Origin of the sequence: Faecalicatena orotica (assembly GCF_905197545.1) — a bacterium.
Taxonomy (GTDB): Bacteria; Bacillota; Clostridia; order Lachnospirales; family Lachnospiraceae; genus Faecalicatena_A; species Faecalicatena_A orotica.
In genome coordinates, this window is the sequence record NZ_CAJJZH010000007.1 from 285967 (window position 1) to 339824 (window position 53858).

The window sequence follows — 53858 nt, forward strand, 5'->3', positions numbered from 1 at the left end:
GCCTGATGCAGAATCTGCTGACACTTTCAAAGATGGACGAGGCAGGGCCTAAGCTTATGAAAGAGGATTTTTCCGTCAGCAGGCTTCTGGAGGACACGCTGCACCCGTTCTATGAATCCGCGGCATTAAAGGGGATTTCCATTCATGAGGACATCCAGCCTGATGTGATGATCCATGCGAATCGCGAGAACATCATGCAGCTGATATCAATCTTGCTGGATAATGCAGTAAAATATACGAACAAAGATGGCGAGATCGGCGTAATCCTGAGAAAGGATGACCGTAAAGTCAGGCTGCACGTAAATAATACCTGTGACAGCCTGCCGGAAGGGACACCGGAAAAGCTGTTTGACAGATTCTACAGGGGCGACAGCGCAAGGACCCAGAAAAGCGGGGGCTACGGTATTGGGCTTTCAGTTGCCGAGGCGATCGTCGAGGTGCATAAAGGAAAGATTTCCGCAAAATATGAGGGCGGCGGGATTAGTTTTCAAATTGACTTATAGGAGAAATGCTATGCAAAAAGAGATACTAGATGCATAGCATTTTTTTGCGTCTAAAATACAAATACAGTCTAAGGTTCATCTAAGGTTCCCCATGTAAAGTGTGTGTTAAATAATTATGAAAGGAGTGTTTACATGAATTACAGGCATGAGTGGAAGCACGAGATTAATTTCTCTGACCTGATTACCCTCAGGCAGCGCCTGCGGGCTGTCGCAAAGATAGATGAGAATGCGGCCAATGGAAAGTATGAGATCCGGAGTCTGTATTTTGACAATCCTGCGGATAAGGTCCTCAGGGAAAAAATAGACGGGGTAAACATGCGTGAGAAGTTCCGGATACGTTTATATAATCATGATGTTTCTCTGATTCATCTGGAGAAGAAGAGTAAATACAATGGTCTTTGCCGGAAAGAAATTGCAGAATTGTCTGTATGGGAAGCGCAGGCGATTGCCGGCGGGCAGTATGAATGGATGGCGGACAGTAAACGGGAGCTTGTAATAGAGCTATATAGTAAAATGATGCAGCAGGGGCTCAGGCCCAGAACAATTGTAGATTATATGAGGGAGCCCTTTGTATACGGTCCCGGAAATGTGCGGGTTACTCTGGACTACAATATCCGCACTGGTTTAAGGTGTACGGATATTCTGGATCAGGACTGCATCACGGTCCCGGCGCCGGGAGATCCGATTATCCTGGAGGTGAAATGGGATGCTTACCTGCCCTCGGTAATACGCGATGCCGTGCAGCTTCAGGGCCGCCGTACCGCAGCCTTTTCTAAATATGCGGCCGGCAGGGTCTGGGGATAGTATGGTGCGGAGAGTGAAAAAAATACAGTAAATTAAAGGAGAATTATAAAATGACTTTTAATGATATTTTTAAATCTAGTTTTCTTGAGAATGTTTCCAGTATCAGTATTTTAGATATGCTGATTGCCCTTGTGCTCGCATTCGGGCTCGGGATGTTTATTTTTCTTGTTTATAAAAAAACGTTTCAGGGAGTAATGTATTCTTCCAGTTTCGGGGTAACCCTCATTGCACTCACAATGATAACGACTGTCGTTATTCTGGCGGTAACATCAAATGTCGTGCTGTCACTTGGTATGGTTGGTGCTCTGTCTATCGTACGTTTCAGGACCGCGATAAAGGAACCACTTGACATTGCATTTTTGTTCTGGTCAATTGCCGTGGGGATTGTTCTGGCAGCAGGGATGATTCCGCTTGCTGTAATCGGGAGCGTCGTAATCGGAGTAATCCTGCTTGTGTTTGTGAATAAGAAATCCTATGTGAATCCATACATCGTTGTAATCAGCTGTGAGAGTCATGACAGTGAGATAAAGGCAAAGGATTTTCTGGATAAACAGGTACAGCGGTGTGTGGTTAAGAGCAAGACTGCGCAGAAAGGGGCGATTGAGCTGAACATGGAGATCCGCATGAAGGAGGAAAATACGGATTTCATTAATATACTTTCTGAAATGGACGGTGTGAACAGTGCCGTGCTTGTCAGCTATAACGGAGAATATATGGGATAGGAGGCGGTGCCATGTCTACACACAGACATATTGATAAGATCTGCTGTGCCGTCCTTTTGGTTGTCTTCATTCTGACTGCCGTATTCTGTAATGCAGAAGCTCTCGGAGTCGAGACTGTCTCGTCTGCTTTTGGGTATGAAGGGAAACTGTTCGATACTTCGTCGGTCCATACAATTGATATAGTAATGGATGACTGGGACGGATTCCTGGAGACATGTACGAATGAGGAATATACGATATGCGCTGTAGTGATTGACAACGAGGCGTATAAAAATGTAGGAATCCGTGCAAAGGGGAATACGTCTCTCAGCTCGGTGGCTGCATATGGAAACGACAGGTACAGTTTTAAGATAGAGTTTGACCACTACGATGACGCAAAGAACTACTATGGTCTTGATAAAATCAGCCTTAACAATATTATTCAGGACAATACCTATATGAAGGATTACCTCTCATATCAGATGATGGGCTATTTCGGTGTGGATGCGCCTCTTTGCAGTTATGCGAATATTACAGTAAACGGCGAAGACTGGGGCCTGTATCTGGCGGTCGAGGGCGTGGAAGAAAGCTTTCTTACGTGGAATTATGGCAGTGACTACGGAGAACTCTACAAACCTGACAGCATAAGCATGGGCGGCGGACGCGGTAACGGCGGCGGATTCGACATGGAGGACTTCGAAGAACGGTCCGGACAGGACGGGGAGGCAGATACGGAGGAAGACAGCGGCAAAGACACGTCCGGAAAAGCCATGCCCGGCGGCGGGATGAAGCCGGGAGGCCGCGGGCAGCCGGAAGATGGAACAATGCCTGAAATGGGTGATATGCCTGATGCGGGAACAATGCCCGAAAAGGGCGCTGCACCAGAAGACGGAACACTGCCTGAAATGCCGGAAGATGGCGCGATGCCCGATATGGGGGACATGCCGGAAGATGGGATGATGCCTGATATGGGAGACATGCCGGAAGATGGAATGATGCCTGATAGAGGAAATATGCCGGAAGATGGCGCCATGCCTGCCAACGGGGGCGGCATGGGGATGGGCAGCGATGACGTCTCCCTGATTTATTCTGATGATGATCAGGACAGCTACAACAATATATTTGATAACGCGAAAACAAATGTGTCAGATGCTGACAAGGAACGTCTGATAGAGTCCCTTAAGACACTTAATGAAGGCGGGGATATAGAAAGCGTTGTGGATGTGGACGAAGTGATCCGGTACTTCGTGGTGCATAATTTTGTCTGTAATTTTGACAGCTATACCGGTTCTATGATTCACAATTATTACCTCTACGAGGAGGACGGTGTTATGTCTATGATACCGTGGGACTATAATCTGGCCTTCGGCGGTTTCATGTCTGGATCAGATGCCGGAAGTCTTGTCAACTATCCGATTGACACCCCTGTATCGGGCGGCACGGTAGAATCAAGACCCATGCTTGCATGGATTTTCAATGAGGAAGCATACACGGAAATGTATCATGAGTACTTTGCAGAATTTATCTCAGAATATTTTGACAGTGGTTACTTTGAGGAAATGATTGATTCCGTCTCTGAGATGATTGCTCCGTACGTGGAAAATGATCCAACGAAGTTCTGCACGTATGAAGAGTTTGAGGAAGGCGTATCGACGTTGAAGGAATTCTGCCTGCTGCGGGCCGAAAGCATAAACGGACAGCTGGACGGCACGATCCCGTCGACGTCTGACGGGCAGGGGGAAGATGACAGCGCGTTGATAGATGCAGGAGACATCGAGGTCTCTGCGATGGGGTCTATGGGAAATATGATGGGGATGGGAGGCTCTAAAAATAAAGACAGATAAGATATTGTACAGGGAGGTCCGTTAGTGGGCCTCCCTGTACTGCTCCGGTGTTATGCCTTCGTATTTTTTAAAGACACGGAAGAAATATTTTACATTGTCATAGCCGACTGCTTTGGCAACCTGATACATTTTCCGGTCAGAACCTGAGAGTAGTTCTTTGGCTTTGTCAATCCGGACCTGGTTCAGGTAATCTACAAATTTCTGATTTGTTTTGTTCTTGAAAAGCTGGCTTAAGTAGCTGCGGTTCAGGTAAAACAGACAGGAGATAAAATCCTGGGTCAGGTTTTTCTGGTAGTTACGGCTGATGTAGATCTTGATTTTTTCTATGACGTCGTCGATTGCGTACACGCTCTGCGGTTTCAGCAGTGCAGTAATATTGGTGAAAAACTGCATATAATAATTTTTTAATTCTTCCAGAGAGAAGATATAGCTCATTACATTCTGCATGCTGCTGGAGTCGGCAGAAGAACCGTTCTGATTCAGGTAGGAATTCATGATCAGGCGGCACTGGCTTCCCAACTGGTAAAGATGATACTTCACATCCGCAAGTGTACATCGGGGGACTGTTTGATAAAAGAAAAACAGTTCATCAATCAATATGTGAACTTCCTCTGTCATTCCTGCTTCTACACGGAAGAGGAATTCTTCCTGTTTATCCCAGGAAATAAAAATCTGTTCTTTCCTGTTTATGTTAAAATAATACTTCAGCTCTTTCTGACTGAGACTCTGGCTGTTCAGTGCATCAGAGGTTTCAAGGAAAGCGTCGTGGAGTTCAGTCAGTGAATTATGTGTACGGCTGATCCCTGCTGTTGCACGGGAATCATGTCCGTTAAGCCATGCAAGAAGAGCCTCTGTGATCTGGAGTGCAAGCTGTTTGTCTGTGAGTGTTCCTTCCTCTGGTACAAAGATGATGATAAAACCGAGCTGGCTGTTATTCGGGTTTTTGAGATATATTGCCAGATTCTCAAAATTATGTTCAACAATAAATTCTTCTATGCTGACATCCTCAAGTGGTTTTTCGAAATGTAGTGTCAGGAGGAGAAGGTTATGTGTCTCATTGATGAAACCCAGCTTTCTGGAGCTAATTGCAGCAGAAGCAGTATGATATCCAAGAATCAGATTTTCCAGCATTTGTATATCATATTCGTAGTAATTGGCTTCAGCCTGTTCCTCGTTTGAGAGCAGCGTCTGATAGGAAGCATCATTATCAATACGGGCTATTGCGTCTAACATGGCTTTTTGAACAGTATCCCGGCTGAACGGCTTTAGGATATAGTCAATCGCATTTGCTGAAATGGCATGTTTTACATAGTCAAAATCGCGGTATCCGCTGATAACGATCAAGGGTTTATTCGGATATTTCTCTGAGAGATAAGGCAGTAGTTCGGTACCGCCCATGACAGGCATCTGCATATCCAGTATGATGATATCCGGATTATACTCTTCAACAAGTTTCATCCCTTCGGCCCCGTTATCGGCTTGTCCGATGCATGTAATCCTGTCGTTCAGATCTGAGAGTTTCTTCAGCGTTCCCTCACGGATGATTTTTTCATCGTCAATAATGATGAAGGTATACATGTGTGTCCCCCCTTATCCTGATGTTGTTTCTAACACAGGTAACTTGATCTGTATCTGTGTCCCTGCATTTTCTGTGCTTGTCACAGTCAGCCCATAACCCCGGCCATAGTAAAGCTCGATACGTGTCTGGATGTTTTTCAGCCCGATACTGTGTTTTGTGCGGTGTCCGAGTTCTGTGAAAGTAGCCTCTTTAAGCAGGCGTTCATTGAGTTCCGTTAAGGTCTCTGGCGGCATGCCTTTTCCATTATCGTCCACATTGAGATAGATATAATGATTCTCTATATGTCCATGTATTGTAATTGTATCACCTGCGGTACAGTAATTTAGTCCATGATACAGGCCATTCTCCACAAGTGGCTGGAGAATCAGCTTCAGCACCTTCTGTGAGTACATTTCAGGAGGAATATCCACGTTTACGGAAAATTTATGATCGAACCGGATCTGCTGGATACAGACATAATCCTGTACGTTTCTCAACTCATCTTCGACGGATACAAGTTCACTGGGAGTCTTAATGCTGTAGCGGAACATATTACCGAGAGCAAGTGACATCATTGCGATCCGTTCATTTTCTTCGATTTCTGCTATGCTGTTGATAGATTCAAGAGTATTAAATAAAAAATGTGAGTTGATTCTGGCCTCAAGAGACTTCATCTGGGCATCCAGTGCGATCAGTTTATCCTGATAATCCCGTTTAATAGAAGAATTCAGTTCTTCAATCATGCTGTTATACTCGTTGTATAAGGTGCCAATTTCGTCTGTACGGTTCAGGTACTGTGAGGATGCAGAAAGGTGACGGCCGTCCTGTTTTGCCATTTTCCTGCTTAAATGCTCGATTGGCTGGGTCAAATTGCGTGACAGCACTCTCGCAGTTAATATAATTCCTATGCCGCATACGAGTGCGGATACAATCAGGAGAATCCCGGTAAAATTAAATTCTTTGAACATTGCATCATAATCGACTTTTGCAGTCAGCAAAAGATTATCCAGATCCAGTGTCTCAGAGTATGTCTTATAGTTCCGGCCTGATTCATCTGCTGTAAGATCATTATGGCCGGAATAAAGAATGCTCCTGTTTGTTGTATCCTGCAAAGTAAATTGTATGATTTCTGGCATAGTATTGATATTGCTGATATCAAAAATCTCGGGGTTACAGTCAATGACCAGTACTCCGAGAAATTCATGGGAGTATACATCATAGAGGCTCTCTGCGAAAAACACACTTTCCTTTTTGCCGGTGAACATCTCATGATCTTTAACGGGGCTGACATATAAAGCCCCGTTTTGGTCAAGTACCTGCTGATACCATTCGGTACCGTCAGGATGATATCCGACTACGAGATCCCCATTCTGTGTGCCCCTGTAGCTTAAGACAACGTCTGACGGTGTGAATACATATAAGCCATAAATATAATCATAGGAATACAGGACATTCTGGCAGACGAATTTTGTATTATTATTGGCTTTTAATACTTCAAATGAGCTGTGTTGTTTCTCAGGGTCTGAGAATTTCTTTAAGTTTTCTATAATGGAAAAATCACCATCGGAATAAAAGGTAAAAAGCCCCGCTGTCTGTTTGATTGCCTCTATGGTATCATTAAGTTCAGCCGTCGCGTTATGAAAAATATTTGCCGATATTTCGTCCATCCGCTGATTGGTTGTCTGTGTGTAACGGCTGTATGCAACTGATGTGATCAGAAGCAGCGGAATGATGGCTACGGTTATAAATATGCAGAAAACCTTGGTTCTTAACTTCATAGGCACCTCCGTTTTAATACAAAAAAAGTATACCATAACACCTAACAAAAGTACACCATCCTTGTGATAGAATGAATTTAACAAGTAAAGGAGGAGAAACATTATGAAATTAAAAAAGATTGCAGCGCTGATATGTGCTGCGGCAATGGTTACCTTATGTGCAGCAGGCTGCGGGGGCGGTTCTTCCGATGATAAGACAGAGGATGCGCAGAAGAAGTCTGAACCTGTGGAAGTCACAGAATATGATTCTCAGGCAATCGAAAATGCAGGGGACATTACACTGACACTGATGATGTCCGGAACTGAAGTGGAAAATGATTTTGATACGGAGGTTTTGCCAAAGCTTGTGAAAGAAAAGTGGCCCAATGTAACACTGGAGGTTACTAAGCTGCCCGATGACAATTACTATACCGCACTGAAGACAAAGCTTGCTTCCGGCGAATGCCCGGACATGATTCTGGTACAGCCCATGTATGCGGGATCAAATGCATGTTATTCTCTGGCAGATTCCGGATATCTAGCTCCTCTTGATGATTTGAAGAGTCTGGACAATATGGAAGACGTATCAGGAATGACTTATAACGGAAATGTATACGGACTTCCGAAAGGTGTTTCTATACTTGGTACATATTATAACAAAGACATGTTTGAAGAATGCGGTATCAAAGAGGAACCAAAATCATGGGATGATTTTCTGGATGCATGTGAAAAGCTGAAAAAGGCGGGACACCAGCCGATCGTTATGGGGGACAAAGACCAGTATGTTCTGCAGTTTGGCTTATATCAGCTGGCTGCAAATGAGATTTACCCGGATAACGCGGCATATGACGAAGAATTGAGGACAGACGATACCTCATTTACAGATGAGGGAACATGGGACCATGTATTGGAAATGTACAATACATTATATGAAAAGGGATATATTGATTCTTCACAGTCACTGGGACTGAGTGCCTCACAGGCGATACAGGAATTCATTGACGGGAATGCGGCAATGACATTTGATGGTTCTTTCAATGCCACGGCACTGCTTGCAGATGGTGCGGCAGGAAGTTTCGCCAGAGGTTATTTCCCTCTCCCGGGCGATAAGGGTGATGTGTATACAGCAACCTGCCTGTCAGCGGGGATGGGGATTTATTCTAAATCCGAATATATTGACGAATGCAAGGAGCTTTTAGATTACTGGTTTGACGGCGAATCTGAAATCTGGGATGCGTATATTTCTACCGGAAAATATATTATGACTTATGGAAATGGTGCTGAAACAGCTCCGAATTACGAGATGTTTAGGCCATTCGTTGACCTTTTAAATGAAGGAAAGGCATTTCACTGGTGCAATCAGTCCTGGCCGGCAGGTACAGAGACAACAATGGAGGAACTGTTCAGTGAAATGATAGGCGGACAGGGAACTACGATTGAGGATATAACTGAAGGCATGCAGGATAAGTTTGAAGATCTGCTGGATGAATAATCCTTCAGGTGAAATGATGAGAGGATATTCCGTATATTTGCCCGAATCAATGTACGGGGTATCCTTCTCTTTTGAAAGAGAGGAAAGGTAAATGAGCGGTCAGACGAAAAAAAAGAAGAGGGGCGGGAATCTGTCTTTGGTTTTCCCAAACCGGATGTACACCTTTATTATACCGGCAGTAGCAATGTTTTTTGTATTTTGGATTCTGCCAATCTTCCAGCTGTTTTATTACAGTGTAACGAATTTTAACGGGATTAATTATAACTATGATTTTGTGGGCCTGAAGAATTTTATCCGGATTTTTGAAAATGGGACCCTCACCAACTCAATCCGTATTACGTTAATCTATGCGGTCATGATTGTTCTTCTGGGGAATCTGATCGGGCTGGCAGTTGCGATGCTTCTGAATATGAAGATCAGGGCAAAGGGATTATTCAGAACCTGTGCCTACTTCCCGGCACTGTTCAGTGCAATTGTGGTAGGATTTATCTGGTCTTATGTTTATATGCCAAAGTCAGGCATGATCGCAAGCCTGCTTAATCTGATCGGTATGAACGGCGATGCATTCAATCCGCTGGGGAATTTTAAGACGGCGTTATATGCCATTGCGATTGTTGAAGTATGGAAAGCATTCGGAACTACAATGATTATTTATCTGGCAGGCCTGCAGACTGTGGATGAAAGCCTTCTCGAAGCCGGACGGATTGATGGATGTACGGAATGGCAGCTGATACGGAAGGTAAAGCTTCCTTTGATCTCTTCGACGATTACAATCAACGTGATTCTGAACGTCATTGCAGGTCTGAAGGCATTTGATTATGCATTTATTATGACAAATGGCGGCCCGGGGAAATCTACAAAAACGTTGATGTTCCAGATCTATGAAATTGCATTCACAGATCAGAAGATGGGACGTGCGAGTGCGTTCTCGGTTGTGTCGTTCCTTGTTATCATTTTGATTACGGTATTCATGCTTTACTTTTTAAATAAGAGGGAGGTGGAATTATAATGGCATTCGGCAGAAAAAAAGATGTATATAAAGAAAAAGAATCGTACGAAAAATTAACACCGCAGATTATTCTTGTTTATATTGCAATCGTCCTCTTTTGTGTGATTGTAATTGCGCCGCTGGTCATTGTATTTTCCAGTTCACTGAGGTCTCCGGGAAATATGGATACCCCCCTAAAGCTGTTTCGGGAATTATCAACGGCAAGTTATGTCAAGGCGTGGACGAACATGAATTATCCCGGCACATTGTTAAACAGTGTGTTGACGACTGCGGGTTCCGTGCTGGTTATTGTTCTGATCGGTACGATGGCGGCATACCCAATCGGGAGAATTAAGGCAAAACCGGCCAAGTTCCTCTATTTCTTCTTTATCTCAGGTCTGGTTATTCCGTCTCAGATGGTAATCGTTCCGATAGCCCAGATGATCTCCAGACTTAATATACCGAACACAAGATTTACTCCGATGCTCATGTTTATCACCTGTTCGCTCCCGTTCTCGGTCTTTTTATTTACCGGATTCATGAAGAGTGTGCCGATGGAGATTGAGGAGTCTGCGTATCTGGACGGGGCGGGCCTTTGGCAGAGGTTTTCACAGGTCATGTTTCCGCTTCTTAAGCCGGCTACAGTATCAGTTGTGATTACGCAGGGACTCTGGATCTGGAATGATTATTTTTACCCGATGGTGTTTATTTCAAAAAAGAACCAGTATTCGCTGCCGGTAGCAATGATACAGTTCCTTGGGGATAAGGAAAATCCGGCACAGTGGAATGTCTTGTTTGCAGCGTGTGTGCTTTGTGCACTGCCGCTGATCCTGGTGTTTACTTTACTGCAGAAGCAGTTTATTAACGGAATTGCAGCCGGAGCCGTGAAAGGTTAACCGGGCGGAAGACGGAGGAAGCATGAAGAAAAAACTGGAGTACTTCTGGACTTATTATAAATCCCCATTCCTTATTATTCTGGCAGTGTCAGTCATAGCAGGGCATTTCATCTATGCTGCTGCGACAGAGAAAGAATCTGCATTCACGGCATACATGTTTGATGCCCATGCCGGCAGCGGGCAGGACACCGCTGCAGCGGAGTTTGCAGAATTTGCAGGGATTGATACATCCAGAGCTTCTGTTACGATTGATGCTTCCTTTTTGCTTGCAGACTCTTCTGCCGGTAATTATACGATGACGAGTCTGGCAAAATTCTATACAGAAATCGGGACAGAAGAGCTTGATGCATGTATGATGACGGAAGAAACCTTTAAGACCTATGCGGGAACAGATGCATTTCTGGATTTGCGCAGTTGTTTGAGCGAAAAACAAATAGAGAGATACAGGGAATCATTTGTCTATGAAAAGGATGTTCCGGTAGGGATCAGAGGAAATGAGTTTGACTGGATCAGACAGACGGGCGGATATGAGGAAAACCCATGTATATTTGGCATTGTATATAATTCGGGCCATGTAGAAAATGCTGTAAAGTTTTTGGAATACTTAGATGGAGGGAATAAGAAGTGAAGATATTTGCACCAGATGGTTTTTTAGCGAGAACATTAAACAGGACAGGAGATCTGATTATTTTAAATCTGCTTACAATTATCTGTTGCCTGCCGGTTGTAACCGCGGGGGCCGCGATTACTGCGCTGTATTCTGTGACACTTTGTATGGTGAAGAATGAGGAGGGACACGTGGCTGCCGGGTATATGAGGGCTTTTAAAGAGAATTTTTGTCAGGCCACCGTACTCTGGCTGGGAGCAGCGGCAGTCATTGCAATTCTGACAGGTGACATTTATCTTTTGAAGGGGACGGCATCGGCCGGACTGGAAGTATACAGGGGCGGCCTGATCTTTCTGCTGGTCCTTGTTCTTATGGTGGTATCTTATTTATTTCCGGTACTGGCACGTTATGAGAATACGTTAAAAAATACTGTGAAAAATGCATTTTTGTTTTGTATGGTCCATCCGGTACGTTCTCTGATGATGATACTTATTTTCAGTATTCCGGCGGCGTGCCTGTGTATTTCTTACAGATTCATATCTGTACTTGTATTGGCTGGTATATCCGGTCCGGTTTTTTTAGCAAGTATGTATTACCGCTCTGTTTTTCAGAAATATGCCAGAGAGGAACGAGAAGTCTCTAAGAAATTTATAAAAGAAGAGGAAATTTTATTATGAAGAAAGAAATCTGGAAGGACCCACAGAAGGAAAAGAGCCTGGATGGTGCACAGTCTCCGCTGTGGTTCTGGAATGACAGGCTGGATGAAAAAGAACTGATCAGACAGCTCGAGATGCAGACGGAGAACGGGGTGGCTTCTACAATCCCCCATGCGAGGACGAATGGCGGGGAAGGGTATATTGGCGGCTATCTGGACGAGGAGTGGTTCGACCATATTAAAACTGTTCTGGAATATAAAAGGGAGCATAAAGAACCAGTCTGGATGTATGATGAGATCGACTGGCCGGCCGGAACCTGTAATAAGACGATTACACAGGATGAGAGGAACCGGGAGCAGTATTTGTCTTTTACACGTGAGAAAATACCGGCGGGAACTCCATTTCGGGCACAGCTGAAAGATCTGAGGGGAAAGCCTCTGGGAAAGTTAAAAGAAGACACGGATAAATCAGGCTGTGCATTTAATATCTTTATTCTGGATGCGGAAACCCGGGAGCAATACGATATTACTAACTATTTCAAATATCTGATATTCGGGCCGGAACTTGAGTTTGTATCTGACAGGGATGCTCTTGCATATATAGCAAAGGTTCGTGTCGATGCATATGAGTATGGGGGATCGAATCAGGTGAATTATCTGGATGCTTCTGCAACAGGGGCATTCTTAAGTTCCACTTACGAGAAATATTATGAAAGGTTTTCGTCATACTTCGGCAGTACGATAAAGTGCTTCTTTAATGATGAGACAAGAATGTGTAATCCGCTGGCGTGGAGCCGTGACCTGCCGGATGTGTTTCGGCAGAGAAAAGGGTATGACCTGATGCCGCACCTCGTAGATCTGGTGCTGCCCGGGGAAAAAGCTGGACGTACGAAGTGTGATTATTTCGATGTCCTTGCGTACTTGTTTCAGGAGAATTATTTCGGAGAAATACACAGATGGTGTGAGAAACATGATACAAAGCTTTTCGCCCACCTTCTTGGTGAGGAGACTTTATACGGCCATATCCGTTACAGCGGGGATTATCTGCGGCAGAATAAATATCTGGATATTCCGGGAGCTGATCATCTGGGCAAGGGAATCGGCAGCCTGAATATTAAATATACTGCATCGGGGGCACATTCCTACGGACATGAAATGACAGCGGTGGAAGTATTTGCCGGGTGCGGCTGGGATTTCACTTTTGAGGAATACATTCGGATGATATCCTGGCTATATCAGCAGGGCATGCAAGTAATCATTAATCATGGTTTTTTCTATTCAGACAGAGGGGAACGGAAAAATGACTGGCCGCCGTCACAGTTTTTCCAGTGGCAGGGATGGCCCAGAATGAAGGAAGGAAATGCAATGGTGCGCCGTCTGCATTATGCCCTGACGGGAGGAATGAATGAGATGGACATACTCGTCTACCATCCGATAGAAAGTGTGTGGCTGAATTACGAACCGGATCTGAATTATACACATGGTTTTGCAGAAGGGGGATTTCTGGGGAACGGACAGGCTGCCAAAATAGATAAAGAGATGCAGGTTCTGATGAATGGACTAATGTCGGAAAATCTGGATTATGAGCTTATGCATAAAGATGCCTGCAATAATTTTAAAGCTTCTGGCGGGAAAATAAGAAACCGCAGGACAGGGCAGGAATTCTCAGTCTTAATCCTGCCGATGTGCCGTGTGCTTCCTGTAGAAGCTGCCAGGCTATGTCTTGAATTTACACAGCAGGGCGGAAAACTGATAGCGTTGGATGAAATCCCTGTATATGCGATGCCGAGGGAAAAGGATAAAGAACTTGCAGGAATCTTCCAAGCGATAAAAAAGACGGGAAATCTGGTGATTCTCCCTGTTGAAGAAAAAGAAAGATTGTACGCGTACATACGTGCAAATATACCGGCTCCTGTAACAATCGTGGAAGGAACGGGGAAAACAGTAAACAGTCATCCCCACTATCCGGATTATATGATAGACCCCTATCTCCACAATGGCGAGAATATCACAGGAGTACAGTTTACACGGTATGTGAAGGATGGAAAAAGAAACACCCTGTTCGTGAACTATGGAGAGGCAGAGGAAACGATATTGGTAAAACTTGAGGCAGAGGAAATTCCGGAGATATGGGATACATTTACCGGAGAGGTTAAAAAGGCAGAAGTGACAGAGCATGTTGGAGGATATTATACAGTCAGACTTACACTGCCCTGTAATTACGGCGTATTTCTGGTAGGTTAAGAAGACTGTAATAGTACGGAACAGGAGCGGTGCTATGAATGTGAAAGAACTTATAAAAAAGATGACTTTAAAAGAAAAGGCTGCAATGTGTGCCGGTTCAGATTTCTGGCATACAATGCCTGTAGAAAGGCTTGGGATTCCATCCATTATGGTTAGTGACGGACCTCACGGACTACGGAAACAGGAAGAAGACGGTGACCATCTGGGCCTGAAGAAGAGTATAGAGGCAGTCTGCTTTCCGGCAGCCTGTGCAACGGGATGTTCCTTTGACAGAAACCTGCTTCGGGAGATGGGGGAGGCGCTGGGTAAAGAATGTCAGGCAGAAGATGTTGCGATACTGCTGGGACCGGGCGTGAATATGAAACGATCCCCTTTGTGCGGACGTAATTTCGAATATTTTTCCGAGGACCCTTATCTGGCAGGTGAGCTGGCAGCGGCATATATTAAAGGGATACAGTCGCAGAATATCGGTACTTCGCTGAAACATTTCGCTGCAAATAATCAGGAATTTGAACGGCGTGTCAGTTCGTCGGAGATTGATGAAAGGACTCTGCGGGAAATTTATCTGCCGGCATTCGAAATAGCTGTCAGGAAAGCCTGTCCGTGGACTGTGATGTGTTCCTACAATCAGGTGAACGGGGTACAGGTCTCTGAAGATGAATACCTTCTCAGAGATATTTTAAAGCAGGAGTGGGGATTCGAAGGATTCGTTGTATCTGACTGGGGAGCTGTATGCGACAGGGTCAGAGGGGCAGCGGCCGGGATGGATCTGGAGATGCCGGGAAATGGCGGTATTAATGAAGAGGCTGTTATAAAAGCAGTTCAGGACAAGACATTGGATGAGGAGATACTGAACGATAACGTTGAACGGATTTTGAATATTATTTTCCAATATACCGAGAATAAAAGGGAAGAATTATTTGACAAAAAGAAGGATCATGAACTTGCCGTCCGGATTGCAGAGCAATGCATCGTGCTTTTAAAAAATGAACAGGTACTGCCCCTGAAGAAGAATCAGGAAAAGATACTGTTTGTAGGAGGCTTTGCAGCGCATCCGCGCTATCAGGGCGGGGGGAGTTCTAATATCAATGCATGGAAGGTGCCTTCTTTTCTGGAGGCGGCAGAAATTTATGCTGACGTGGAATATGTGGAAGGTTTTCCCTATGACTGTGATTATTGGAATAAAGATAGTGCAGGGGAAGCAATAAAAAAAGCAAAAGAATCTGAAATGGTTATTGTATTTGCAGGACTTCCGGACAGCTTTGAGTCAGAGGGCTATGACAGGACACATATGCGTCTTCCGCAGTGTCAGGACCGATTGATTGAACAGCTATGTGAAGTAAATCAAAACGTAGTCGTTGTACTCCAAAATGGTTCCCCTGTGGAAATGCCGTGGGCCGGTAATGTAAAGGCAATTGTAGAGGCATATCTGGGAGGTGAGGGTGTTGCGGAAGCGGTACTTTCAATTCTGTTTGGTGAAACCAATCCGTCAGGCAGGCTGGCAGAGACTTTTCCGGTCCGGCTTCAGGATAATCCTACATGGCCCTGCTACCCGGGGCGAAACCGCAGGGCGGATTACCGGGAGGGAATATTTATTGGCTATCGCTATTATGATACGAAAGAAATGGATGTACAATTTCCATTCGGTCATGGCCTGAGCTATACGGAATTTAAATATTCCAACCTAAGAGTCACACCTCTAAACATGCGGGATACAGAAGAGATGACGGTAAGTGTGGATATCAGCAATACAGGAGAATATGCAGGGAAAGAAATTGTTCAGCTCTATGTAAGAGACCTGACAAATGAAACCTGTCGTCCAGATAAGGAACTGAAAGGCTTTGCAGCGGTATATCTGGAACCGGGAGAGACTAAGACTGTGGTAATGAAGCTCAATAAGCGTTCCTTCGCGTGGTACCACACAGGGATGAAAGACTGGTATGCTGCGGACGGCAGCTATGTAGTTATGATAGGGAAGTCGTCCAGACAGATCGAGATGACACAGACGGTACATATAGCCAGTACGAAGCAGCCGGAGCTGACAGTGGATAAAACTACGACTATCGGACAATTACTTGACGACAGCAGAACAGAAGATTATGTGAGACGGGTGATTATTCCCAACTGTCCGTTTGCAGAGAATTTAAAGGCAGGACATTCCGGCAAAACGGCAGAAAATCTGATGAGGAATTGGACAATATATTCTCTGCGAAGTTTTGGCGGGGGCGATAACCGGAAAATAGAAGAATATGTAAAAGAATTGAATCAATTGCTGTAGAATTGTGCAGATTCGGATTGTACGGGGTTGGTCCTTTTTCAAAAGGGACTGACCCCTTTGAACAGGATCGGAGGTATTATGAATCTGGAACATTTACGTTATTTTCTTGTGCTTTCAAAGTATGAGCACTACGGCAGGGCGGCCGAAGAACTGTGTATTTCCCAGCCAGGACTCAGTCATGCAGTTACTGCATTAGAGACAGAACTGGGTGTCAGATTATTTTTGAAGACCGGACGTAACATTAAACTGACACAATACGGGGAAATACTGAGGCAGGAGGGGGATAAGATTATTAATCTGGCAGACCGCTGTGAAAATCTTTTTTTTCGTATACAAAGTGGCGGGGGGACATTAAGGCTGGCCGGTGTGATTAACCTGATGGGCGGGACGATTCCGGAACTGGTACGGGATTTCAGGAAAGAAGAAGACTTCCCGGGGGAATTTCAGTTTTATACAGAAGCGACACAGAAGATTATAGAGGGGGTCAGAGACGGAAAATATGACATTGGTTATTGCTCCCGAAGTGACTGGAAAAATGATATAGAGGCAGTACCTTTTCAGCGTCAGGACATGGTGGCTGTTATGGATCCGGGACACCCTTTGGCAAAGAGAAACGGTATTACATTGAAAGAGACGTTTTCTTATCCGCAGATTCAATTTTCAGATTCCAGCGCACTTTATCCGGTTCTGAAAGAGTTCTTTGCCCTGGCAGGAGGAATACCGGAAGCTGCGTACAGGGTTGACAGAGATGAGGTAATAACCGGGATGGCTTCCTGCGGGTTTGGACTTGCGGTTATGCCGAGGCTTCCGTCGGTATACCGCCCGGACCTTGTGACCGTTCCGATTACATCCCCCTCCTGGGAAAATATATTTTATATGATCCGCAGAAAGGAGAATTTTTGTACAGCTCTTGAACAAAGCTTCTTTCAGTATTGCAGGGATCAGGCGGCTTTGTAAGTGCCGCTGAACAGGATTCTTTTTGAAAGGGCGGTCTGGATGATGTCAACAGTCTTTCCCGTGAATAGGGCACAGACTACAGTTCCGATACCGATTCCCAGAAGCTGGTGAAGACATCCGAGGGAAAGGAACAGTGCAGCAGCCAGAAATGTGATATCATAAAAGGTCTTTACTCCGGCGTAAGAAAGTGTAAACATGACGGAGATGTCTCTGGGAAAAAGATCAGTTGGCATAATAGGCAGATGGCTGTTGTTCGAAACAAAGATACCGAGGGCCATGATAAAGAATCCTGCAATAAAACAGAGGATCCTTATGAAATATGTGTCCGGCAGCAGATTGAGCCAAAGTTCATGTACGTCAATCATCTTGCTGAAGGCAAAGGCCAGAATAAAGGAAAAAAAGTATTCTGATTTCCACTTTCGACCGAGAAGCGTTAGCGATAAAATCAATAAGGCCTGAATAAGAAAATTCCATGTCCCAAACCGGAAAATTGGAAAGGTTTTGCTCAATAGAAAAGGTACAGCGGCGATGGAAGACATTCCAAAGCCGCTTTTACTCATTAAAGCGATAGAAAAACTATATACAATAATAATAAATAAAAGTGCCGTGACCTTGCGGACATGCAGAGTCCGGGCAGCCGGGCTGACAGATGGTTTCATAAACATAACTCTCCTTTTTCGTTTGCTTTTTAACTGGTTTGTCATGACAGTTTAAGTATAAGGAAAGACTGAGGAGAAATCCAATGATTAATAGGAATGGTTCTATTCGAATTAAGAATGATAAACTTTTGCCGTAGTTCAACAGTTTTGCAGAATATTAATGGAAAAATAAGGCTACGTCTTGTTTTTTGGAAAAAACATGATAAAATATAGAGATAATGTGCATTATTATGCATATCAAGAGAAATTTGGAGGAATGAAAAGATGAAGAAGAAAGTTTTAAGTTTATTATTAGTGACAGCATGTGTATTATCTATGACCGCCTGCGGTTCAAAGAAGGAAGCAGATACATCCGATTCAGGAGATTCTGCAAAGAAAGAGACTCTGATTATGGCAACAAACGCAGAATTCCCGCCGTATGAATTTCACGAGGGAGATGAAGTAGTCGGAATCGATGCAGATATCGCTGCGGCAGTTGCAGAGGAGTTGGGAATGGAACTGAAGATTGAGGATATGGCATTTGATTCCATTATCACGGCCGTTAACAGCGGTAAAGCGGATATCGGGGCAGCAGGTATGACTGTAACAGAAGACCGTCTGGAAAATGTTGATTTTACGGATACATATGCAACCGCAACACAGGTTATTATTGTAAAAGAAGACAGCGCTATCACAGGGCCGGATGATCTGGCAGGCAAGAAGATCGGTGTTCAGCTTGGAACAACGGGCGACCTTTATGCAGATGATATCGAAGACGCAGAAGTAGAGCGTTACAACAAGGGATTCGAGGCTGTCCAGGCTGTACAGCAGGGCAAGATTGACGCAGTTGTGATCGACGGTGAGCCGGCGAAAGAATTTGTAAAAGATGCAGAAGGATTAAAGATTCTGGACGAAGCTTTTACAGAAGAAGAGTATGCAATTGCAGTGAAAAAAGGAAATGACGAACTGAAAGAGAACATCAACAATGCACTTGCTACATTAAAGGATTCCGGAAAGCTGGATGAAATCGTAGCAAAATATATCAGCGCTGACGGCGAGTAAAAGAGGCACCCATTATGTTGCAGACATTCCAGGATAAGTTTTATCAAAATTTTATAGAAGATAACCGCTGGAAATATATAGCGGAAGGACTGGGAGTTACACTCGAGGTAACCTTCTTCGCAGTTATTATAGGTATCGTCATTGGTTTTCTGGTAGCGATTGTACGTTCTACATATGATAAGACCGGAAAATTAAAAATACTGAATGTTATCTGCAAGATCTATCTGACCGTGATCCGGGGGACCCCGGTTGTTGTGCAGCTGCTGATTATTTACTTTGTTATTTTTGCAAGCACAGATGTGGATAAAGTAATAGTTGCAATCATGGCGTTTGGATTGAATTCAGGTGCTTATGTTTCTGAGATTTTCCGTTCCGGAATCATGTCGATTGACAACGGGCAGTTTGAGGCAGGACGGAGTCTCGGGTTCAATTATGTACAGACGATGATCTATATCATTATGCCGCAGGCTTTCAAGAATGTACTGCCGGCGCTCGGCAACGAATTTATCGTACTGTTAAAGGAGACATCTGTTTCCGGGTACATAGCGCTCCAGGATCTGACAAAGGGCGGCGACATCATACGAAGCCGTACATATGACGCATTGTTCCCGCTGCTGGCCGTAGCCTTCATTTACCTCATCATGGTAATGATATTTACAAAGCTTGTAAATATGCTGGAGAGGAGGTTAAGAAGCAGTGACCACTAATGGAGATGTATTAATAAAAGTAAAAGACCTTCATAAGGTTTATCACAACAGGCTTCACGCATTGGACGGGGTGTCAGAAGAAATCTTAAAGGGCGAGGTTGTTGTTATCGTAGGGCCGTCAGGCTCCGGTAAGTCTACGTTCCTGCGTTCCCTGAATCTGTTGGAAGTACCGACGACAGGGCAGGTTTATTTTGAAGGCGTGGATATTACGAGTAAAGAGACAGACATAGACCGACACCGCCAGAAGATGGGGATGGTATTCCAGCATTTTAATCTGTTTCCTCATAAGACGATCCTTCAGAACATTACGTTAGCGCCCGTCAAGCTCTTGAAAAAGAGTAAAGAAGAGGCCGAGGCACGCGCAATGGAGCTTTTGAAACTGGTCGGGCTGGAAGAGAAGGCAAACGCTTATCCGTCCCAGCTTTCCGGCGGACAGAAGCAGCGTATCGCAATCATACGCTCCCTTGCAATGGACCCGGATGTAATGCTGTTCGATGAACCGACGTCAGCACTGGATCCTGAGATGGTAGGGGAAGTACTGGAGTTGATGAAAAAACTTGCGAATGACGGCATGACGATGGTTGTTGTGACACATGAGATGGGATTCGCAAAAGAAGTGGCGACAAGGGTCATTTTCATGGACGAAGGAAAGATAAAGGAACAGGGGGCGCCCAAAGAATTCTTTGAGAATCCGAAGGAACCGCGGTTAAAAGATTTCCTCTCCAAGATATTGTAAAATTAAAATATAAGATTCAGTACGGCATTCACTGCCGGCCAGAGGGAGAACCCCGGAGCGATTGATATGCTCCGGGGTTTTTGCAGATGAAAGGGGATTTTTGAGGGAAGGGAATTTCTGAGAAAAGGGAAATTCTTTTTACAAAACATGTGTTCCGTGCTAAACTTATTTCATAACAGATAAATGATAGGAAAAGGACTAAGATAGGATATATGAGATATGAAAGAATAGATAAGGCTGTATTTCTGGAACGCCCGAACCGGTTTATTGCATATGCGGAGATTGGCGGAAAGAAGGAAACGATCCATGTTAAGAACACTGGGCGATGCGCAGAACTTCTGAAGCCTTTGGCACCTGTTTATGTACAGAAGAGTGATAACCCTGAGCGGAAGACGCAGTGGGACCTGATTGCCGTAGAAAAAGGAGATATTCTTGTGAATATGGATTCCCAGATTCCGAACCGGGTCGTTCAGGAATACATAGAAAAAGGGAATCTCTTCGGTGAGAAGCCATATGTAAGGCCGGAGACAACATACGGCAATTCCAGATTTGACCTGTATGTGGAATCCGGGGAAAGAAAAATCTTTATCGAGGTAAAGGGAGTAACGCTGGAAGAAGACGGTGTGGCACGTTTCCCGGATGCCCCGAGTGAGCGGGCGGTCAAACATGTTGAGGAATTGTGTCTTGCTGTAAAAGAAGGGTATGAGGCTTATATTATATTTGTGATCCAGATGAAGCCGATCCGCTATTTTACCCCGAATATGGATACGCATCCCGCTTTCGGGGAGGCTTTGAAGAAAGCAAGGGCTTCTGGTGTCAAAGTGCTTGCCTATGACAGTATAGTGACCCCGGAGAGCATCGAACTGGATCAACCAGTGCCTGTTGTGCTGGGGAATCCGCTCTTAAAAGAGGCTGCACTCCCGCTGGTGGAATGGTACAGAAGCAGTAAGCGCGACCTCCCGTGGCGGCATGATATAAGTGCATACCGTGTATGGGTTTCTGAAATTATGCTCCAGCAGACCCGTGTGGAGGCGGTGAAGCCGTATTTTGAGAGGTTTTTAAAAGAGCTGCCGACAGTGAAAGAGCTGGCTGAGGTTCATGAAGATAAGCTCCTTAAGCTGTGGGAAGGGCTTGGTTATTATAACCGTGTCAGGAACATGCAGAAAGCGGCCCAGCAGATTATGGCAGATTTTCACGGGGAATTCCCTGAAAGTTATGAGGAGATCCGGTCGCTTGCGGGCATTGGAAGCTACACGGCAGGTGCCATCAGCTCTTTTGCCTATGGAGTGCCGAAGCCGGCTGTTGACGGAAACGTGCTGCGGGTCGTATCGCGTCTTCTTGCAAGGGAAGATGACATTATGAAAGCGAGTGTGAAGACTGGTATAGAGGAAGAGCTGGAAGAAGTGATTCCACCAGACGCACCGGGAGACTTTAATCAGGGACTGATCGAACTGGGGGCCATCGTATGTGTGCCAAACGGAGAGCCTAAGTGTGAACAGTGTCCTCTTTCACATCTCTGTCAGGCCCATGAGCAAGGGATTGAGACAGAACTGCCTGTAAGGACAAAGGCAAAGGCCAGGAGGATTGAGAAGAGAACAGTCCTGATTCTGAAAGACGGGGATACACTCGCCATTAAGAAGCGTCCCGGAAAGGGGCTTCTTGCGGGATTATATGAACTTCCCAATGTGGAGGGACATCTTACGAGAAAACAGGTCATAGAATATAGTAATTCCATCGGACTTGCCCCGATCCAGATTAAAAAGGCAGAGAGTGCCAAGCATATATTCAGCCATGTAGAGTGGCATATGATCGGATATGAGATTAAGGTGGATGAATTGGAAAAAAACTGCAGTGAAGAAATGATATTTGCCCGGAAAGACGAAATTGAAGAAAAATACTCCATTCCGTCGGCCTTTGAGGCATACAGGAGATATGTACTTTAATTTAGAGTCCGCTCTGTTTTCTTGAAACCCGTATTGATTTATGGTATAATGCTCGTACTTGGCGAGGTATTTTCGAGCCTAGTAAGACATACACCTAAATACTTAACGAGGTATTTCACGAGTTTAGTATTTATGGTACAATTGCTGTAATATCCTGACAGGTATTATGAGGAACGGTTAAGACTGTATGGCACAACATAAAAGGAGTGTACAGCTATGGGCGATAAAACGGAGTTATCCAGACAGCAGCAGAAGTCTAAAGAGACGAAGGAACGTATCTTCAGGGCGGCCAAACGTATTCTGCAGAAGAACGGATATGAGGAGCTTTCTATAAAGAACATTTGTGAAGAGGCAGGTGTTTCTAACGGTAGTTTTTACCATCACTTTAAGACAAAAGATGACCTGCTTTCCTATTATATAGAGGATCAGCCGAATATCAACCCGGACCTGCTTGATCTGCCGAAGAATGCAGATGAGGCTAAGATTGCTATTATTCATGTATATCTGAACTATGTGGAGTATTGCAGGGAGCTGGGGGTGGAATTCATATCCGGCTATTATGACACGAAGAACCAGGCCCTCAACCCTGCAATCCGCACGGAGCGGCCATATCCGATAGTTACGGTGCAGACATATGTAGAGAAAGCAATACGGGAAGGGATCATTCAGATAAACGTGCGCATTGAGGAGTTTACTACGGATATCCGCATGATTGTAATTGGCAATGTATTTGAATGGTGCCTGAGGAACGGTGAGGCTGATTTTGAGGGAAATATGCGCCGTTCTCTAGGGAAGTATCTGGACAGCACGGTTTCTTAATGAAAGGATAACTGCAAAGGGGTACAGATGATGAAATATACATTTATATTGAATCCAAATTCACGTTCCGGCATGGGCGGCATGATATGGGAAACCATAGAGCCTGAACTGATAAAAAGACAGGTAGAATATGAATGCCTGCGCACGGATTATCCGGGGCATGCCATGAAACTGGTCAGAGAGCTTACGGCTGACCGTGAGGAACATATACTGGCAGTGCTCGGCGGGGATGGCACGGTTAATGAGGTAATTAACGGAATCTGCGATATCAGCAAGGTGACCCTTGGTTATATCCCAACTGGATCAAGCAATGATTTTGCGAGGGGGATGAAGCTTCCGAAGGACCCGCTGAAGGCGTTGGAAGTGATACTGAATCCCGGGGAAATAAAGAAGATGGACGTAGGTCTTCTGACACGCGCCGGAAAAGAGCGCAGATTTGCTGTGAGCACGGGTATTGGCTTCGATGCGGCAATCTGCCACCAGGCAGCCGTTTCTAAGCTGAAGGTGCTGCTGAACCGACTGAAGCTTGGAAAGCTGACCTATGTGGGAATTGCGTTAAACCGTCTGTTCCATGACAAGCCGGTGAAAGCGGAAGTGACGCTGGATGATGGTGTGACGAAGCAGTATAAGAAGGTATATTTTATTGCTGCTATGAATAATCCTTATGAAGGCGGGGGATTTTATTTTTGCCCGGATGCCAGAAGCAGCGACAGGCAGCTGGACGTGATCATCATATCCAACCTGCCGAAACTGGCCGTACTCCTGCTGCTTCCCACCGCATATAAAGGGTGGCATGTGCATTTCCCGGGAATATCTGTCATGCAGTGCAAAAAGGTGTGCGTGAAGATGGAACGTGCGCTGCCAGTCCACACGGATGGTGAGCCTGTATTTTTAAGGAAAGAAATCAAGGCTGAACTTTTAAAAGAACAGATCAGAGTTATATCAGCCTGAAAGAAGGAACGCATTATGGCTGGAATTATTACAGCAGTTGTGATCGTATATTTATACTTATTTATGATAGCACCGCGGATGACACAGCGCGGACGGATGAAGCCTTTTCTGGGAACACACTGGGCCCACAGAGGGCTTCACTGCATTGAAAAAGGAATACCTGAAAATTCTATGAAGGCATTCCGGATGGCGGTAAAGGAAGGGTTTGGGATTGAACTGGACGTGCACCTGACCAGAGACGAAAAATTAGTTGTCTTCCACGATGACACACTGAAGCGGGTATGTAAAAGACCAGGAAAAGTGGAAGACATGACCTACGAAGAACTGAAAAGCTGTTACCTGAGCGGGACTTCGGAACGGATTCCGCTTTTTTCGAGCGTTTTGAAATATGTAGACGGCAGAGTTCCGCTTTTGATCGAAGTAAAGCTTCCAACACAGGACACAAAGATCTGTGCCAGACTGTCGGAGGAACTGGCGGATTACAAAGGAGCCTTCCTGATCCAGTCCTTTAATTCCCTTGTAATCCACTGGTATAAGAAACACCGTCCGAAGGTCCTTAGAGGGCAGCTTTCTTCAAATTTGGTGAAAAGTGACAGGAGCCCGCATTATCTGCTTCGTTTTTGCGTAAAATATTTGTTAAGTAATTGTTACACAAGACCTGACTTTATTTCATACAAGTTACAAGACAGCCATAACCTGAGCCTGTGGCTCATACAGCACCTGTTTCTTTCGCCGGTGGCGGTGTGGACGCTGAAAACGGCGCAGGAGGCGGAAGAAGCAGAGCGGCGGTTTGATATGTATATTTTCGAAGGAAACGGCCGGCAGAGTGTGTAAATTCAAAAGATTTTGTTAAGGTTTTATGAACAGTGTTGTTGTCCACAGAAATTCGTGCTATAATCGGGGCAAGTTAGAGGGATTCAGTATAAGCATTCGGCAAAAAGGGAGCGTTCGGTATGAACATGAAAAGCAAGGCGGCAGCCTTCATTAAAAAATATAAACATGCCTGGGTATTTATGTACATTTTGATTTATATGCCCTGGTTCATGTATCTGGAGAAGCACGTAACAAGTAACTATCACGTAATTCATTCTGTGATTGACGATAAGATACCATTTATAGAATATTTCATTGTTCCGTATTTATTATGGTTTGTATTTATTGCCGCCGTATTCCTTTACTTTTTCTTTACCGACGTAGAAGGGTTTTATAAGATGGCAAAGCTGATGTTTACGGGAATGACGATTTTCTTGATTATATCAACGCTTATGCCGAATGGACTGCACTTGAGACCCATGTTTTTTGCGCGTGACAATGTATTTGTAGACATGGTAAGAATGCTTTACCGGGCTGACACACCTACAAATGTTATGCCCAGCCTTCATGTATTTAACTCTATAGGCGCATGTATCGCAATCTACAACAGCAAGGCGCTGCGCAGACATAAGATTATTTCATGGAGTGCCTATATTCTGGCGGGTTTGATTATCCTTGCGACTATGTTTTTAAAACAGCATTCTGTAATAGATGTCATGGCAGCATTTTTAATGGCATATACGCTATACCAGTTTGTCTATGTGACACATGGGAAAAAAGTACCGAAACTATCCCGCCAGACGGCTTTTTGGCTGAAGTAGGCTGTATCCGTCAGGCGGTTTGAAAGAACAGTGAAGTTTGAAGAGAGCGAGAGACACCCGCCCGGGAGCCTCCCGCTCTTTTAGCATTTTGGCTGCTGTGCACGGCACGGCATGCACAGTAACGCATTTTGTACTGCCTGGCCCCATTTTTCTGTTTATGTAGTAGCCAAATAAGCGGGGTTAGTGGTATAATGTGAGCAGATTACGAGAAATGGATTAGGAGGAACATTATATATCATGGGAAAGATTATGTTAACAGGTGACAGACCTACTGGAAGACTGCATGTGGGGCATTATGTGGGCTCTTTGAAACGAAGAGTGGAGCTGCAGAATACAGGAGAGTTTGAAGATATATTTATTATGATAGCTGATGCACAGGCGCTGACTGATAATGCGGATAATCCGGAAAAGGTCCGCCAGAATATTATTGAGGTGGCTCTGGACTACCTTGCATGCGGACTGGATCCGGAGAAGTCAACATTGTTTATCCAGTCACAGATTCCGGAGCTCTGTGAGTTGTCTTTTTACTATATGAATCTGGTAACTGTATCCAGACTGCAGCGTAACCCTACGGTGAAGTCGGAGATTCAGATGAGGAATTTTGAAGCAAGCATCCCGGTCGGATTCTTCACATATCCGATCAGCCAGGCGGCAGATATCACTGCTTTCAAGGCAAATACCGTGCCGGTTGGTGAGGATCAGCTGCCGATGCTGGAGCAGACGAAGGAGATTGTAAGAAAGTTTAATTCGATTTATGGCGATACTCTTGTGGAGCCGGATATCCTGCTTCCGGAGAATACGGCATGCTTAAGGCTTCCGGGGACTGACGGGAAAGCAAAGATGAGCAAGTCACTGAACAACTGCATCTATCTCTCAGAGGAGCCGGATGAGATTAAGCAGAAAGTATTCAGTATGTTTACGGATCCAACCCATATTAAGATTGAGGATCCGGGAAAACTGGAGGGGAATACAGTGTTTACCTATCTGGATGCATTCTGCAGACCGGAATATTTTGAGGAATTCCTGCCTGATTATGCGAATCTGGATGAATTGAAGGCACACTATCAGCGTGGCGGCCTCGGTGATATGAAGGTGAAGCGTTTCCTGAACAACGTTCTTCAGGCGGAATTAGAGCCGATCAGAAAGAGAAGAAAAGAATATCAGAAGGATATCCCGTATGTATATGAGATACTGAAGAAGGGCAGCGAAAAAGCTGAGAGCGTAGCGGCCCAGACATTGAAAGATGTAAAGGAAGCCATGAAAATTAATTATTTTGAGGACCAGGAATTAATCAATGCGCAGGCAGAAAGGTTCCGGGGATAGACTTAAAAAGGGGTCATTAAGATGCAGGATGTGAAGAATTCAGAGGAATACAGACTTCTTCTGGAAAGAGCGAACTACGATGATCTGACCAAGGTACTCAACCGCAGGGCGGGGAAAGAATATCTGGAAGGACTTCTTGAAAAAGCTAAGTCCGAGAAGAAGATGCTTGTTGTAGCACTCTGTGATATCAATGAACTGAAACAGGTGAATGACAGATTCGGGCACAGAGAAGGCGACCACATGCTTCGCTATGCAGCATCGTCAATGACACGGCAGCTGGCAGCATATGATCTGGTTTTCCGGCTGAGTGGTGATGAGTTTGTGATGGCATTCTATGACGAGGACCAGAAAAATGCAGACAGCCGGATGAAGATGATTCTGTCGGATTTAGAGGAGAAGAGGACTGGGAATGGGATATTCTATGATGTTTCCTTTTCCTATGGCCTAATGGAGATATATCCGGAAGAAATGTATACGGTTTCTGATGTGATTGCGAAGGCTGATTCCAAGATGTATATCCAGAAACGCAGTTACCATATCATGCGGGCAAAACAGAAACTGGAAGAGCAGCAGGAACGCATTTCCGGGATCCGCAATTTCGAGTATGATAAGGAGCATCTCTATGATGCGCTTGTAAGCAGCACGGATGACTATATTTTTGTCGGGAGTATGAAGACGGGAATCTTCCGGTATCCGCCGGCGATGGTGGAGGAATTCGGACTGCCGGGACAGATTGTCGAGAATGCAGCGGCCTTTTGGGGGACGATTATCCATCCTCATGATGAACAGGGGTTTCTTGAAAGCAATCAGGAAATCGCGGACGGAAGGACAGAGTACCATGATATAGAATACAGGGCTCGCAACGTCAGAGGAGAGTGGATCTGGCTGCGCTGCCGCGGCAGGATGATACGCGATGAACAGGGGGCACCGAATCTGTTTGCAGGCATGATCACGAATCTGGGGCGCCGGGACCAGATTGACCATATGACAGGACTATATAACCGCTTTGAATTCGAAGGGGATGCAAAGAAGTATCTTGTAGATGGCAAAGGCACAAAAGAGCTTGGTATTATGATTCTTGATATGGACAGTTTCCGCAATATTAATGATCTGTACAACCGTTCTTTCGGTGATGAGATTCTCAGGGTGACAGCGCAGAAGATAGCAGCTGTTCTTCCTTATAATGCAAAAGTATACCGTCTCGACGGGGATGAATTTGGCATTCTGATTCTGAATGGAAATGAAGAAGAAGCCCTGGAGATTTTTAACCGTATCCAGCAGAAGTTCCAGAAGCAGCAGGATTATAATGGAAGAAAGTATTATTGCACCATTTCAGGCGGGTATGTTATCAGTCCGAGAGATTCAGAGAATTATCAGGAATTGCTGAAATATGCCAATTATTCTCTGGAGACATCGAAATCTATGGGGAAAAATAAAATAACGGTATTTACACCCCGGATATTGCAGCAGAAGGAAAGAAAACTGGAAATGACCGAACTGCTCAGAGAAAGCATGGAGCGGGAGTGCGCCGGGTTTTCTGTCAGGTACCAGCCGCAGGTGGATTCCGCGACTAAAGCCCTGTACGGTGCAGAAGCGCTGGTCAGATGGAACTGTACGTCCTTTGGACAGGTCTCCCCGTTGGAATTCATCCCGATTCTGGAGCAGAGTGGTATGATCATTCAGGTGGGCAAGTGGATTTTCCGAAGGGCAGTGGAACAATGCCGTGAATGGAGAAAGCTGAAACCGGATTTCCACATGAGCATCAATCTGTCTTACCTCCAGCTTCTGGAGGAAGATTTTATCATATTCGTTGAAGAAACACTGGAGGTGCTCGGTGTACCATACGAGAACATCACTCTGGAGCTCACAGAGACATATCTGATTGAACAGGATGGAACTGTGCATGATATGCTGCAAAGCCTTCAGGAAAAAGGCATACAGGTTGCAATGGATGATTTTGGTGTTGGGTATTCGTCTCTGTTTGAGTTGAAGAATACACCGGCAGATATTGTGAAGATAGACAGAGGATTTGTAAAGGGACTGACTTCCGATGTATTTACGGCGACATTTATCCGCTCTATTACAGAGTTGTGCCATAATGTCGGAAAACAGGTCTGCATGGAAGGGGTAGAGACGTCGGAAGAGTACGATATTGTAAAAGACATCGGGCTCGATCTGATACAGGGGTTCTATTTCGGGCAGCCTATCGTTCCGGAGATGTTTGAAAAACGGTTTTTCTAAAGAAGAGAAAAGAGCACGGTCTGCTTTCGGTACGAAAACGTGGAACAGCCAGAAGCAAGCTCCATCGCCAAAGGCGATTTTCATGGGCTTGCTTCTGGCTGTTCATGGTCCTGGACAGTTCCAACGATATTTATAATCGTAACGTAAAATAAGAAAATCCCATGAAAGATCAAGTGCTAAAAGCCCTGAATCCCATAGGATCTTCTTTTTCTTTAATAAAGAGCCCAAATGACTCAATACAAACGTGCGCGAGAAGATTCGAACTCCCGACCTTCTGGTCCGTAGCCAGACGCTCTATCCAGCTGAGCTACGCGCACATGCTGTTATAACTCGTTCACAGCGAAATTTAGTATATAATAGATTTCGACATTTGTCAAGCGATTCCGGGAAAAAAGTTAAAAAATCCGGAACCGCCTGATACAATTCTTATATATTGCGGAATAAGTGTCTCGGAATTCCGTCTACCATAACAGGTGAAACGTCGCCCTGAATCAGCGGGCGCACATAATTTACAAATTCATCTGTTACATAGCTGCCGTCCTCGTTGACCCACTCTCTCGGGACAAGCTTCTCGTCATTGGCAATCTTGTGTACATCCTTTACCTCGGTTCCGCTCTGGTATGGATCATCAGACAGTCTCTGGATGACAACCATTTTACCGGAATCTCCCTCGTCCGCTGCTTTTACGGCGGCACCGCCTACCTGATATGCCTCCAGAATATCTACACGGGAAGCACAGTGGGAAGCAGAACGCTGAAGGCTGCTCAGTTCAATTGCGCGGGTCTTGCTGCCGATCTCTCCTGCGATATAGCTTGCCAGATAATTCGCAGTACCGGAGAGCTGTTTATGTCCAAATGCATCCACAAAGTCTATGCTCTGTCCCAGTTCGCAGACGTAACGGCCGTCCGCCAGACGGATACCCTCAGATACTGCGACTACAACAGAAGGTTTCTTTGCCAGAAGCTCTCTGACCTTTGCACCAAACTTCTCGATATCAAAAGGCAGTTCCGGCAGATAGATCAGATCAGGCCCGGAGCAGTCCTCACCTTTTGCCAGAGCTGCGGCACCTGTGAGCCATCCGGCGTTACGTCCCATGATCTCAACAATAGACACAAGTCCTTTCTCATATTCCAGACAGAAGCTGTCACGGATGATTTCCTTCACGGATGTTCCGATGTACTTGGCAGCGCTTCCGAATCCCGGTGTATGGTCGGTGAGGGCGAGGTCATTGTCAATTGTCTTCGGGCAGCCGATAAAGCGTGTTGGATGACCTGTCACTATCGCGTAATCGGACAGTTTCTTTATCGTGTCCATCGAATCGTTGCCGCCGATATAAATAAAGGCTTCAATATTCAGCTTGTTCAGTATGGCAAAAATCTTTTCATATACAGTTCCGTCCTCATGAATCTCCGGCAGTTTATAGCGGCAGGAGCCGAGGAAAGCTGCCGGTGTCCTCTTAAGCAGCTCGGCATCCAGTTCTGTCTGGATATATTCTGACAGGTCAATATACCTCTCCTGCATCAGTCCCTGGATTCCATGCAGCATACCATATACTTTCTGGGCACCGCGGTCTTTTGCGGTGCGGTATACGCCTGCAAGGCTTGAATTAATCGCGGCGGTAGGGCCTCCTGATTGTCCTACTATTACATTTCCTTTCATGTCTGTTACCTCCGTGTCATTATTATTGTCAGTCATGCTTCCTTCGAAAGGAAACAACTCATATATCTAGTTTAGTGCATAATGCTCAATTTGTAAACGAAAAAAATAACTTTATGGTGAAAATGACTAAATATGATGGCGGGGATTTATATACAATGTATGTACATTATGTCGTTTTGATGTTATAATAATGCTCGGAATACCAAGGTTCTGAAGGGCGGGTCCAGAGGACCGGAAGCGGAATCAATATTAGGAGGGCAGCGAAATGCATCAGTATGATTATTTGATAGTTGGTTCAGGCCTTTACGGTGCGGTAATGGCACATGAACTGAATAAAAGCGGGAAGAAGTGTCTTGTGATCGACAAGCGTGATCATATAGCAGGTAATATATATTGCGAGGATATCGAGGAAATCCATGTGCACAAATATGGAGCACACATTTTCCACACATCCAGCAAAAGAATCTGGGATTACATGAACCAGTTTGCAGAGTTTAATAACTACATCAACTCACCAATTGCAATCTATAAAGATGAATTGTATAATCTTCCATTCAACATGAATACATTCAGTAAGATGTGGGGAATCAGGACTCCCCAGGAAGCAAAAGACATGATTGCAAAGCAGGTGGCGGAGACCGGGATCACGGAACCGCAGAACTTGGAGGAGCAGGCGCTTTCCCTTGGCGGACGCGATGTATATGAGAAGCTGATTAAAGGCTACACCGAGAAGCAGTGGGGGAGAGACTGTAAAGAGCTCCCGGCGTTTATCATCAAGCGTCTTCCGTTCAGGTACACGTATGATAATAATTACTTTAATGACAGATACCAGGGAATCCCGATCGGCGGCTACACGGCAGTTGTGGAGAAGATGCTGGAAGGAATCGAGGTAAGGACCGGGGTCGATTTCTTTGAATTCAGAAAAGAAAATCCGGATATTGCCGGTACTACCATCTTTACAGGAATGATCGATGAGTACTTTGGCTATCAGCTCGGGGCTCTTGAGTACCGTTCCGTAAGATTTGAGACAGAAGTACTTGACTGCGATAATTATCAGGGTAACGCTGTCGTAAACTATACGGAGAGGGAAGTGCCGTACACCAGAATTATTGAACACAAGCACTTTGAGTTTGGAAAGCAGGAAAAGACCGTCATTTCCAGAGAATATTCTTCGGAATGGAAAGTGGGCATGGAACCCTACTATCCGGTCAATGACGAGAAGAATATGAAGCTTTACGAGCAGTACAGGGAACTGGCAGAGAAAGAAGAAAATGTCATCTTCGGGGGACGGCTCGGCGGCTATAAGTATTACGATATGGACAAGGTTGTCGAAGCAGCACTGGATAAGCTGGAAGACATACAGAACGGAATGAATTAAGTGGAAATATAAGTTAAAAATGCAGGCGCGAAAGTGCTTGCATTTTTTATATAAATCGGGTAAGATACAGATATTCTGATAGATCTGGTTTATCTGTCATTTCATGTTTAAGTTCGGTATCATTTCTGATAACGTTTTCGACTGTATTGTTTAAGCTGCGGAAAGGAGTTTTGTTGATAACAGCAGAAAGTTATGATGTTTTAAAATTTGTGGAGCATGGGGGAAAATGCAGGGCCAGTATGGATTGTGAGCGGGGCCGGCTGCTCATTCAAAGGCTGGGAGACAGCGGGGGCATCACGAAGGAACAGCTATTTAAATGGTTTAAGCAGCTGGTGTGTGAACTGGAGAAATACCACAGGTATCAAAACGGGAAGTGTTACCGGTATCTGAATCCTTACAGCATTCTTGTCACGGAAGAGGAAAAAATCATGCTGCTGGACCTGAGCTCCAAGAGCAGTGGCTTTGTCTTCAAGAACATGCAGATGCCTGCGATGAGGAAACATTTTCTCAGTCCGGCCTCTGCTGTGGAAAATACCGCGCCGGATGAAGACTTTTATAATCTGGGGAAGACGATACAGTTCATGCTCGCCCGGACAGAGGATTACATAACCCTCACAAGAAGAGAAACATATCTATTATCTAGAATCATTGATAAGTGTCTCGGTGAAAATCCGAAAAAGAAGTACAAAAATCTAAAGCAAGTTCATAAAGAGTTACCCGATATAACATTGAAACGAGTAAAAAAGCAGAATAAAAAAACAATACTTATCATACTGGCGATCGTGCTGGCGCTGACCGGGATTTGCACGGTAAAAGCAGCGGCGGACGGTGGGAAAAACATCAGCGGTAAGGATATATATCTGACGTATAAGCAGGCAGATGAAGAATAACAGGGAAATGACAGCGGAATATCAGAAAAAGCCCTTAAAAGGGAGGATGCCGGGTAGTCGCTTTTGCGGCTCCCGGCATGTATTATGAAAAAGTTTATTCAAATAGTATTGCACTTGTTGTCGGATGTGCTGTCAAATGAAGTTTTTTCGTTCTTCATTTGATATATTTAGTATAGTCAAGAGAAATGAAGAAAACATGAGGAGAAAATGAAAGCTTTTTGAATAATAAATGAACAAACTATGAACAGCAGGATTAAGAGAATGTTACAGAAGAAAGGATAACAGAAAACGGCCCCGGAAAAACCCGGAGCCGTTTTCTATTTAAACTTTAGGAAAGATAATTGGTGGTTTATGCTTTATGAAGCCTGATCTTATGGCCAGATAGCTCTTGCTTTCTTTGCATCTACAACACGTTTTACAGCGATCAGGTAAGCGCCTGTTCGCAGTGTTGTGTGCTGCTGGTCGGCAATGTTCCATACTGCATCGAAAGCAGGATCCATAATGTTTTTCAGCTTTTCGTTGACAGTTTCTTCTGTCCAGCTTACTGACTGGATGTTCTGTACCCACTCGAAGTAGGAAACAACAACACCACCTGCGTTTGCGAGGATGTCAGGTACTACGATGATACCTTTTGCGTTGAGTACATCGTCAGCTTCAGCAGCGATTGGTCCGTTGGCAGCCTCTACAATAATGTCTGCTTTAATGTTGTCAGCATTGGAGCCGTTAATCTGGTTCTCTAATGCAGCCGGTACGAGTACTTTTACGTCAAGCTCAAGCAGTTCTGCGTTGCTGAGACGTGTCATGCCTTCTTCTTCATATCCGCTTAAGAGGTTTCTGCGGTCTTTGGAGAGGTATTCAAGGATAGCTGGGATATTCAGGCCGTTCGGATTGTAGATACCGCCGGATACATCGCTGACTGCCACAACTTTCATGCCTTCTTTGTGGAGCAGTTTTGCTGTGATGCTTCCTACATTTCCCATACCCTGGATAGCGACTGTTGTTCCGTTTGGATCTAAGCCGAGTTTTTTCAGGATATTCTTGGTTGTGAACATAACACCGCGTCCTGTTGCTTCGTTACGTCCGAGAGCGCCGCCCAGTTCGATTGGCTTACCTGTAACAACACCGTGTACACAGTGTCCTTTTAACATACTGTATGTGTCCATCATCCAGCCCATAACTGCTGCGTTCGTTCCTACATCAGGAGCCGGGATATCCTGCTCTGGCCCGATCAGGGGAGCGATAGCGGCAGTGAATCTTCTTGTGATTGCGCGGATTTCGTTCTCTGACAGCTGGTTAGGATCGCAGACAACACCACCCTTGCCGCCGCCGTAAGGAATATTAACAACCGCACACTTGAAGGTCATCCAGGCTGCAAGTGCTTTTACTTCGTCCAGGTTTACAGCCGGATGGAAACGGATTCCGCCCTTTGCAGGACCTCTTGATGTAGAGTGCTGGATACGGTATCCTTCGAATACATGTGTGGTTCCGTCGTCCATACGAACCGGGATTGCAACTTTCAATTCTCTCTCAGGATATTTAATTGCTTCGATGTCGCTGTCTGAATATCCGAGGATATCAGCCGCTTCTTTTACTACCTTTAAAACGTTGTCATAAGGATTATACTGTCCCATAATAAATTCTCCTTTATTATTGAATATTTTTATTGCTTCATTAAAAACTTCAGTTGATACTTTAAAACTTAGTTCATTTAATGTGGCAGGCATTAAATGAGAGGTGGCAATCATTTTGGTTTTTATTAAATCGGTTTACTTTTTGATCTTATTTCTCTAATAGTTTCTCGATTCCGGCGATTTTTACACATAAGGTAAAGATATCCATTGCTTTTTCCAGCTCATCGATAGTAGGATAAGTCGGTGCGATACGGATGTTGCTGTCTTTTGGATCTTTTCCGTATGGATATGTAGCTCCGGCTCCTGTCAGTGTCACTCCGGCATTCTTTGCGAGTTCAACTGTACGTTTTGCACATCCGGGAAGCGTATCAAGTGATACGAAATATCCTCCCTTCGGATTACTCCAGGATGCAAGGCCGCTGCCTGAAAGTGTTTCGTCCAGCTTATCTAAAACCATGTCGAATTTCGGTTTTAACTCTTCCGCGAGTTTCTTCATATGTGCCCTGATGTTTTCCGGGGTCTTGAAGAACTGTACGTGGCGTAGCTGGTTTAACTTGTCGTGTCCGATGGTCTGTGCGGACATGTGTCCCTTCAGCTCTTTTATGTTTGCCGGGCTGGATGCAACAAGTGCGATTCCTGCTCCGGGGAAGCTGATTTTGGAAGTGGAGAAGAAGTAGTATACTCTGTCCGGGTTGCCGCATTTCTCACACTCTTTAATGATATCCTTTAAAGCAACATCTTCGTATATATGATGAACACCGTATGCATTATCCCAGAAGATGCGGAAGTCTTTTGCTGCTGTCTCCATAGAGGCAAGCTGTTCTACAACTTCGTCACTGTAGCATACGCCCTGCGGATTGGAATGAAGCGGAACACACCAGATACCTTTGATGGATTCGTCTTCGCTTACAAGTTTTTTTACAATATCCATATCAGGTCCGTCTTCGTTTAAAGGAACCGTGATCATTTCAATTCCGAGTTCTTCACAGATTGTGAAGTGGCGGTCATATCCGGGTACCGGGCACAGGAACTTGACAGGATTTCCATTGTGCTTGGAATAAATCCAAGGTTCGCATCCGCCTGTACCGAAAAGGCACAAAAAGCTGAGCGTATCAAACATCACGTTTAAGCTGGCGTTTCCACCTATAATAATCTGGTCAGGATTGATCCCGAGAAGTTCACCAAACAGTTTTTTGCATTCCGGGATTCCATCGAGGATACCATAGTTTCTGGCGTCTGTTCCGTCAGCCAGTGTGTAACTCTCCATTTTATCCAGCAGTGCGTTGCTTAAGTTAAGCTGTGTGGTTGCCGGTTTACCTCTTGCCATGTTCAGTTTCAGGTTCTGTGCCTGGGCTTCTTTATATTGTACTTCTAGGTCGTTGAGAAGTGCGCTCAGGTCTTCGCTTGAGTAATCTGCGATTGGTTTCATAAATCTCCTCCTTGTAAGTGAACTATAACGACAGATCTCTTAGTTCTTGCTTTTATTATAGAAATATCATAAAATAAAAACAAATATTTATATTTATATAGTTATTATAACTAAATGGTTATGGGGATTGGAGGAACGGCATGTTCAGCGGTATGAATTATGTTTATGAGGTTTATAAAGAGCGCAGTTTTTCAAAGGCGGCAGAGAATCTGTATATCTCCCAGCCAGCTTTAAGTGCTATGATAAAGAAAGTAGAGAGTAAAGTGGGGATGCCCCTGTTTGACAGGAGTACGACGCCGATCCAGCTGACGGACTGTGGAAAGCGTTATATTAAGACGGCTGAGAAGATCATGGATCTGGAGGATGAGTTCGCGTATTATGTGGGGAATCTGCACGAATTGAAGACAGGGCATTTGTCTGTGGGAGGCACATATCTGTTTTCTTCCTTCATATTTCCACCGATTATTGCGAAATTCCGCGAGACTTATCCACATGTGAAACTCAGCCTGTTTGAGGGGCATACCCCTCTTCTGGAGCAGAAGCTTTTTGCGGGGGAGCTGGATATTATTATTGATAATTATCTGCTGGATGAGTCTATTTATGAGAAGAAGATTTTCATGGAAGAACATCTGCTGCTTGCGGTTCCGTCTTCCTTCGACAGCAATAAGAGGGCGACAAAGTACCAGCTCACTGTGGAGGATATCCGGGGAGACCTGCACCTGCAGCCTGAATTCCCGGGAGTGCCTCTCCGGAAATTCAAGGATGAACCGTTTATTGTACTGAGGGCACATAATGATACAAGGGAAAGGGTGGAGGCCATCTGCAGCAGGGCGGGGGTCCAGCTGAACATTTCATTGAAACTGAACCAGCTTCTGACTACATATCATCTGACGGAATACGGAATGGGGGCTTCTTTTGTGAGCGATACGGTTGTCAAGAGCCTGCCGCCGAACCGCGATGTCATCTATTATAAGGTGGATGACCCGGAAGCCGTCAGGGAGGTCTATCTGTACTACCGCAAGAATAAATATCTGACAAGGAGTATGACGGAGTTCATGAAAATGGCCATCCCCGACCTGGAGATCGAACCCCATGACAGGGCATAGTGAGTCAGGCTGTGCACGCCCGCGTGGGGTGAACGGTAACATATAAGCAAATGGTTATACAAGATATAACTTTGAAGTATTTGCTATTTTTAGCAGATTATTTTACACTGAAATCAGGACAAGGAGAATGTCGCATAAGATGTGGGATTGCTCCCCGAAGATCATGAAAAGGGGGATATGGAACATGAATGGCTGGGAAGAACTGATGAACAAAGAAGAGATGACGGAAGATGAAAAGAAGATAGTGTGTAACAGCCTCATGACGACAGAAGCGAGGATGGAACGGCTTATATTGAAGCTTTTTTCCCCGGAAGATTTCAGAAAAGTCTGGGAAAGGCGCATAGGCGACGGACTGATCGGCGGGAAAGCATGCGGGCTTCTGGTTGCCAGAAAGCTCATCAAGGTGCGTCTCCCGGAATTTGGGGAATTCATAGAACCGCATCATTCTTATTTTATCGGATCAGATGTATTCTGCAAATTTCTTGAGCAGAATGACTGTATGGAGCTCCGTGAGAAGCACCGGAGGGAGAAAGAGCATTTTAAAGAAGCAGAGGAACTGAAAAGCAGGCTTAGAAACGGGGTATTCCCGGAACATGTGCGTATGCAGCTAAAAGGCGTGCTTCAGCATTACGACAATACACCAATTATCGTACGTTCCAGCAGTTTTCTGGAGGATGGGTACGGCAATGCATTTTCCGGGAAATACGAATCGATTTTTTGTATGAATCAGGGAACTGAGGAGGAACGTCTTCAGGAGCTCGAGGATGCGGTGCGGCAGGTGTATGCCAGTACGATGAATCCTTCTGCAATTGAATACAGGAGAAAGCGGAAGCTTCTGGATGTTGATGAGCAGATGGCGCTTCTTGTACAGAAAGTGGAAGGGGAGCGCTATGGCGACCTTTATTTTCCGGTGGCAGCAGGTATGGGCTGTTCCTACAATCCTTATAAATGGATGGAGCATATGAACCCGGATGCGGGAATGCTCAGAATCGTTGTCGGACTTGGGACGAGGGCGGTGGAAAGGACACCGGGTGATTATCCGAGGCTGGTGGGTCTGGACCGTGCACAGGCGAATATCCGGACTACGATAGCCGAACGGCATAAGTTTTCCCAGCGGCAGGTGGATGTTCTGGATTTCTCGCAGAACAGACTTACGACAAAGCCGCTTGAGATGGTAATCCAGAAGATGACAGACTGGCAGAAGAAGACCGTTCTGAGCAGAGATTCGGATGCAGAATATATGCTGTCCCAGAGAAGGCAGTTCCGCAAGGTATATTTTGCGGATTGTCAGGGTCTGGTTGAGAATAACGAGTTTATCAGGATGATGCGAAAGATACTAAAGATGCTTGAGGCAGAATACGAACGGCCGGTTGACGTGGAATTCGCGGTAAAGAATTCTGAAGCCGGTGTCTGGAAGGTGAACCTTCTGCAATGCCGCCCGCTGCAGACAGCTGCATCAGAAAATGTAGTCATTCCGGAAGGGATTGACAATGAACTGCTTTTCGACGTGCGCCGGACCTCCATGAGAAGGTCGAAAAAGGAAAGTCTGGACCGGATTGTATGGGTGGACCCGCAGGCATATTATGAATATCCTTATGCGAAGAAGCCGGATGTGGGACGGATGATCAGCCAGATCAACCAGCGGTACGAGGAGGAAGATAAGAAACTTATGCTGCTTGTGCCGGGGCGCATCGGAACATCATCCCCTGAACTGGGGGTCCCGGTTGTCTATGCGGACATCAGCCAGTTTATCGCCATCTGTGAGGTGGCTTACAGCAAGGCCGGATACCGGCCGGAATTATCCTATGGGAGCCATATGTTCCAGGACCTTGTAGAAGCGGATGTATACTACGGGGCGATCAATGAGAACAGCAAGACAAGGCTTTACCAGCCCGGGCTCCTGAAGAAGTTTCCGGATGTATTTTTAGAATTGTGGCCGGAAGAGAAGGAGCTGTCCAACATCATCAAGGTATTTGACGTTTCAGGAAGCGGTACGTCCCTTCTTCTGGATGCGAAAGACGGGCGTGCGGTATGCAGGCTCGGGATGGGCAGTAACGGTTAAGGTGCTAACGGATCAATTGGCGGCAGATATCCAGAAACTGAAGGCAGGTCGGTGTAAAATAACTGTCTTTCATCCATGCAAGCCTGAATACACGCGGGGATGAAAAGCTGCGGATATGTATCTGGCTGAGACGTCCCAGGTTCAGGTCATCCTGCACTACGAAACGATAAATAAAAGAGATCCCGATATTTTCCATTACTAATTTCTTGACAGCATTGATGGTCCCTATCTCCACATAGGAGCGGAAATTGTTGATATCCTGGTTGTTTGACTGGAGTATATTCATCAGATTATGTTTGGAGTAGGTATCATTTTCACGGAAGACGAGCCGGTAATCGTTTAGTTCGTGAAAGTTTACCTCCTTACCGGCCAGCGGATGGGCTGGGGAGCAGACACAAATTGTTTCGGATTCAAACAGTTCCTCGCTCTCGTACTCATCCTGCGGGCAGGCGAGGTCTGTGACACAGAAGTGGATGCGGCCGTTTTGAAGCTGGACAAGCAGGGCATCTGCTTCATCGAGGTACATACTGACTTTTTTGCCGGGATATTTGCGCAGGTATTCTGCGACCATGTGGGGGACGAGTGATTCCCCTGTGGTGACGATTGTACCGATTCTTATCTCTTCCGGCTCCTGCGGCGGAGACTTCAGGCGCTCTGCGATATCAAGTGATCCTTCTTTGACCGTCTGGGCAAAAGCCTGCAGTAATCTGCCGTGTTCTGTGAGCTGGAGTTTCCTTTTTTCATCATAATAGAGCAGCTTTGTCTGATAACAGCTTTCCAGATGCTGGATGTGCTGGGTGACGGCTGGCTGGGTGATGTTCAAAATACTGGCTGTCTGTGTGTAATTTCTCGTTTCGCACAGTACAAGAAAAGTATCGAGTTTCAAATCTAACATAATTCCCACCTTTCTGAATATTCTGACAGTATTCTCTATAATCTGAACTTATCGGGCTATAAAATAATATAATTTCATTTTATTATTTCTTTATGCTAAAATCAAGTTATTAAATAAACCGGAGACAAAAAAGAAAGAAAAAATTGAGAATACAGCAAGGAGGCTTATCTTGGAGAAAAGGATAAGTCCCTTTTTGTATAAAGCTGCTATGGTGTTTGAAGGAAGGAGAAACATGTGAAACAAAGAAGGAGGTGGGTGATTTGAAGATTGGAGCGGTTACGATCGGGCAGTCGCCGCGTGTCGATGTCACACCTGACATCATGCCGATATTCGGCGAAGGCGTGGAGCTGCTGCAGGCGGGAGCACTGGATGGTCTTACGAAGGAAGAGATCAATTCAATGGAGCCGCTTGAAAATGACTATGTGTTAGTATCGCGTTTGAATGACGGTACATTTGCAAAGTTTGGAGAGAGCTTTATTCTGGACAGACTTCAGGACTGCATCACAAGGCTTGAAGATCAGGGGGTCTGTCTGATTATGTTTTTCTGTGCAGGTACGTTTCCTGACATATTTAAAGCAAAAGTACCGCTTGTGTATCCGGCTAAGATTTTAAACGGCCTGGCTGCGGCGTTGAGTAAGAACTCCAGCATCATAGTGATAACACCAGATGAACAGCAGGTACAGCAGGCATATGACCAGTGGGGGCCGATCATGAAACAAGTGACGCCGATTGCGGCAAACCCTTATGGCGATATGGATGAAGTGCGAAAGGCGGCAGAAAAAGCCAGAGACATCGAGGCAGATTTGATTGTTATGGACTGCATAGGATTTACGAAGGAGGCAAAGGAAATCGTTGCGTCTATTGCAAAAAGGCCTGTCCTTTTGTGCAGGACGACGCTGGCACGGACAGTCAGTGAGCTGTTAGACCTTTAACCAACAGTAACGTAAGATGACATAACAAAAGGAGGCGTTTAAATGAACGGACAAACAAGTGGAAAAGGGAATCAGGTAAAGGACCATCCGTCCGCCCTGAATCCGGCGATTCTGGTCCTGAATATCATTCTTTCAATTTTAGGGGCAATCATTGGTCTGGAATTGATTGTTCGTGTTGGTATCAGTACAAATACATCTATCATAGGTGCATTGTTTGCGATTATCCTTTCGAGGATACCGATTGCATTTTTTAAGAAATACAGAAATATCCACGCACAGAACCTGGTACAGACAGCTATTTCCGGTGCCACCTTCTCAGCGGCGAACAGTTTGATTCTTCCGATTGGTATTCCGTATCTGATGGGAGAACCCCAGCTTGTCATTCCCATGCTGGTAGGTGTACTTCTGGCAACAATTATTGATGCGACGATTCTGTATAAGACTTTCGACACACCGATGTTCCCGGCCGATGAACCGTGGCCGCCGGGAATTGCATCAGCAGAAACGATACTTGCTGTTGTTAACAAAGGTAAGAAAGCGATGCTCCTCCTCGTAGGTATGGGTATTGGTATTGTCGGAAAGGCATTCGGAATACCGACAGATCTTCTCGGTGTTACGTGGATTGGTGACATGTGGGCGCTTGGTGCTTTTGGTGTTGGTGCCCTCGTTATTGGTATCAGTACAGACCAGGGATTTAACATCAGCCAGTATTATGTTCCTCACGGTATCATGATCGGTGCAGGGCTGGTTGCGCTGATTCAGGTCGGACTTATGCTCTTTAAGAAGGAAGACGGCAAGAACAGCGTCGCAGGAAAGTTTACAAGCAGCATCTCGGATATGAGGGGCGCGCTTGCAAAGGGATATATTGCATATGTAGTAGTAGCGATCGGACTGGCGGCAGTATCCGGCATATATTCCCAAATGTCTGTTCCGAAACTGATTATCTGGGTAGTATTCGCGGCTTTTGCAGCAATCGCATCAGAGCTGATTGTTGGTATGTCAGCAATGCATTCCGGATGGTTTCCGGGATTTGCTACTGCCCTGATTTTCCTGATTGTTGGTATGATGATCGGATTCCCGAAGCTTCCTCTTGGTATACTGGCAGGTTATACCGCGGCAACCGGGCCGGCATTTTCAGATATGGCGTATGACTTTAAGTGCGGCTACATCCTCCGCGGAAATGGGGCGGACCCTGACTTTGAGCGTGCAGGAAGAAAGCAGCAGTATATGGCGGAAATTGTGTCTTTCTTTGTAGCATTCGCAGTTGTACTTGTGATGTGCAATACATATTTCAAACAGGACCTGTTTGCGCCGGTCGCGCGTACATTTGTAACAACAATCGAAGCAGGTTCCAGTCCTGAAATAGCAAAATGGCTGATTATTTTTGCTGTTCCCGGTGCGATACTCCAGTTCATCGGCGGCCCGAAGAAACAGCTTGGTGTACTCTTTGCAACAGGTATGCTCGTTGGAAGCACGATTACAGGTATTACCGTTATTGTAGCTTTAATTATCCGTATTGTTGTTGTCAGACTCAAAGGAGAAGAAGGACAGAGTACTCTGTACATTCTCGGTGCAGGTTCCATCGCGGGTTCTGCATTGTACAGTTTCTTTACATCTACTTTGCAGTTAGGGAAAAAGAAGTGATGTTTTTGGTACAGTGATACACGAAGACAGCCGGTCTTCCTAATGTTGGAAGAGCCGGCTGTCTTCATGTGCAAGTGTATCTAATCAGGGAGGGAGCCCTGCCTGTGGAAGACGGAAGAATCCAGTACCTCATTACATACGTCAAGAAACTGCAGGTTTGCAGGTTCAAAGAAGCTGTTTTTCATCCAGACAAAGTTAAACATGGAGTGGGAAGAAAAATTCCGGATATGTATCTGGCTCAAGGCGCCGCTGTCCAGCTTTTCCTGTACTACAAAGCGGTAAATAAAGGAGATACCGATATTTTCCATGACCATTTTTTGCACAGTATTGATCGTTCCGATTTCCACATACGACCTGAAATTGTTGATATCCTGATTGTGCGCGTGCAGAATCTGCATCAGATTACGGTGCGAGTTGGTATCATTTTCACGGAAAATAAGGCGGTAGTCGTTCAGCTCCCGGAAGTCGACCGTTTTGCCTGCCAGTGGATGCTCCGGAGAACAGACACAGACCGTATGGGCTTCGAACAGTTCACGACTCTCGAATTCCAGAGGCGGACAGTAAGTGTCTATGATACAGAACTGGATACGTCCGGCCTTCAGCTGCTTCTGAAGCGCGTCAGCCTCACCGAGGTACATGCTGACTTTTTTCTCGGGGTATCTCCGGAGATATTCTGCAACCATATGCGGCACAAGGGACTCACCGGTGGTCGTTAATGTACCCAGTTTCAGCTCGTCAGGCTGGTCGGGAGGGCTCTTCAGCTTCCGCTCGATGATCTGGGCGTCTGCTTTGATCGTCTGGGCATACGCGCGGAGCAGTTTCCCGTGTTCTGTGAGATGCAGGCGGCGCTTTTCATCGTAATACAACAGCTTAGTCTGATAGTAGCCTTCCAGATATTTGATGTGCTGGGTGACGGCTGGCTGCGTAATGTTCAGCAGAGTCGCGGTCTTTGTGTAATTCCTTGTTTCACATAAGGTCAGGAAGGTATCCAATTTTAAATCTAACATTTCACCACAAATCCTTTCTGAATTTTCAGGCAATTATCCATATAATCGGAACTTATTATGCCATAAAATAATATGATTTCATTTTAAAAGAAATTTGTGTTATTATCAAGACAAATGAAGGACTTTTTTCTGCAGCCTTGAAATGAATCGAAATTAGAAGGGCGCGGAAGCAAAAAAGAATGGAGGGATATTCATGGACTACCCGATTGGAGTTGAAATGACAGAAACGTATCTGTCCTATGAAGTGCAGCGTGCGGCAATGAAGCTGGTGCGGGACGTCATGCTTGTAAAGCCTGGTGAATCTGTTGTAATCACTGCGGACACTTCAACTGATATGCGTGTTGTAGATGCGGTGATGGGGGCGGCATATACCATTGGAGCGGACCCGGTGCTGATTAAATATCCGACGACCGGAAAAGCCTTTGAAGAACCGTTTCTCCCAATAGCTAATGCGGTGGCTGCTGCGGACGTATGGATTGAGTTTGCGTATTATTGTGTTATGCATTCACCCTGCTTCCAGAAGGCGATTGCAAACGGGGCCAGATACACATGCCTGTGCGGTATGGATACGATCATGCTTGTAAATACGGTTGGAAGGGTAAAATATGATGTGCTGGTGGAATTCGGTGAATATCTGACCCGGAAGGTACAGGCATCTAATGAAATTATCGTACGGGATGCCAACGGAACGAACCTGAAGGCTTATAACCAGGGACGTAAAGTAAAACATTCCGGACAGCTTGCGACGAAGAAGGGCTACCCTGTTATGCTTGGAGGCCAGGTAAGCTGGTGTCCTGTGGAAGAAACGATCGAAGGGACGCTGGTATTTGACGCAGCACTGTTCCCGCCGAGTGAAATCGGGCTTTTGAAAGAACCTGTCAGGCTGGAATTCAAAGAGGGACGTCTGACAGAGATTACCGGAGGGGCACAGGCCGAGGTCTTTAAGAAGTGGCTGGCATCCTTCGACGATCCGAACATGTACCGTCTGGCACATTATTCAATCGGATTTAATCCGGGGGTACGCAAAGCCACGGGCCGGATCGTAGAGGATGAAAGAATCTTCGGATGTATCGAATTTGGCATTGGCAGCCAGGGGGCAAGTCTGATGGGCGCGTTCTGGGATGCAGCGTCACATACGGACGGAGTCGTATCAAAACCGACCATCATCCTGAACGGTGAAGTGTTGGAGGAAAATGGAATCTACAAAGAAGAAACATGTATTTCATTCTGCAAAAAACTGGGAATTGCAGATTATGAATAAATAAAAAGGGTTAAGAAAAAGGAGGAAGAATTATTATGGAATACCCAATTGGAATCGAAATGGCACCAGATTATTTATCTTATGAGGTGAGCAAAGCCGCCTACAAACTTGTGAAAGAAGTTATGCTGGTAGAACCCGGGGAAAATGTCGTTGTAACAGGTGATACCTCTACGGATAAGAGAGTTCTGGACGCAATCATGAACGCAGCCTACATTGTGGGTGCGAACCCGGTACTTGTCTATGTCCCGACAAATGAAAAAGCGTATGCAGAGCCGGTTGCACCTCTCGGCAATGCAGTAGCGGTAGCAGATGTATGGATCGAATTATCTTATTCATCCATCATGTTGTGTGAATCATGGAGAAAAGCAATTGATTTCGGATGCCGCTACATCAACCTTACAGGTATGGATGTGACTATGATCGTAAACTGCATCGGAAAAGTAGATGTAGCACGTGTTGTAGAGCTGGGAGAAGCTCTCAAGGCTAAGATGGAAGCAGGCAACGAGATTATCATCAAAGACGAAAACGGTACATATCTGACAGCAAGAAATGAAGGCAGACCGGTTCGTCATTCCGGACAGCTTGCTACCTTCAAGGGATATCCGTTTATGATGTGCGGACAGATCAGCTGGTGTCCGATTGAGGAGACGATCAACGGAAAACTTGTATTTGATGCAGCGATCTTCCCGCCTACAGATATGGGTATCCTGTCAGGAAATGTAGAGCTGACACTGGAGAACGGCCGTGTTACAAAGATCGAAGGCGGAAAGGATGCTGAGAGGTTCAGCGCATGGCTCCATTCATTTGACGACCCGAACATGTTCCGTCTTGCACACTATTCATTAGGCTTCAACCCCGGTGTTTCAAAAGCGACAGGCCGTATTGTAGAAGATGAGAGAATCTTCGGATGTATGGAATTCGGTATCGGCAGCCAGGGCAAAATGATCCGCGGAAGCTATTGGACCGCATCCTCACACACAGACGGTGTTGTTTCCAAACCATCTATCATTCTGGACGGTGTGGCAATCGAAGAAAATGGTAAGTATGTAGATCCGGATCTTGCTGAGATCTGCAGGAAAATGGGAGTAGCAGGGTATTAAACTACTTTGAAAAGAGTACCCGGATAGTCCTTCTATCAGGGTGCTCTTTTTTTGCGCAAATTTAGCCTGAAAATGGCAGGTAAACTTGAAAACAGGTTTTTTGTGTGATAAAGAAACGGGAAAAATTTAAGGAAAAGGAGTTTGATGAGGAGATTATGGAAGAAAAAAATTCAAAAGCCGGGGCGTCCACATTCGAGAAAATACGTTTTTCAGAACCGGTCACAATCATCTTTGGTTCCATTCTGGCAGTATTGTCCGGTATTATCTGTATGCAGATCATGGGGAAGGTGGGGGTCTCAGCGAATACATCCATATTAGGTGCGGTATTTGCAATGCTGATATCCAAGATTCCGATGACTTTATTCGGAAGATTCAAGAGTCTGGAACGTCAGAACTATATCCAGACGATCGTATCCGGGGCGGGATTCTCCGCTGCTAACTGTGCATTCGTTGCGGTTGCGATCCTGTTTGTCATGGGAGAGACAAAAGCAGTCCTGCCGATGGCGCTGGGATGTATCTTCGGAACGGTTATTTCTGTTTATACAGTAGGGTCACTGTTTGATTCTCCGCTGTTTCCGGCAAGGGAAGCATGGGCACCGGGAGTTGCGACGGCGGAAGTACTGGAGGCCGGGGACGAAGGCGGCGATAAGGCGAAGAGAGTTATTCAGGGAATCATAGTGGGAATCGTAGGAAGTATCTTTAAACTGCCTGTGGGAGCTGTAGGTATCGTATTTATTGCAAATATTGTGTCCATGCTGGCACTCGGAATCGGACTTCTGATTCGCGGATATTGTGCACCGCTTACAGGATTTGACCTTGGTGCGACAAGTATTCCGCAGGGCTTCATGGTAGGTGCGGGACTGATCGCACTGCTCCAGTCCATTGTTTCTATCTACCAGAGTTCTTCAAAGAGTAAAAAGACAAAAGCCGATCAGGAAGCCTGTGAGGAAGGTCTGACGGTCAGCGGGGGAAAGACAAAGAGAACTCTGATCGCAGCACTGCTTACACATGTGGCAGGCGGAGTTTTTGTAGGAATTATCTGTGGGATTTTCACGGGCATGTCTCCGGCCAAAATGGTGCTCTGGGTGATCTGGACCGCGTTTGCATCAGTTGCTTCTATGATTATTATAGGTAAGGCGGCAATGTATTCAGGATGGTTCCCGGGCTTTGCGGTAACAACGATTTTTATGACTATCGGTGTGCTGATGGGATTTTCCCCAATCGCAGTAGCGGTACTGACAGGGTATATCAGTTCAGTAGGACCATGTTTTGCGGATATGGGATATGACCTGAAGACAGGCTGGATCATCCGTGGAAAAGGCAAAAATGCAGAGCGTGAAGTATATGGGAGAAAACAGCAGGTGTTCATTGAAATGCTGGGGGCATTCATCGGTATTATTGTTGTCATTTTCTTTGCAGACATGACTCTGAAAGACGGGCTGATTCCTGCAACAAGCGTTGTGTTTGCGACGACTGCTGAGATGGGAAGTAATCTGGCTCTCTTGAAAGAACTGGCGATATGGGCGGTTCCGGGAGCGATTGTACAGATTCTGGGAAGAAAGTACATGTTTGGCGTACTGCTGGCGACAGGACTGCTCATCAACAACCCGATCTATGGTATCGGTGTCATTGTGGCAGTGGTCTTCCGTAAGATTATCGGTGATGAATTCATGAACTGCCGTGATGCGGGACTCATCGCCGGAGACGGCTTGTTCAGCTTCTTCTCGAGTCTTGTAAAAATGTTTATATAAAAGAGTTTAGAACTGTTCTGGTTCCGGCATTTAGGATATAATAAGGATATCCGGGTAGAGAAAGAAGGTAGAAAAATGTCTGATGTTGAAAAAGTAATTTCTTATTTTAAAAAGGTCTGCTCCATTCCGAGAGCCTCTGGGGATGAGAAGGCAGTCAGTGACTACATTGTTGATTTCGCAAGGGACAGGGGACTCGATGTGACGCAGGATTCCTGCTATAATGTGATTGTCAGAAAACCGGCAGCAGTTCCTGATGCGGGAGAACCGGTTATACTTCAGGGACACCTTGACATGGTCTATGTAAAGGAGAATGACAGCAGCCATGTGTATGAAAACGGGATTGAGGTGAAGGAGGACGATGCGTATTATTATGCCGATGGGACTTCCCTTGGTTCTGACAACGGAATTGCGGTTGCGTATTGTCTGGCAGTCCTCGATAGTGATGACATTCCCCACCCCGACCTCGAAGTTGTATTTACGGTAAAAGAAGAGGTCGGCCTGGTCGGCGCGGATAAGATTGATATATCTTCTTTGAAAGGAACACGTTTTATTAATCTGGACTCCGAGGAGGAAGGAATCTTTTATACGAGCTGTGCCGGCGGATTACGCTGCAGGATGATCTGGGATCTGGAGACGGAAAAGATGGAAGAGGAAAGAGTTCCGTTAAGGGTAACATTCCGGGGGCTTGCCGGAGGACACTCGGGCATCAACATCGGCATGGGACTGGGAAATTCTATTGTACTCCTTGGAAGACTTTTGTATTTCCTGAAGGATATGCAGGTTAGGGTTAACCAGCTGGATGCTCCGGGAAAGGCAAATGCGATTGCGAACAACGGAAGTGTGTGTTTCTACGTGAAGCCGGAAGAACTAGACGAAGTTAAGGCAAAACTTGCAGAAGCAGAGAAAACATTCCAGACGGAATTACAGTATACCGATTCTATTTCATTCGAGATTGAAGAGGGCGCTGCACAGACAGGGGCAGAAGTCTATACGGCTAAATACCAGAAGGAGATCACGGAAAGCCTGATGTTATTGCCATACGGTGTTTCAGGATATTCCTTTGCGATTGACGGCCTGATTGAGACATCCATGAATCTTGGGTCACTGACCTGTGAAGACGGAAAACTGACACTTCTGATGTCTCTGAGAAGTTCTGTGGCGTCTCAGAAATACATGCTGCGTGATAAAATCCAGATCATTGCGGACTCAAAATGCGATACATGCATTTTTGAAAGCGATTACCCGGGATGGCAGTACAGAAAGGATTCCCCGCTGCGCGATACAGCTATTGCACTGTATGAAAAGCTTTTCCATAAGAAGGCGGAGGTTGCGGCGATCCATGCGGGACTCGAGTGCGGCTACTGGGACAGTAAGAAGCCGGGAATGGATATCATTTCTACGGGACCGGATCTTTTCGATGTACATTCAACAAAGGAAAAAGTATCGAAAGAATCTATCGGGCATATGTGGCTGTATCTGAAAGAACTTCTGAAGGAACTGTCAAAGGCCTGATTTTACTGGTTTTTTGTGGACCGTAATATACTTAGAAAATTATAAGAAAATTTTAAGGACCTTATACTTGGAAAGAACCCTTTAGTGTGGTATTCTAAGTGAAAGGTCCTGTTTTTTCACAGTAATACCGGCAGCAGATGTTGATAAAAGACGGAATGTGTGGATATCTTATGAAATGGGACAGAAGTGTGAAGATATCTGTTAGGAGGAAAAAATAAGATGACACGGAGTGAATTTCTTCAGGAACTGCGTCAGGCATTGGAAAATGACCTGTCTGGCAGCATCGTTCAGGAGAATGTACAGTTTTATAACCAATACATTACGGATGAGATGGCAAAGGGAAAGAGCGAAGAAGAAGTCCTTCAGATGCTGGGCGATCCCTGGATTATAGCGAGGACCGTCATTGATGCAGCAGACGGAACCGATAAGTCTACCGTGTACGAGGCAGGCGGCGGTTCATATACCGGTTATGAAAGCGGCAGGGAACAGGCACGTGAGCAGAATCCAAAGGTACACGTGTTTGGATTGAACACATGGTGGAAAAAACTGCTTCTTATTTTGGGAATAGTGATGATGGTAGTGGCTGTATTCGCAATCATATCAGGCGTAATCAGCCTGCTGGCACCCATACTGGTTCCGATCCTGATCATCATGATTGTGATCCGGTTCATCGGCAACCGGCGGGGATGACATCAGACACACAGCCAGTGCCGGGAAAAGAATTACTAAAAGGGGCCAGTGGGCGTACAAAAGCATCCGCTGGCCTTTTTCTATTTCTTTTAAAAAGCGGATCAAAAACCACGTATTAAGCGTGGCTTTGGCACTCTGTCTCAGAAAAAAGCAAAGTAAAAGACCGATGGGGGAGCCATCGGTCTTTTGAGGGGAGTATAAATAATTAATAAGGGGTTGTAGAAAGTAACCTTTCTACAATGATAAGTATAATATATCAAATTGGAAAAAGCAAGCAAAAATAAAAAAAATATTAAATAAAAAGATACAGCGGATTTTGTAAATTGTGAATAAAAAATATATATTAATGAGACAATATGAGTGTACCAAATAAATTTTCCTAGGAGGGACACTCATGTCAAAGAATTATAACAACTCAAATAACTCAAACAGTAACTCAAACAATTCAAACAACTCTTCAAAGAACACAAGTAGCAATTCATCTTCAAACTCTACTTCAAACTATTCAAAAGAGCAGAGTAAGAACAATAACTCAAGCAAGAACTCATCTTCTAACTCAACATCAAACAGCAGCCAGAACTGCCACAACACAAAGAACATGAATTCTTACAACAACGAGAACAACTACTAAACAAAACACTATTTGCAAAAAGGTACAGGGCAAAAGTCATTTTGGTACACGTCTAACTTCAATTGGGGACGTAGTAAAGTTGAACTTTACTACGTCCCCAATTTATAGTAATATGATACATATACTCTGTGGTGTGTCGGTTTGATGCACGGGGAACTACTGGCAGAATAAGTACAGCATATGGAGGCGTTTGGATGGATAAAATAGAATTGATAGCACCATGCCATTTTGGGCTTGAGGCAGTACTGAAGAGGGAGATTCAGGATCTTGGGTATGAGATTTCTCAGGTGGAAGACGGCAGGGTTGCATTTTATGGTGACAGTGAGGCAATATGCAGGGCAAATATTTTTCTGCGTACGGCAGAGAGGGTTTTGCTGAAGGTTGGCTGCTTTAAGGCGGAGACTTTTGACGAGCTGTTTGAGAACACGAAGACCATTCCCTGGGAGGAATATATACCGAAGGATGGCAAGTTCTGGGTGGCAAAAGCGGCGTCTGTGAAGAGTAAGCTGTTCAGTCCGTCTGATATTCAGTCGATTATGAAAAAGGCTATGGTGGAGCGCATGAAGGTGCACTACCATATAAAATGGTTTGAGGAGAAGGGGGCATCGTATCCGGTCAGAGTGTTTCTGATGAAGGACATGGTGACCGTGGGTATTGATACTTCCGGTGTATCTCTCCATAAGCGGGGATACCGGCAGCTGGCGGGAAAAGCGCCTATTACGGAGACGCTTGCCGCGGCATTAATCATGCTGACACCGTGGAGCAGGGACAGAGTACTTGTTGACCCATTCTGTGGTAGCGGTACATTTCCGATTGAAGCGGCAATGATGGCGGCAAAGATTGCACCGGGAATGAACAGGTCTTTCCTTGCGGAAGAGTGGGGCAGTGTTGTATCGAAGTCTCAATGGTATCAGGCGGTAGATGAAGCCAATGATCTGATCGATGATGAGATTGATGTGGACATTCAAGGGTATGATATTGATGCAGATGTATTGAAGGCCGCAAGGCAGAATGCAGAGGATGCGGGAGTTGGACACCTGATCCATTTCCAACAGCGGGATGTCAGGGATCTGAGGCACCCTAAAAAATATGGGTTCATCATCACTAATCCTCCATATGGTGAGCGTCTGGAAGAAAAGGCAGTCCTGCCGGAACTTTACAGAGATTTTGGGGAGAGTTTCCGCAATCTGGACAGCTGGTCTGCATATATGATAACCAGCTATGAGGATGCAGAACGCTACTTCGGCAGACAGGCCGATAAGAACAGAAAAATATATAATGGTATGATTAAGACTTATTTTTACCAGTTTATGGGGCCTAAGCCTCCAAAACCAAAGAATTAGAAGGTATGGATATGGAAAAGAGAATAATCTTCGCAACAGGGAACCAGAATAAGATGAAGGAGATTCATATGATTCTGGCTGATTTAGGAATTCCGATTTATTCAATGAAGGAAGCCGGTATTGACATTGATATTGTTGAGGATGGTTCCACATTTGAAGAAAATGCCGTAATAAAAGCAGAGGCAATAGCCAGATTACTGCCGGATGATATTATACTTGCTGATGATTCAGGACTTGAAATTGATTATCTGGACAAGGCTCCCGGAATCTATTCGGCCAGATTTGCGGGTGTTGATACGTCTTATGATATTAAAAACCAGATGCTTTTAGACAAGCTTCAGGGCGTACCGGATGAAAAAAGAACTGCACGTTTCGTATGTGCGATAGCCGCAGCATTACCGGACGGGACAGTCGAGACAGTCAGAGGTACGATTGAGGGTATAATCGGTTATGAGATAGCAGGGGAAAACGGATTCGGGTATGATCCGATATTCTACGTGCCTGAATATGGCTGCACGACGGCCGAGATGAACCCGGATCAGAAGAATGAACTTAGCCATCGCGGAAAAGCACTCCGTGCTATGCGTAAAATACTGGAAGAAAAGCAGCTTGATTCGGACACACAGTAGAAGAGCTGTTTAAATGAAGCGGAAAATCCGGTTAACAGGCAGTAACTTGGCAATTATTATAAGAAACAGGGTGCGAGTGATATGAGAGTATTGATAGTGAGCGATACACATGGAAATCATAAGAATCTGGACAGGATATTGGAGCAGGCAGGACAGATAGACATGTTTATCCACCTTGGTGATGTAGAAGGCGGAGAAGAGTATCTGGATGCTGTCCTTGACTGCGAGAAGCATATGGTGAGGGGGAATAACGACTTCTTTTCAGATCTTCCTAAAGAGGAGGAATTCAAGATAAGGGACTATAAAGTATTTATTACACACGGGCATGGATACTATGTGTCCCTCGATCCTGAATATATTAAAGAAGAAGGCAAAGCGCGCGGTGCTGACATTGTAATGTACGGCCATACGCACAAGCCGTACTTTGATAAAAATGAAGAAATTACAATTTTGAATCCGGGGAGCGTATCTTATCCAAGGCAGGAAGGACGAAAAGGCAGTTATATGATTATGGAATTAGATGACAAAAACCAGCTCCGGTTTCAGCAGTGTTACCTTGACTGAATGTTTGAAATCAGGCGCTATTTCAACACTTTTCTGCGTAAAATCAGGCGCGGTGAAAAAAATGTAAAAAAATAAAAAATAGTTGTTGACATATTGCCAAGCCTATTATATAATAATTCTTGCGTCACGGGTAAGCGTGACAAGCAAAAAGAACATCGGGGTGTGGCTCAGCTTGGCTAGAGCGCCTGGTTTGGGACCAGGAGGTCGCAGGTTCGAATCCTGTCACCCCGATAGTGCGGGTGTAGTTCAATGGTAGAACACTAGCCTTCCAAGCTAGATACGTGGGTTCGATTCCCATCACCCGCTTTCTTACAGCAGATGTTGTAAGAAGCAGAGTAAGGGGATAATTGCATATGAGTCTGTAGCTCAGCTGGATAGAGCAACGGCCTTCTAAGCCGTAGGTCGA

The 53858-nt window shown here is 45.3% G+C and carries 45 protein-coding genes and 3 tRNA genes (1 of these 48 running past the window's edge); 39 read left to right on the forward strand and 9 right to left on the reverse strand.

The window, feature by feature from the left end; all coding sequences use genetic code 11:
- From ABIN22_RS16240 to ABIN22_RS16255, 4 genes are all read left to right on the forward strand, one after another.
- Positions 1-503, forward strand: partial view of a sensor histidine kinase gene (locus ABIN22_RS16240; RefSeq protein ID WP_109732294.1) — the end only. It extends 730 nt beyond the left edge of the window; only the last 503 of its 1233 coding nucleotides appear in the window; its start codon lies off the left edge, out of view; it ends in the stop codon at positions 501-503.
- A 132-nt stretch (positions 504-635) separates the two neighbouring features.
- Positions 636-1307, forward strand: coding sequence for a polyphosphate polymerase domain-containing protein (locus ABIN22_RS16245; protein ID WP_242996139.1), 672 nt, complete (start codon positions 636-638; stop codon positions 1305-1307).
- A gap of 50 nt (positions 1308-1357) precedes the next feature.
- A complete protein-coding gene (locus ABIN22_RS16250; protein ID WP_346909945.1) occupies positions 1358-2029 on the forward strand; it encodes a DUF4956 domain-containing protein in 672 nt (223 codons plus the stop codon).
- An 11-nt stretch (positions 2030-2040) separates the two neighbouring features.
- A complete protein-coding gene (locus ABIN22_RS16255; protein WP_346909947.1) occupies positions 2041-3852 on the forward strand; it encodes a CotH kinase family protein in 1812 nt (603 codons plus the stop codon).
- Positions 3853-3873: 21 nt separating this feature from the next.
- Here the strand turns inward: ABIN22_RS16255 and ABIN22_RS16260 are convergent, their stop codons facing one another.
- The gene (locus ABIN22_RS16260; RefSeq protein ID WP_346909949.1) at positions 3874-5430 is read right to left on the reverse strand and encodes a response regulator; all 1557 of its coding nucleotides are present in this window, start codon (positions 5428-5430) and stop codon (positions 3874-3876) included.
- Positions 5431-5442: 12 nt separating this feature from the next.
- Positions 5443-7188 carry a sensor histidine kinase gene (locus ABIN22_RS16265; protein WP_346909951.1) on the reverse strand — a complete coding sequence of 582 codons (1746 nt, stop codon included), beginning with the start codon at positions 7186-7188 and terminating at the stop codon, positions 5443-5445.
- Between the two features lie 103 nt (positions 7189-7291).
- Here ABIN22_RS16265 and ABIN22_RS16270 point away from each other — a divergent pair, with 103 nt between their 5' ends.
- The 8 genes from ABIN22_RS16270 to ABIN22_RS16305 all read left to right on the forward strand — a co-directional run bounded on the left by ABIN22_RS16270 (position 7292) and on the right by ABIN22_RS16305 (position 17284).
- Positions 7292-8659, forward strand: coding sequence for an ABC transporter substrate-binding protein (locus ABIN22_RS16270; RefSeq protein WP_346909953.1), 1368 nt, complete (start codon positions 7292-7294; stop codon positions 8657-8659).
- 91 nt (positions 8660-8750) lie between these two features.
- Entirely contained in the window at positions 8751-9668 is a 918-nt protein-coding gene (locus ABIN22_RS16275) for a carbohydrate ABC transporter permease (protein ID WP_346909955.1), read from the forward strand.
- Positions 9668-10543, forward strand: coding sequence for a carbohydrate ABC transporter permease (locus tag ABIN22_RS16280; protein ID WP_346909957.1), 876 nt, complete (start codon positions 9668-9670; stop codon positions 10541-10543). Before ABIN22_RS16275 ends, ABIN22_RS16280 begins: the two co-directional genes overlap by 1 nt.
- Before the next feature lie 22 nt (positions 10544-10565).
- Positions 10566-11171 (forward strand): hypothetical protein, encoded by a 606-nt coding sequence (locus tag ABIN22_RS16285; protein WP_346909959.1) that lies wholly within the window; start codon positions 10566-10568, stop codon positions 11169-11171.
- Positions 11168-11827 carry a YesL family protein gene (locus ABIN22_RS16290; protein WP_346909961.1) on the forward strand — a complete coding sequence of 220 codons (660 nt, stop codon included), beginning with the start codon at positions 11168-11170 and terminating at the stop codon, positions 11825-11827. The genes ABIN22_RS16285 and ABIN22_RS16290 overlap by 4 nt, the downstream gene beginning before the upstream one ends.
- Positions 11824-14049 carry a glycosyl hydrolase gene (locus ABIN22_RS16295; RefSeq protein ID WP_346909963.1) on the forward strand — a complete coding sequence of 742 codons (2226 nt, stop codon included), beginning with the start codon at positions 11824-11826 and terminating at the stop codon, positions 14047-14049. Before ABIN22_RS16290 ends, ABIN22_RS16295 begins: the two co-directional genes overlap by 4 nt.
- 34 nt (positions 14050-14083) lie before the next feature.
- Complete coding sequence (locus tag ABIN22_RS16300; RefSeq protein WP_346909965.1) at positions 14084-16327, forward strand: glycoside hydrolase family 3 C-terminal domain-containing protein; 2244 nt, start codon at positions 14084-14086, stop codon at positions 16325-16327.
- Between the two features lie 78 nt (positions 16328-16405).
- On the forward strand, positions 16406-17284 hold the full coding sequence (locus ABIN22_RS16305) for a LysR family transcriptional regulator (protein ID WP_346909967.1): 879 nt from the start codon (positions 16406-16408) through the stop codon (positions 17282-17284).
- On the opposite strand, the gene ABIN22_RS16310 is transcribed toward ABIN22_RS16305, so the two are convergent.
- Positions 17269-17943, reverse strand: coding sequence for a DUF6198 family protein (locus ABIN22_RS16310; protein ID WP_346909969.1), 675 nt, complete (start codon positions 17941-17943; stop codon positions 17269-17271). The two genes, ABIN22_RS16305 and ABIN22_RS16310, sit on opposite strands and share 16 nt — an antisense overlap.
- A gap of 264 nt (positions 17944-18207) precedes the next feature.
- Here ABIN22_RS16310 and ABIN22_RS16315 point away from each other — a divergent pair, with 264 nt between their 5' ends.
- From ABIN22_RS16315 to ABIN22_RS16360, 10 genes are all read left to right on the forward strand, one after another.
- The gene (locus tag ABIN22_RS16315; protein ID WP_118620257.1) at positions 18208-18984 is read left to right on the forward strand and encodes a transporter substrate-binding domain-containing protein; all 777 of its coding nucleotides are present in this window, start codon (positions 18208-18210) and stop codon (positions 18982-18984) included.
- A gap of 14 nt (positions 18985-18998) precedes the next feature.
- Positions 18999-19691: an amino acid ABC transporter permease gene (locus ABIN22_RS16320; RefSeq protein ID WP_118620258.1), complete on the forward strand. Its 693-nt coding sequence runs from the start codon at positions 18999-19001 to the stop codon at positions 19689-19691.
- Positions 19681-20427 carry an amino acid ABC transporter ATP-binding protein gene (locus ABIN22_RS16325; RefSeq protein ID WP_118620259.1) on the forward strand — a complete coding sequence of 249 codons (747 nt, stop codon included), beginning with the start codon at positions 19681-19683 and terminating at the stop codon, positions 20425-20427. The genes ABIN22_RS16320 and ABIN22_RS16325 overlap by 11 nt, the downstream gene beginning before the upstream one ends.
- A 212-nt stretch (positions 20428-20639) precedes the next feature.
- A complete protein-coding gene (gene mutY, locus ABIN22_RS16330; RefSeq protein ID WP_346909972.1) occupies positions 20640-22370 on the forward strand; it encodes an A/G-specific adenine glycosylase in 1731 nt (576 codons plus the stop codon).
- 216 nt (positions 22371-22586) lie between these two features.
- Positions 22587-23189: a TetR/AcrR family transcriptional regulator gene (locus tag ABIN22_RS16335; RefSeq protein WP_109732301.1), complete on the forward strand. Its 603-nt coding sequence runs from the start codon at positions 22587-22589 to the stop codon at positions 23187-23189.
- Positions 23190-23216: 27 nt separating this feature from the next.
- On the forward strand, positions 23217-24140 hold the full coding sequence (locus ABIN22_RS16340) for a diacylglycerol/lipid kinase family protein (RefSeq protein WP_330405397.1): 924 nt from the start codon (positions 23217-23219) through the stop codon (positions 24138-24140).
- 15 nt (positions 24141-24155) lie between these two features.
- Positions 24156-24974, forward strand: a complete 819-nt coding sequence (locus ABIN22_RS16345; RefSeq protein WP_346909973.1) for a glycerophosphodiester phosphodiesterase — start codon at positions 24156-24158, stop codon at positions 24972-24974.
- A 119-nt stretch (positions 24975-25093) separates the two neighbouring features.
- Positions 25094-25774: a phosphatase PAP2 family protein gene (locus tag ABIN22_RS16350; RefSeq protein ID WP_109732357.1), complete on the forward strand. Its 681-nt coding sequence runs from the start codon at positions 25094-25096 to the stop codon at positions 25772-25774.
- Positions 25775-26011: 237 nt separating this feature from the next.
- The gene (trpS, locus tag ABIN22_RS16355) at positions 26012-27097 is read left to right on the forward strand and encodes a tryptophan--tRNA ligase (RefSeq protein WP_109732358.1); all 1086 of its coding nucleotides are present in this window, start codon (positions 26012-26014) and stop codon (positions 27095-27097) included.
- Between the two features lie 21 nt (positions 27098-27118).
- Positions 27119-29338, forward strand: coding sequence for a bifunctional diguanylate cyclase/phosphodiesterase (locus ABIN22_RS16360; protein WP_346909976.1), 2220 nt, complete (start codon positions 27119-27121; stop codon positions 29336-29338).
- A 243-nt stretch (positions 29339-29581) separates the two neighbouring features.
- On the opposite strand, the gene ABIN22_RS16365 is transcribed toward ABIN22_RS16360, so the two are convergent.
- Together ABIN22_RS16365 and ABIN22_RS16370 are read right to left on the reverse strand one after the other, a co-directional pair.
- Positions 29582-29655, reverse strand: a tRNA-Arg gene (locus ABIN22_RS16365).
- 109 nt (positions 29656-29764) lie between these two features.
- Positions 29765-30997 (reverse strand): 6-phosphofructokinase, encoded by a 1233-nt coding sequence (locus ABIN22_RS16370; protein ID WP_109732360.1) that lies wholly within the window; start codon positions 30995-30997, stop codon positions 29765-29767.
- A 265-nt stretch (positions 30998-31262) separates the two neighbouring features.
- Between ABIN22_RS16370 and glf the strand changes: the two genes are divergently transcribed.
- Positions 31263-32375, forward strand: coding sequence for a UDP-galactopyranose mutase (gene glf, locus ABIN22_RS16375; RefSeq protein ID WP_346909979.1), 1113 nt, complete (start codon positions 31263-31265; stop codon positions 32373-32375).
- A gap of 173 nt (positions 32376-32548) precedes the next feature.
- Positions 32549-33265, forward strand: a complete 717-nt coding sequence (locus ABIN22_RS16380) for a hypothetical protein (RefSeq protein WP_118620264.1) — start codon at positions 32549-32551, stop codon at positions 33263-33265.
- A 371-nt stretch (positions 33266-33636) separates the two neighbouring features.
- On the opposite strand, the gene ABIN22_RS16385 is transcribed toward ABIN22_RS16380, so the two are convergent.
- Both ABIN22_RS16385 and ABIN22_RS16390 read right to left on the reverse strand, forming a co-directional pair.
- Positions 33637-34896 carry a Glu/Leu/Phe/Val family dehydrogenase gene (locus tag ABIN22_RS16385; RefSeq protein WP_243099291.1) on the reverse strand — a complete coding sequence of 420 codons (1260 nt, stop codon included), beginning with the start codon at positions 34894-34896 and terminating at the stop codon, positions 33637-33639.
- A 148-nt stretch (positions 34897-35044) separates the two neighbouring features.
- The gene (locus ABIN22_RS16390; RefSeq protein WP_109732365.1) at positions 35045-36325 is read right to left on the reverse strand and encodes an aspartate aminotransferase type Ic; all 1281 of its coding nucleotides are present in this window, start codon (positions 36323-36325) and stop codon (positions 35045-35047) included.
- A 140-nt stretch (positions 36326-36465) separates the two neighbouring features.
- Here ABIN22_RS16390 and ABIN22_RS16395 point away from each other — a divergent pair, with 140 nt between their 5' ends.
- Both ABIN22_RS16395 and ABIN22_RS16400 read left to right on the forward strand, forming a co-directional pair.
- A complete protein-coding gene (locus tag ABIN22_RS16395) occupies positions 36466-37431 on the forward strand; it encodes a LysR family transcriptional regulator (protein ID WP_346909982.1) in 966 nt (321 codons plus the stop codon).
- A 184-nt stretch (positions 37432-37615) separates the two neighbouring features.
- Positions 37616-39493, forward strand: a complete 1878-nt coding sequence (locus tag ABIN22_RS16400) for a PEP/pyruvate-binding domain-containing protein (protein ID WP_118620275.1) — start codon at positions 37616-37618, stop codon at positions 39491-39493.
- Between the two features lie 4 nt (positions 39494-39497).
- Here ABIN22_RS16400 and ABIN22_RS16405 read toward each other — a convergent pair whose 3' ends face one another.
- Positions 39498-40388: a LysR family transcriptional regulator gene (locus ABIN22_RS16405; RefSeq protein ID WP_118620265.1), complete on the reverse strand. Its 891-nt coding sequence runs from the start codon at positions 40386-40388 to the stop codon at positions 39498-39500.
- 251 nt (positions 40389-40639) lie between these two features.
- Here ABIN22_RS16405 and ABIN22_RS16410 point away from each other — a divergent pair, with 251 nt between their 5' ends.
- Together ABIN22_RS16410 and ABIN22_RS16415 are read left to right on the forward strand one after the other, a co-directional pair.
- Positions 40640-41320, forward strand: a complete 681-nt coding sequence (locus tag ABIN22_RS16410) for an AroM family protein (RefSeq protein ID WP_346910002.1) — start codon at positions 40640-40642, stop codon at positions 41318-41320.
- Between the two features lie 42 nt (positions 41321-41362).
- On the forward strand, positions 41363-42964 hold the full coding sequence (locus tag ABIN22_RS16415; protein WP_346909984.1) for an OPT/YSL family transporter: 1602 nt from the start codon (positions 41363-41365) through the stop codon (positions 42962-42964).
- 80 nt (positions 42965-43044) lie between these two features.
- Here ABIN22_RS16415 and ABIN22_RS16420 read toward each other — a convergent pair whose 3' ends face one another.
- Complete coding sequence (locus tag ABIN22_RS16420) at positions 43045-43971, reverse strand: LysR family transcriptional regulator (RefSeq protein WP_346909986.1); 927 nt, start codon at positions 43969-43971, stop codon at positions 43045-43047.
- 193 nt (positions 43972-44164) lie between these two features.
- On the opposite strand from ABIN22_RS16420, the gene ABIN22_RS16425 reads away from it, so the two are divergent.
- The 11 genes from ABIN22_RS16425 to ABIN22_RS16475 all read left to right on the forward strand — a co-directional run bounded on the left by ABIN22_RS16425 (position 44165) and on the right by ABIN22_RS16475 (position 53758).
- Complete coding sequence (locus ABIN22_RS16425) at positions 44165-45232, forward strand: aminopeptidase (protein WP_346909988.1); 1068 nt, start codon at positions 44165-44167, stop codon at positions 45230-45232.
- A gap of 35 nt (positions 45233-45267) precedes the next feature.
- A complete protein-coding gene (locus ABIN22_RS16430; RefSeq protein ID WP_118622740.1) occupies positions 45268-46332 on the forward strand; it encodes a 2,5-dihydroxypyridine 5,6-dioxygenase NicX family protein in 1065 nt (354 codons plus the stop codon).
- 104 nt (positions 46333-46436) lie between these two features.
- Complete coding sequence (locus ABIN22_RS16435) at positions 46437-48083, forward strand: OPT/YSL family transporter (RefSeq protein WP_346909990.1); 1647 nt, start codon at positions 46437-46439, stop codon at positions 48081-48083.
- Positions 48084-48158: 75 nt separating this feature from the next.
- Entirely contained in the window at positions 48159-49595 is a 1437-nt protein-coding gene (gene pepD / locus ABIN22_RS16440; RefSeq protein WP_346909992.1) for a beta-Ala-His dipeptidase, read from the forward strand.
- A 219-nt stretch (positions 49596-49814) separates the two neighbouring features.
- The gene (locus ABIN22_RS16445; protein ID WP_346909994.1) at positions 49815-50285 is read left to right on the forward strand and encodes a DUF1700 domain-containing protein; all 471 of its coding nucleotides are present in this window, start codon (positions 49815-49817) and stop codon (positions 50283-50285) included.
- Positions 50286-50679: 394 nt separating this feature from the next.
- The gene (locus ABIN22_RS16450; protein WP_346909996.1) at positions 50680-50916 is read left to right on the forward strand and encodes a hypothetical protein; all 237 of its coding nucleotides are present in this window, start codon (positions 50680-50682) and stop codon (positions 50914-50916) included.
- A 194-nt stretch (positions 50917-51110) separates the two neighbouring features.
- The gene (locus ABIN22_RS16455) at positions 51111-52259 is read left to right on the forward strand and encodes a THUMP domain-containing class I SAM-dependent RNA methyltransferase (RefSeq protein ID WP_109732373.1); all 1149 of its coding nucleotides are present in this window, start codon (positions 51111-51113) and stop codon (positions 52257-52259) included.
- Between the two features lie 11 nt (positions 52260-52270).
- Entirely contained in the window at positions 52271-52888 is a 618-nt protein-coding gene (locus tag ABIN22_RS16460; protein ID WP_346909999.1) for an XTP/dITP diphosphatase, read from the forward strand.
- An 81-nt stretch (positions 52889-52969) separates the two neighbouring features.
- Positions 52970-53452, forward strand: a complete 483-nt coding sequence (locus tag ABIN22_RS16465; RefSeq protein ID WP_109732375.1) for a metallophosphoesterase family protein — start codon at positions 52970-52972, stop codon at positions 53450-53452.
- 156 nt (positions 53453-53608) lie between these two features.
- A tRNA-Pro gene (locus ABIN22_RS16470) sits at positions 53609-53683 on the forward strand.
- Positions 53684-53687: 4 nt separating this feature from the next.
- Positions 53688-53758 (forward strand) — tRNA-Gly (locus ABIN22_RS16475).
- The last annotated feature ends 100 nt before the right edge of the window (positions 53759-53858 follow it).

Bases quoted from the DNA above. Each gene is read 5' to 3' on its own strand.
- ABIN22_RS16245 (WP_242996139.1), top strand. From the start codon at position 636: ATGAATTACAGGCATGAGTGGAAGCACGAGATTAATTTCTCTGACCTG.
- ABIN22_RS16265 (WP_346909951.1), bottom strand. From the start codon at position 7,188: ATGAAGTTAAGAACCAAGGTTTTCTGCATATTTATAACCGTAGCCATC.
- ABIN22_RS16395 (WP_346909982.1), top strand. From the start codon at position 36,466: ATGTTCAGCGGTATGAATTATGTTTATGAGGTTTATAAAGAGCGCAGT.
- ABIN22_RS16345 (WP_346909973.1), top strand. From the start codon at position 24,156: ATGGCTGGAATTATTACAGCAGTTGTGATCGTATATTTATACTTATTT.
- ABIN22_RS16445 (WP_346909994.1), top strand. From the start codon at position 49,815: ATGACACGGAGTGAATTTCTTCAGGAACTGCGTCAGGCATTGGAAAAT.
- ABIN22_RS16350 (WP_109732357.1), top strand. From the start codon at position 25,094: ATGAACATGAAAAGCAAGGCGGCAGCCTTCATTAAAAAATATAAACAT.
- ABIN22_RS16300 (WP_346909965.1), top strand. From the start codon at position 14,084: ATGAATGTGAAAGAACTTATAAAAAAGATGACTTTAAAAGAAAAGGCT.
- ABIN22_RS16260 (WP_346909949.1), bottom strand. From the start codon at position 5,430: ATGTATACCTTCATCATTATTGACGATGAAAAAATCATCCGTGAGGGA.
- ABIN22_RS16390 (WP_109732365.1), bottom strand. From the start codon at position 36,325: ATGAAACCAATCGCAGATTACTCAAGCGAAGACCTGAGCGCACTTCTC.
- ABIN22_RS16465 (WP_109732375.1), top strand. From the start codon at position 52,970: ATGAGAGTATTGATAGTGAGCGATACACATGGAAATCATAAGAATCTG.
- ABIN22_RS16320 (WP_118620258.1), top strand. From the start codon at position 18,999: ATGTTGCAGACATTCCAGGATAAGTTTTATCAAAATTTTATAGAAGAT.
- ABIN22_RS16315 (WP_118620257.1), top strand. From the start codon at position 18,208: ATGAAGAAGAAAGTTTTAAGTTTATTATTAGTGACAGCATGTGTATTA.
- ABIN22_RS16340 (WP_330405397.1), top strand. From the start codon at position 23,217: ATGATGAAATATACATTTATATTGAATCCAAATTCACGTTCCGGCATG.
- ABIN22_RS16425 (WP_346909988.1), top strand. From the start codon at position 44,165: ATGGACTACCCGATTGGAGTTGAAATGACAGAAACGTATCTGTCCTAT.
- ABIN22_RS16405 (WP_118620265.1), bottom strand. From the start codon at position 40,388: ATGTTAGATTTGAAACTCGATACTTTTCTTGTACTGTGCGAAACGAGA.
- ABIN22_RS16450 (WP_346909996.1), top strand. From the start codon at position 50,680: ATGTCAAAGAATTATAACAACTCAAATAACTCAAACAGTAACTCAAAC.
- ABIN22_RS16360 (WP_346909976.1), top strand. From the start codon at position 27,119: ATGCAGGATGTGAAGAATTCAGAGGAATACAGACTTCTTCTGGAAAGA.
- ABIN22_RS16420 (WP_346909986.1), bottom strand. From the start codon at position 43,971: ATGTTAGATTTAAAATTGGATACCTTCCTGACCTTATGTGAAACAAGG.
- ABIN22_RS16385 (WP_243099291.1), bottom strand. From the start codon at position 34,896: ATGGGACAGTATAATCCTTATGACAACGTTTTAAAGGTAGTAAAAGAA.
- ABIN22_RS16310 (WP_346909969.1), bottom strand. From the start codon at position 17,943: ATGAAACCATCTGTCAGCCCGGCTGCCCGGACTCTGCATGTCCGCAAG.
- ABIN22_RS16250 (WP_346909945.1), top strand. From the start codon at position 1,358: ATGACTTTTAATGATATTTTTAAATCTAGTTTTCTTGAGAATGTTTCC.
- ABIN22_RS16275 (WP_346909955.1), top strand. From the start codon at position 8,751: ATGAGCGGTCAGACGAAAAAAAAGAAGAGGGGCGGGAATCTGTCTTTG.
- glf (WP_346909979.1), top strand. From the start codon at position 31,263: ATGCATCAGTATGATTATTTGATAGTTGGTTCAGGCCTTTACGGTGCG.
- ABIN22_RS16295 (WP_346909963.1), top strand. From the start codon at position 11,824: ATGAAGAAAGAAATCTGGAAGGACCCACAGAAGGAAAAGAGCCTGGAT.
- ABIN22_RS16455 (WP_109732373.1), top strand. From the start codon at position 51,111: ATGGATAAAATAGAATTGATAGCACCATGCCATTTTGGGCTTGAGGCA.
- ABIN22_RS16305 (WP_346909967.1), top strand. From the start codon at position 16,406: ATGAATCTGGAACATTTACGTTATTTTCTTGTGCTTTCAAAGTATGAG.
- ABIN22_RS16285 (WP_346909959.1), top strand. From the start codon at position 10,566: ATGAAGAAAAAACTGGAGTACTTCTGGACTTATTATAAATCCCCATTC.
- ABIN22_RS16370 (WP_109732360.1), bottom strand. From the start codon at position 30,997: ATGAAAGGAAATGTAATAGTAGGACAATCAGGAGGCCCTACCGCCGCG.
- mutY (WP_346909972.1), top strand. From the start codon at position 20,640: ATGAGATATGAAAGAATAGATAAGGCTGTATTTCTGGAACGCCCGAAC.
- trpS (WP_109732358.1), top strand. From the start codon at position 26,012: ATGGGAAAGATTATGTTAACAGGTGACAGACCTACTGGAAGACTGCAT.
- ABIN22_RS16430 (WP_118622740.1), top strand. From the start codon at position 45,268: ATGGAATACCCAATTGGAATCGAAATGGCACCAGATTATTTATCTTAT.
- ABIN22_RS16270 (WP_346909953.1), top strand. From the start codon at position 7,292: ATGAAATTAAAAAAGATTGCAGCGCTGATATGTGCTGCGGCAATGGTT.
- ABIN22_RS16400 (WP_118620275.1), top strand. From the start codon at position 37,616: ATGAATGGCTGGGAAGAACTGATGAACAAAGAAGAGATGACGGAAGAT.
- ABIN22_RS16335 (WP_109732301.1), top strand. From the start codon at position 22,587: ATGGGCGATAAAACGGAGTTATCCAGACAGCAGCAGAAGTCTAAAGAG.
- pepD (WP_346909992.1), top strand. From the start codon at position 48,159: ATGTCTGATGTTGAAAAAGTAATTTCTTATTTTAAAAAGGTCTGCTCC.
- ABIN22_RS16460 (WP_346909999.1), top strand. From the start codon at position 52,271: ATGGAAAAGAGAATAATCTTCGCAACAGGGAACCAGAATAAGATGAAG.
- ABIN22_RS16415 (WP_346909984.1), top strand. From the start codon at position 41,363: ATGAACGGACAAACAAGTGGAAAAGGGAATCAGGTAAAGGACCATCCG.
- ABIN22_RS16255 (WP_346909947.1), top strand. From the start codon at position 2,041: ATGTCTACACACAGACATATTGATAAGATCTGCTGTGCCGTCCTTTTG.
- ABIN22_RS16280 (WP_346909957.1), top strand. From the start codon at position 9,668: ATGGCATTCGGCAGAAAAAAAGATGTATATAAAGAAAAAGAATCGTAC.